General features: G+C 56.8%; 57 protein-coding genes and 4 pseudogenes (1 of these 61 cut by a window edge). 34 read left to right on the top strand and 27 right to left on the bottom strand.

Features of this window, described 5'->3' with window-relative positions:
- The 3 genes in view from ACR0LL_RS15195 to ACR0LL_RS15185 are tightly spaced (at most 6 nt apart) and all read left to right on the top strand, a layout consistent with a single transcriptional unit that may run on beyond the window.
- Positions 1-199 carry the final stretch of a COG4315 family predicted lipoprotein gene (locus ACR0LL_RS15195; protein ID WP_480588099.1) on the top strand. It extends 347 nt beyond the left edge of the window, so 199 of the gene's 546 nt are visible here — the last part of the coding sequence; its start codon lies beyond the left edge, outside the window; it ends in the stop codon at positions 197-199.
- Positions 200-205: 6 nt separating this feature from the next.
- Entirely contained in the window at positions 206-751 is a 546-nt protein-coding gene (locus ACR0LL_RS15190; RefSeq protein ID WP_480588208.1) for an RNA polymerase sigma factor, read from the top strand.
- Positions 748-1494 (top strand): anti-sigma factor family protein, encoded by a 747-nt coding sequence (locus tag ACR0LL_RS15185; RefSeq protein ID WP_480588098.1) that lies wholly within the window; start codon positions 748-750, stop codon positions 1492-1494. Before ACR0LL_RS15190 ends, ACR0LL_RS15185 begins: the two co-directional genes overlap by 4 nt.
- Positions 1495-1549: 55 nt before the next feature.
- Here the strand turns inward: ACR0LL_RS15185 and ACR0LL_RS15180 are convergent, their stop codons facing one another.
- The 4 genes from ACR0LL_RS15180 to ACR0LL_RS15165 all read right to left on the bottom strand — a co-directional run bounded on the left by ACR0LL_RS15180 (position 1550) and on the right by ACR0LL_RS15165 (position 5467).
- Positions 1550-1783 (bottom strand): hypothetical protein, encoded by a 234-nt coding sequence (locus tag ACR0LL_RS15180; protein WP_480588096.1) that lies wholly within the window; start codon positions 1781-1783, stop codon positions 1550-1552.
- Positions 1784-2397: 614 nt separating this feature from the next.
- Complete coding sequence (locus ACR0LL_RS15175) at positions 2398-2730, bottom strand: YegP family protein (RefSeq protein ID WP_480588094.1); 333 nt, start codon at positions 2728-2730, stop codon at positions 2398-2400.
- A gap of 249 nt (positions 2731-2979) precedes the next feature.
- Complete coding sequence (locus ACR0LL_RS15170; protein WP_480588092.1) at positions 2980-4611, bottom strand: arylsulfatase; 1632 nt, start codon at positions 4609-4611, stop codon at positions 2980-2982.
- A 19-nt stretch (positions 4612-4630) separates the two neighbouring features.
- A complete protein-coding gene (locus tag ACR0LL_RS15165) occupies positions 4631-5467 on the bottom strand; it encodes a TauD/TfdA dioxygenase family protein (protein WP_480588090.1) in 837 nt (278 codons plus the stop codon).
- Between the two features lie 90 nt (positions 5468-5557).
- Here ACR0LL_RS15165 and ACR0LL_RS15160 point away from each other — a divergent pair, with 90 nt between their 5' ends.
- From ACR0LL_RS15160 to ACR0LL_RS15150, 3 genes are all read left to right on the top strand, one after another.
- A complete protein-coding gene (locus ACR0LL_RS15160; protein WP_480588088.1) occupies positions 5558-6508 on the top strand; it encodes a LysR family transcriptional regulator in 951 nt (316 codons plus the stop codon).
- Positions 6509-6671: 163 nt separating this feature from the next.
- Positions 6672-7619, top strand: coding sequence for a DMT family transporter (locus tag ACR0LL_RS15155; protein WP_480588086.1), 948 nt, complete (start codon positions 6672-6674; stop codon positions 7617-7619).
- A gap of 266 nt (positions 7620-7885) precedes the next feature.
- The gene (locus ACR0LL_RS15150; protein WP_480588084.1) at positions 7886-9913 is read left to right on the top strand and encodes an oxidoreductase; all 2028 of its coding nucleotides are present in this window, start codon (positions 7886-7888) and stop codon (positions 9911-9913) included.
- A gap of 35 nt (positions 9914-9948) precedes the next feature.
- Here the strand turns inward: ACR0LL_RS15150 and ACR0LL_RS15145 are convergent.
- From ACR0LL_RS15145 to ACR0LL_RS15120, 6 genes and pseudogenes are all read right to left on the bottom strand, one after another.
- Positions 9949-10335: pseudogene (locus ACR0LL_RS15145) on the bottom strand (IS6 family transposase); the annotation flags it as partial.
- A 136-nt stretch (positions 10336-10471) separates the two neighbouring features.
- On the bottom strand, positions 10472-11554 hold the full coding sequence (locus tag ACR0LL_RS15140) for an ABC transporter ATP-binding protein (RefSeq protein WP_480588082.1): 1083 nt from the start codon (positions 11552-11554) through the stop codon (positions 10472-10474).
- A gap of 3 nt (positions 11555-11557) precedes the next feature.
- A complete protein-coding gene (locus ACR0LL_RS15135) occupies positions 11558-13213 on the bottom strand; it encodes an alpha-amylase family glycosyl hydrolase (protein WP_480588080.1) in 1656 nt (551 codons plus the stop codon).
- A gap of 9 nt (positions 13214-13222) precedes the next feature.
- A complete protein-coding gene (locus ACR0LL_RS15130) occupies positions 13223-14371 on the bottom strand; it encodes a carbohydrate ABC transporter permease (RefSeq protein ID WP_480588078.1) in 1149 nt (382 codons plus the stop codon).
- A 3-nt stretch (positions 14372-14374) separates the two neighbouring features.
- Positions 14375-15382, bottom strand: a complete 1008-nt coding sequence (locus ACR0LL_RS15125) for a carbohydrate ABC transporter permease (RefSeq protein ID WP_480588076.1) — start codon at positions 15380-15382, stop codon at positions 14375-14377.
- Between the two features lie 66 nt (positions 15383-15448).
- A complete protein-coding gene (locus ACR0LL_RS15120; protein WP_480588074.1) occupies positions 15449-16717 on the bottom strand; it encodes an ABC transporter substrate-binding protein in 1269 nt (422 codons plus the stop codon).
- Positions 16718-16926: 209 nt separating this feature from the next.
- Between ACR0LL_RS15120 and ACR0LL_RS15115 the strand changes: the two genes are divergently transcribed.
- The 8 genes and pseudogenes from ACR0LL_RS15115 to ACR0LL_RS15080 all read left to right on the top strand — a co-directional run bounded on the left by ACR0LL_RS15115 (position 16927) and on the right by ACR0LL_RS15080 (position 24311).
- On the top strand, positions 16927-17961 hold the full coding sequence (locus ACR0LL_RS15115; RefSeq protein ID WP_480588072.1) for a LacI family DNA-binding transcriptional regulator: 1035 nt from the start codon (positions 16927-16929) through the stop codon (positions 17959-17961).
- Complete coding sequence (locus tag ACR0LL_RS15110; RefSeq protein ID WP_480588070.1) at positions 17961-19292, top strand: GH1 family beta-glucosidase; 1332 nt, start codon at positions 17961-17963, stop codon at positions 19290-19292. Before ACR0LL_RS15115 ends, ACR0LL_RS15110 begins: the two co-directional genes overlap by 1 nt.
- A 129-nt stretch (positions 19293-19421) precedes the next feature.
- Positions 19422-20132 (top strand): annotated as a pseudogene (locus ACR0LL_RS15105) (IS6 family transposase).
- 250 nt (positions 20133-20382) lie between these two features.
- Positions 20383-21057: a phosphatidylserine decarboxylase gene (locus ACR0LL_RS15100; RefSeq protein WP_480588068.1), complete on the top strand. Its 675-nt coding sequence runs from the start codon at positions 20383-20385 to the stop codon at positions 21055-21057.
- Positions 21058-21069: 12 nt separating this feature from the next.
- Positions 21070-21816: a CDP-diacylglycerol--serine O-phosphatidyltransferase gene (gene pssA / locus ACR0LL_RS15095; RefSeq protein ID WP_480588066.1), complete on the top strand. Its 747-nt coding sequence runs from the start codon at positions 21070-21072 to the stop codon at positions 21814-21816.
- Between the two features lie 9 nt (positions 21817-21825).
- Complete coding sequence (locus tag ACR0LL_RS15090; RefSeq protein WP_480588064.1) at positions 21826-22449, top strand: class I SAM-dependent methyltransferase; 624 nt, start codon at positions 21826-21828, stop codon at positions 22447-22449.
- Between the two features lie 265 nt (positions 22450-22714).
- Positions 22715-23302, top strand: coding sequence for a helix-turn-helix domain-containing protein (locus tag ACR0LL_RS15085; RefSeq protein WP_480588062.1), 588 nt, complete (start codon positions 22715-22717; stop codon positions 23300-23302).
- A gap of 118 nt (positions 23303-23420) precedes the next feature.
- A complete protein-coding gene (locus tag ACR0LL_RS15080) occupies positions 23421-24311 on the top strand; it encodes a LysR substrate-binding domain-containing protein (RefSeq protein WP_480588060.1) in 891 nt (296 codons plus the stop codon).
- Here the strand turns inward: ACR0LL_RS15080 and ACR0LL_RS15075 are convergent.
- Genes ACR0LL_RS15075 through ACR0LL_RS15065 form a run of 3 tightly spaced genes read right to left on the bottom strand, consistent with a single transcriptional unit; the run spans position 24298 to position 26509 of the window.
- On the bottom strand, positions 24298-24870 hold the full coding sequence (locus tag ACR0LL_RS15075) for a thiamine pyrophosphate-dependent enzyme (RefSeq protein WP_480588058.1): 573 nt from the start codon (positions 24868-24870) through the stop codon (positions 24298-24300). The genes ACR0LL_RS15080 and ACR0LL_RS15075 overlap by 14 nt on opposite strands.
- Positions 24867-25415 carry a decarboxylase gene (locus ACR0LL_RS15070; protein ID WP_480588056.1) on the bottom strand — a complete coding sequence of 183 codons (549 nt, stop codon included), beginning with the start codon at positions 25413-25415 and terminating at the stop codon, positions 24867-24869. The genes ACR0LL_RS15075 and ACR0LL_RS15070 overlap by 4 nt, the downstream gene beginning before the upstream one ends.
- Positions 25415-26509, bottom strand: a complete 1095-nt coding sequence (locus ACR0LL_RS15065; RefSeq protein ID WP_480588054.1) for a pyridoxal phosphate-dependent aminotransferase — start codon at positions 26507-26509, stop codon at positions 25415-25417. Before ACR0LL_RS15065 ends, ACR0LL_RS15070 begins: the two co-directional genes overlap by 1 nt.
- A gap of 129 nt (positions 26510-26638) precedes the next feature.
- On the opposite strand from ACR0LL_RS15065, the gene ACR0LL_RS15060 reads away from it, so the two are divergent.
- The 7 genes from ACR0LL_RS15060 to ACR0LL_RS15030 are packed head-to-tail and all read left to right on the top strand — an operon-like array spanning position 26639 to position 34241.
- Positions 26639-27664, top strand: coding sequence for a succinylglutamate desuccinylase/aspartoacylase family protein (locus ACR0LL_RS15060; RefSeq protein ID WP_480588052.1), 1026 nt, complete (start codon positions 26639-26641; stop codon positions 27662-27664).
- Entirely contained in the window at positions 27661-29121 is a 1461-nt protein-coding gene (locus tag ACR0LL_RS15055; RefSeq protein ID WP_480588050.1) for an aldehyde dehydrogenase family protein, read from the top strand. Before ACR0LL_RS15060 ends, ACR0LL_RS15055 begins: the two co-directional genes overlap by 4 nt.
- Positions 29122-29145: 24 nt before the next feature.
- Entirely contained in the window at positions 29146-30516 is a 1371-nt protein-coding gene (locus tag ACR0LL_RS15050) for a Rieske 2Fe-2S domain-containing protein (RefSeq protein ID WP_480588048.1), read from the top strand.
- Positions 30513-31145 carry a hypothetical protein gene (locus ACR0LL_RS15045; protein ID WP_480588046.1) on the top strand — a complete coding sequence of 211 codons (633 nt, stop codon included), beginning with the start codon at positions 30513-30515 and terminating at the stop codon, positions 31143-31145. The genes ACR0LL_RS15050 and ACR0LL_RS15045 overlap by 4 nt, the downstream gene beginning before the upstream one ends.
- On the top strand, positions 31145-31771 hold the full coding sequence (locus tag ACR0LL_RS15040; RefSeq protein ID WP_480588044.1) for a hypothetical protein: 627 nt from the start codon (positions 31145-31147) through the stop codon (positions 31769-31771). Before ACR0LL_RS15045 ends, ACR0LL_RS15040 begins: the two co-directional genes overlap by 1 nt.
- Positions 31771-32961, top strand: a complete 1191-nt coding sequence (locus ACR0LL_RS15035; RefSeq protein ID WP_480588042.1) for a YlbE family protein — start codon at positions 31771-31773, stop codon at positions 32959-32961. The genes ACR0LL_RS15040 and ACR0LL_RS15035 overlap by 1 nt, the downstream gene beginning before the upstream one ends.
- Positions 32958-34241, top strand: a complete 1284-nt coding sequence (locus ACR0LL_RS15030; protein WP_480588040.1) for an amidase — start codon at positions 32958-32960, stop codon at positions 34239-34241. Before ACR0LL_RS15035 ends, ACR0LL_RS15030 begins: the two co-directional genes overlap by 4 nt.
- A gap of 4 nt (positions 34242-34245) precedes the next feature.
- Here ACR0LL_RS15030 and ACR0LL_RS15025 read toward each other — a convergent pair whose 3' ends face one another.
- The 5 genes from ACR0LL_RS15025 to ACR0LL_RS15005 are packed head-to-tail and all read right to left on the bottom strand — an operon-like array spanning position 34246 to position 40116.
- A complete protein-coding gene (locus tag ACR0LL_RS15025; RefSeq protein ID WP_480588038.1) occupies positions 34246-35178 on the bottom strand; it encodes an AEC family transporter in 933 nt (310 codons plus the stop codon).
- Between the two features lie 60 nt (positions 35179-35238).
- On the bottom strand, positions 35239-35736 hold the full coding sequence (locus ACR0LL_RS15020) for a sarcosine oxidase subunit gamma (protein WP_480588036.1): 498 nt from the start codon (positions 35734-35736) through the stop codon (positions 35239-35241).
- 1 nt (position 35737) lies between these two features.
- The gene (locus ACR0LL_RS15015; protein ID WP_480588034.1) at positions 35738-38608 is read right to left on the bottom strand and encodes a 2Fe-2S iron-sulfur cluster-binding protein; all 2871 of its coding nucleotides are present in this window, start codon (positions 38606-38608) and stop codon (positions 35738-35740) included.
- A complete protein-coding gene (locus ACR0LL_RS15010; protein ID WP_480588032.1) occupies positions 38595-38852 on the bottom strand; it encodes a sarcosine oxidase subunit delta in 258 nt (85 codons plus the stop codon). The genes ACR0LL_RS15015 and ACR0LL_RS15010 overlap by 14 nt, the downstream gene beginning before the upstream one ends.
- 13 nt (positions 38853-38865) lie before the next feature.
- Positions 38866-40116, bottom strand: a complete 1251-nt coding sequence (locus ACR0LL_RS15005; RefSeq protein ID WP_480588030.1) for an FAD-dependent oxidoreductase — start codon at positions 40114-40116, stop codon at positions 38866-38868.
- A gap of 180 nt (positions 40117-40296) precedes the next feature.
- On the opposite strand from ACR0LL_RS15005, the gene ACR0LL_RS15000 reads away from it, so the two are divergent.
- The 3 genes from ACR0LL_RS15000 (at position 40297) to ACR0LL_RS14990 (ending at position 41882) form a co-directional block, all read left to right on the top strand.
- A complete protein-coding gene (locus tag ACR0LL_RS15000; protein WP_480588028.1) occupies positions 40297-40422 on the top strand; it encodes a hypothetical protein in 126 nt (41 codons plus the stop codon).
- Complete coding sequence (locus ACR0LL_RS14995; RefSeq protein ID WP_480588026.1) at positions 40419-41207, top strand: phytanoyl-CoA dioxygenase family protein; 789 nt, start codon at positions 40419-40421, stop codon at positions 41205-41207. Before ACR0LL_RS15000 ends, ACR0LL_RS14995 begins: the two co-directional genes overlap by 4 nt.
- A gap of 198 nt (positions 41208-41405) precedes the next feature.
- Positions 41406-41882: an N-acetyltransferase family protein gene (locus ACR0LL_RS14990; protein ID WP_480588024.1), complete on the top strand. Its 477-nt coding sequence runs from the start codon at positions 41406-41408 to the stop codon at positions 41880-41882.
- Positions 41883-41908: 26 nt separating this feature from the next.
- Here ACR0LL_RS14990 and ACR0LL_RS14985 read toward each other — a convergent pair whose 3' ends face one another.
- A complete protein-coding gene (locus tag ACR0LL_RS14985; RefSeq protein WP_480588022.1) occupies positions 41909-42955 on the bottom strand; it encodes an aromatic ring-hydroxylating dioxygenase subunit alpha in 1047 nt (348 codons plus the stop codon).
- 102 nt (positions 42956-43057) lie between these two features.
- Entirely contained in the window at positions 43058-43981 is a 924-nt protein-coding gene (locus tag ACR0LL_RS14980; RefSeq protein ID WP_480588020.1) for a LysR substrate-binding domain-containing protein, read from the bottom strand.
- Positions 43982-44077: 96 nt separating this feature from the next.
- Between ACR0LL_RS14980 and ACR0LL_RS14975 the strand changes: the two genes are divergently transcribed.
- From ACR0LL_RS14975 to ACR0LL_RS14965, 3 genes are all read left to right on the top strand, one after another.
- Positions 44078-45163, top strand: a complete 1086-nt coding sequence (locus ACR0LL_RS14975; protein WP_480588018.1) for a hypothetical protein — start codon at positions 44078-44080, stop codon at positions 45161-45163.
- 153 nt (positions 45164-45316) lie between these two features.
- Positions 45317-46258 carry a fatty acid desaturase family protein gene (locus ACR0LL_RS14970; protein ID WP_480588016.1) on the top strand — a complete coding sequence of 314 codons (942 nt, stop codon included), beginning with the start codon at positions 45317-45319 and terminating at the stop codon, positions 46256-46258.
- A gap of 3 nt (positions 46259-46261) precedes the next feature.
- Complete coding sequence (locus ACR0LL_RS14965; protein WP_480588014.1) at positions 46262-46579, top strand: non-heme iron oxygenase ferredoxin subunit; 318 nt, start codon at positions 46262-46264, stop codon at positions 46577-46579.
- A gap of 12 nt (positions 46580-46591) precedes the next feature.
- Here the strand turns inward: ACR0LL_RS14965 and ACR0LL_RS14960 are convergent, their stop codons facing one another.
- The 6 genes from ACR0LL_RS14960 to ACR0LL_RS14935 form a co-directional block, all read right to left on the bottom strand.
- Entirely contained in the window at positions 46592-46792 is a 201-nt protein-coding gene (locus ACR0LL_RS14960) for a glutathione binding-like protein (RefSeq protein ID WP_480588012.1), read from the bottom strand.
- A 119-nt stretch (positions 46793-46911) separates the two neighbouring features.
- Positions 46912-47199: a glutathione S-transferase family protein gene (locus ACR0LL_RS14955; RefSeq protein WP_480588010.1), complete on the bottom strand. Its 288-nt coding sequence runs from the start codon at positions 47197-47199 to the stop codon at positions 46912-46914.
- Between the two features lie 13 nt (positions 47200-47212).
- Complete coding sequence (locus ACR0LL_RS14950; RefSeq protein WP_480588008.1) at positions 47213-48094, bottom strand: amino acid ABC transporter permease; 882 nt, start codon at positions 48092-48094, stop codon at positions 47213-47215.
- A 55-nt stretch (positions 48095-48149) separates the two neighbouring features.
- Positions 48150-48983, bottom strand: a complete 834-nt coding sequence (locus ACR0LL_RS14945; RefSeq protein ID WP_480478031.1) for a transporter substrate-binding domain-containing protein — start codon at positions 48981-48983, stop codon at positions 48150-48152.
- Between the two features lie 36 nt (positions 48984-49019).
- Complete coding sequence (locus ACR0LL_RS14940) at positions 49020-49862, bottom strand: amino acid ABC transporter permease (protein ID WP_480588006.1); 843 nt, start codon at positions 49860-49862, stop codon at positions 49020-49022.
- 2 nt (positions 49863-49864) lie between these two features.
- On the bottom strand, positions 49865-50611 hold the full coding sequence (locus tag ACR0LL_RS14935; protein WP_480588004.1) for an amino acid ABC transporter ATP-binding protein: 747 nt from the start codon (positions 50609-50611) through the stop codon (positions 49865-49867).
- A gap of 300 nt (positions 50612-50911) precedes the next feature.
- Here ACR0LL_RS14935 and ACR0LL_RS14930 point away from each other — a divergent pair, with 300 nt between their 5' ends.
- From ACR0LL_RS14930 to ACR0LL_RS14920, 3 genes are read left to right on the top strand one after another with little or no spacing between them, the layout of a single operon-like run.
- Entirely contained in the window at positions 50912-51490 is a 579-nt protein-coding gene (locus tag ACR0LL_RS14930) for a carboxymuconolactone decarboxylase family protein (protein WP_480588002.1), read from the top strand.
- A gap of 11 nt (positions 51491-51501) precedes the next feature.
- Entirely contained in the window at positions 51502-52089 is a 588-nt protein-coding gene (locus ACR0LL_RS14925) for a helix-turn-helix domain-containing protein (RefSeq protein ID WP_480588000.1), read from the top strand.
- A gap of 12 nt (positions 52090-52101) precedes the next feature.
- Positions 52102-53484 (top strand): MATE family efflux transporter, encoded by a 1383-nt coding sequence (locus ACR0LL_RS14920; RefSeq protein ID WP_480587998.1) that lies wholly within the window; start codon positions 52102-52104, stop codon positions 53482-53484.
- Positions 53485-53511: 27 nt separating this feature from the next.
- Here ACR0LL_RS14920 and ACR0LL_RS14915 read toward each other — a convergent pair.
- A pseudogene (locus tag ACR0LL_RS14915) lies at positions 53512-53964 on the bottom strand (IS5 family transposase); the annotation flags it as partial.
- 23 nt (positions 53965-53987) lie between these two features.
- Here ACR0LL_RS14915 and tnpA point away from each other — a divergent pair.
- The 4 genes and pseudogenes from tnpA to tnpC all read left to right on the top strand — a co-directional run.
- Positions 53988-54377: an IS66-like element accessory protein TnpA gene (gene tnpA / locus ACR0LL_RS14910; RefSeq protein WP_480587996.1), complete on the top strand. Its 390-nt coding sequence runs from the start codon at positions 53988-53990 to the stop codon at positions 54375-54377.
- Positions 54374-54607, top strand: coding sequence for an IS66 family insertion sequence element accessory protein TnpB (gene tnpB / locus ACR0LL_RS14905; protein ID WP_480587994.1), 234 nt, complete (start codon positions 54374-54376; stop codon positions 54605-54607). The genes tnpA and tnpB (ACR0LL_RS14905) overlap by 4 nt, the downstream gene beginning before the upstream one ends.
- A complete protein-coding gene (gene tnpB / locus ACR0LL_RS14900; RefSeq protein ID WP_480587992.1) occupies positions 54607-54765 on the top strand; it encodes an IS66 family insertion sequence element accessory protein TnpB in 159 nt (52 codons plus the stop codon). Before tnpB (ACR0LL_RS14905) ends, tnpB (ACR0LL_RS14900) begins: the two co-directional genes overlap by 1 nt.
- A 54-nt stretch (positions 54766-54819) precedes the next feature.
- Positions 54820-56209, top strand: a pseudogene (gene tnpC, locus ACR0LL_RS14895) (IS66 family transposase); the annotation flags it as partial.
- Positions 56210-56302: the final 93 nt, after the last annotated feature.

Genomic DNA, 56302 nt, shown 5'->3' with positions numbered 1-56302 from the left:
CTGTGCCACCAAATGGCCGCCGCTGATGGGTGATGCCAACATGGAACTGAAAAAAGGCTACAGCCTGATCGAACGCAAGGATGGCAGCGTTCAGATCGCCTACAAAGGAAAGCCGCTTTATCTATGGTTCAAAGACGAAAACCCTGGGGACATGACAGGGGACGGTGTAAAAGGTGTTTGGCATATCGGCCGCCCCTGAACCTTGGTGCCGGGGGAAGGTTTCCTCTCCCGGCTTGCGTACATGCTTCAGTCATTTGAAAACCAGCTTGAAAACTGCCTCCCCGAACTTTGGCGTTATGCCTGGTCGCTAACCCGTGATCGGGATGCGGCGGATGATCTGGTGCAGGATTGTGTTGAACGCGCCCTGCGCAAACGATTGCTTTGGCTTCCGGGGCGGCCGTTGAAACCATGGCTCACTAAAATATTGTTGAACCTCTACCGGGACAGGTGGCGTCGAGAGGCCAGATTCAACACTGTCGATCTAGACAACATTTCGACGCTGGCAGCAACGACAAGCACGGTCGAAGAATGGTTGGAACTCAAGGCCGTCTGGAAAGCGCTGGATTCTGTTCCTCAAGATCAGCGAGAAGCCCTTCTTTCTGTTGTGATTGGTGGGTTAAGCTATGACGAAGCGGCCACAACTTTGTCCATTCCAAAGGGTACGCTGATGTCGCGGATCTCGCGCGCCCGCACTAAAATCAAATCTGAAATGGACGCTTCAGCCGCCGTGAAGATCAGGAGCGTGAAATGACGCACACCCCATCCATAGAAGACCTGGTTCAGCGTAGCATAGACGGTGAATTGTCACCGGAAGAAAGCGAACGCCTTGACCGTCACCTTGAACATCACCCGGACGATGCAGCGCGCATCCGTGCGTTTCAGCGTCAATCAGACCTGATAAACAAGGCGGTCCCTGTTCCTTCTGCGGCACATCTTCGAAGTCTGCGGAAACAGGCCAAGCCGCCCTCGCCAGTCTCTTTGAGGCTGGTTGCTTCGGTCGCGGTTTTTGCCGTTGGTTTTGGTTTGGGGTCTTATTTGCAACCTTGGGAGAGCCGAGCAACCGACGATCTGGCATTGTTTTCGCAACACGCAAAAGCGGCGCATTCTTTGTTCGCCGTTGAAGTTCTTCACCCTGTGGAAGTCGCCGCTACGGAAAAAGATCACTTGCAAACCTGGCTCTCCAATCGTCTGGGCTCTGCCATTATCGCGCCACAACTTGGGGAAACCGGGTTTACCCTGATTGGAGGACGCCTTCTGCCTGCAGGCGACCATGCCTCAGCTTTATTTATGTATGAGAATGCAGAGGGTGATCGGTTGAGTTTGATGGCCACGCATGGCGACACAACTCAAACCCAATCATTCCGGTTTCGACAAGAGGACGGGTATCTTGTCGTCTTCTGGCAGGACGGACCCTGGCAGTATACCTTGGTCGGGGACCAGCAGCGCGACCCGATGGAACACATCGCCCGCTTGGCGCATGGTCAAATGATCTAGAAACCGCTTTCGACGGCTTGGCTCGCGCAGAAGATTTGCGACAACACCTTTGGGGTTATGGCAGATCATCCAGCAACATCGGGTACAGCAAGTTTCCTGCCTGCGGCCCGGCCCCGAGGTAATCAACCGATTGATCGGTTGACTCGTTGTACCGCCGGTACCGTTCGATCTTGTCATATAGCCCGTTGACGATGGTTCGCTGCTCTGAAACCCGATAAAGAGCAACGGTGCGTCCCGACGGGCTGGTTTGTTCCACCCGGACGATGCCCGAACGGAAGATCAAAAACATCTCACCGTAAGCGCCCGGTGAAAACAGTTGGAATCCGTCTAGTATAGTCAGATTACTTCCTGCGGACTTGAGCCGGTCGAGAATGGCTGGCTCCAGTTCTGTTGGGTCACCGCTTTACCTCCGTCTCGCACTCCCTCCCGGATTTTTAGCCTTGGGGATCTAGCGAGCAAACCCAATTTACCTGTGACAAACCCACCCGCGCGGAACCAAAGTTGACGATTCTACTACGGTCTAAATAGCGACGGCATCAGTGGAGATGGCGACTCGATTGGCCTGCCAGTTGGGCGAACTGCTGAAATGGACGGAGTCCAGGGGAGATCTGCCCTTAGTGGATCATGTTTTCCAGTTTAATGGTCGTCAGGGCAAATGCGGTTGAAGCAAAGGATTTGATTGCCAGCATGGGTCTGATTCCTCTGTCGCTAAAACGCCAGTTTTGTTCGTTAGGCACGGATTTGAAACAGAATCGAGACGAAACGCTTCACAACGCGCTCGCGCCTACGGGTTGATTGATGAGTGCTTTCGGCTTGGATGTTCAAGCCTTTGTGCGAGATGCCTCCATGCATCTTGCCTTCGCAGTTTACACAAATGGAAGTGGTAAGAGTTACCGTGTCAGGTCACGTTAGATCGTCGACACGTGCGTTAGGTGCGTTCCGTTTGACGGATTCGATCCCGTTATCCCGCCCTGAAGTGCTGGTATAGCTCTCGCTGGTGCCGATCACCTGACCGTTGCTGGCCTTCAAGTTGAACATATGACCGCCGGACTTGGTTTCCTTTCGCTCGTACCGGCCGTCATCCGGCGCGTTCTTTTTGACTGACTCGATCCCGTTCGTGGCACTCGCCTTTTGAACATATCCTTCACTGGCCAGAATGACTTCACCATTCCCGGCTTTCAGACGAAACCGAAATTCACCAGCCTTGTCTTTATATATCTCGAACTTCCCGGCCATTTGACGCCTACTCCTCTGTTCTACTTTCGATTTTTTCAAATACATTCCTATAATTACACATTCGTCTCAAGAAAAAAGATGAGGCGAGCAATCTACCCAGAGCAAGATACCCCCAAAGTCACAGGTAAGATCGAAATGGATAATCTGATGCTGGCTTCGGTTCCATTCGTTACACCTCGCCTGAACTGGCAGGATGCGAGCAAACCCGTCCTTTACCAAGGGACCTCAGCAGCCACCTAGCGATCAGCTTCAGCCATCCGCGTTCTCCATCCCCCACGCCGCCAGCAGTTTCGGCAACGCTTCGTTCCAGTCCATCACACCGACGGTTTCCGCCCAAGCCTGGTATTGATGGATCATGTCTTTCTCAAGGGCGGCGTTGCGGTCCGCTAGGTCGGTCAGCTCGGTACGGTCGGCCTCGATGTCGTAAAGCTCCCAGGGGCGATCGTGCAGTCGAACCAGCTTGAACTGGCCCAACCGGATGGCGGCATTGCCCTCGTGCTCCCAGAAGATAGGCTGCTCGCGCTGCCAGTCCTTGCCCTTCATTAGACCTAGCAGAGATTCCCCTTGCAACGGTTGGATATCATGACCGCCCACCTCTGTCTGATAGGCGCCTCCGGTGGCTTCCAGGATGGTCGGCAGAATATCGACCACATGGCAGGCTGCATGAGCCGTGCCGCGCGGTTCGAACCCATTTGGCCAATGGGCCACCAGTGGGGTGGAGATACCGCCCTCGTGGACATAATGCTTGTAAAGCCGGAACGGCGCATTGGAGACATTGGCCCACGGTTTGTCATAGCTCTGGAAGGTTTGGGCATCGCCGGGGCGCAGACCGGTCACATTGCCCATGGTGATCTGTCTGCCGTCATGGGTGCGGTCGGGATAGAACTTGGCCCAGCCGTCCTCGGCCATGAACTCGGCGCAGCCGCCGTTGTCTGACAGGAACAGGATCAGCGTGTTGTCGAACTGACCGAGCCGTTTCAGGGCCGCAACCAGCGTGCCGATCGACTGATCCATGCGGTCAACCATCGCCGCGTAGGTGGCCATCTTGCTGGCCTCCCAGTCCCGGTTCTGTTCCTGCTCCCAACCATGTACAGTGCTGTCGCGGGGCGAGATGTCCCAACCGCGCAGGAACACACCCTGACCGTTCATGGTTTCATGGCGCGCGGTGCGAATTTGGTCCCAGCCTTTTGAATAGACCCCATCGTATTTTGCGATGTCCTCAGGGTGGGCGTGCAACGGCCAGTGCGGCGCTGTGTGGGCTAGGTAAAGGAAGAAGGGTTTTTCATCCGTCACAGCGCCTTTGATCATACCGATAGCCTTTTGGGTGATGGCGTCGGTGAAGTAGAAGTCATCGGGGAAGGTTTCGACCCGACTGTCATCCTCCAGCATGTAATGCGGCGAAAAGAAATGTGTGGCCCCATCCATGATCCCGTAAAACCGGTCAAAGCCGCGTTGGCGCGGGGTTGGGTGTTCGACGTCGCCAACCCGCCAACTGTCCACCTTGCGGGCTTCAAAATCGCCCGCCACATGCCATTTCCCCGACATCAGCGTGGCATAACCGCTGGCGCGCAGATGCTCGGCAATCGTGGCACTGTCATTGCGCAGGAAGCCCTGATAGGCAGGGGTGCCCAGATTGGCGCCCATGTGGCCAACGCCTGCATTATGCGGATAAAGCCCGGTCAGAAGCGAAGCACGGGTGGGGCAGCAGCGGGCGCAGTTGTACATCGCCGACAGCATAACGCCGCCCCGCGTAAGGGCGTCGATGTTGGGGGTCTGGATTTCAGAACCGGTGCAGCCGAGATCGGCAAATCCCATGTCGTCCGCAAGGATCAGGATGACATTGGGCCGGCTGGTTGCTGCCTGTGAGTTGAGGTGGGACATTGCGATACTTTCGCTAAGGTCAGGCCGCAGCAGCGGGCGCGAGGGGCACGCCCTCAACAGTGACACGATGCATCAGGCGGCGGAAGCCGTGATAATCATTGATCGCCTTATGCCAGGTGGCGCGGTTGTCCCACATGGTGATGTCACCGGCCTGCCAGCGCACACGGCATTGAAATTCGGGTTGCTGGCAATGGGCATAGAGCATGGCCAGAAGCGCCTCGGACTCAGCCGGGGCCAAACCCTCGATACGGGTGGTGAAGACTGGGTTCACAAAAAGGCTACGCCGTCGGCTCAGGGGATGCGTGATAACAACCGGATGCCGGGCGTCCTGGGTTGCGGCCTCTGCATTGCCCAGACGTCCTGACTTTACTGCCTCGCTATCCATTACGGCAGCGCCGAACACATGCCGCGAGGAATGCACGGCCGTCAGCTCGCCGAGAAACCGGCGCATCGGGGCCGAGAGCGCCTCGTAGGCGGCCCCCATAGAGACAAACAGCGTATCGCCGCCGTAAGGCGGCATTTCGATCGCATGCAAAATTGAGCCCATCGCCGGTTCCTGATCATAGGAATGATCGGTATGCCAACCTTCTCCAACGGCTTCTTTCTGGTCCTTCTCTTTTAGCACCATGGCGATCTCGGGGTGCCCTTTGACCGGCTTGAAGAACCGGTTCACGTTGACCGGCCCGAAACGGCGGGCAAAGGCCAGGTGATCTTCCGGACCCACATCCTGCCCCCTCAGCACAATCACCGAGTATTTGGCAAAAGCGCACTCAATGGCGTCAAAATCTGCATCGCTGCGGACATCCGCACCCAGAATTTCGGCACCCAGCCCCCCCGTCAGTGGAAGAATCTCCATGTGAGTCTCCTGTTTGTCCAAAAAGCAGCATAGGGCTTGCCAAAAGGTCGGTAAAACTGATTTAATACACCTCAAACGTCTGTTTTTTTGATGATTAATTTTACCCTTCGCCAACTCGCCTACCTGTCAGAAACCGCCCGGCGGGGCGGTATTGCCCAGGCCGCCCGGCAACTGAATGTTTCTCCCGCCGCGATTGCCTCAGCGGTGGACAAACTGGAGGCGACCACCGGCCTGACCCTGTTCGACCGCTTTCCGGCGCAAGGCATGCGGCTGACGCCTGCGGGAAAGGAATTTTTTGCCCAGGCTGAGGCGCTGCTGGCGCAGGCCGCGGCGCTGGACAGGCAGGCCGAGAACCTGGCGTCAGGACGCACTGGCAGGATCCACATCGGCACTCATCACGCACTGGCACAGCGGATCGTCCTGCCTGCGGTGCTTGCCTTCCGCGAAAGCTACCCAGACGTTCGTGTCGAGGTGAAGGAAGCGGATTATCCGACCTTGGTGGACGCACTGGACAGTGGCGAAGTGGATGCGCTGGTGGTCTTTGACCAGGGGTTCGATCTCAAGCGGCATGAGGCAGAAGTGCTGCTGGAGCTGCCGCCCCTGGTTCTGCTGTCAGGCGAACACCCTTTGGCAGCAAAAGCCCGGATCAGCCTGTCCGACCTGATCGGACTGCCCTATATCGCTGTATCACCAGCCGGGCCCGGCCCTAGCTATCTTCAACTGCTGCAGGCCGCAGGCGTTCACCCCGAAGTGCCATTCCAATCCCAATCACGCGAGCTTGTTCAGGCCTACGTCGGCAAGGGGTTCGGCTTCACCCTGGCAGGCTTCCCGCCCAAGCAGGATCGCACGATTGAAGGCGACCCCATCGTTGCGCGACCGCTCGAGAAAAGCATCGGACACTACAGGGTGGTGATTGCCCGCTCTCGCCAAGCAGTGCAGACAGCGTTGATTGACCGGTTTCTAGAGATTTGCAGGTCGCCGATCTCTGTGCCTAGCCTTGCAGGTAAACCGTTGAATGAAAAAGCCAGTACATCTCGTTAGCGAATCCTGAAACAAGGCAGTTGATGCTGCCGTGCGGGTCATGGAACCTGCGGTTCGCTGCATGAGCAAACTCCGACTCTGCCCGAGCTCGGGAATATCGGGACTTTTGCCTGGCGTCGCATTGAGAACAGACACGCATTTGGCGACAGGCCTTCATGATGGAATGACCTCAGCTGATTCCACACCTCAATCTACGGATCGCACCCTTGCGGGCGTTGCACTGATGCTTGGATTTTGCCTGACTGCTCCCTTGCTAGATGTAGCTGCCAAGCTCGCATCGGCCAGTGTGCCAGTTGGGCAGATAACGGCCGCTCGCTTTTTATTGCAATGTGCGTTGATGGGACCGTTTGTCTGGAAAATGGGACTGTCATTGCGTGTCGCGAGCGGTGAATTGATGGTACTTGTATTCCGCTCAATACTTTTGCTGTTCGCGACTTTTTGTTTCATTACGGCTATCCGAGTGATGCCGCTTGCTGATGCCCTCGCCATCGTGTTTGTGGCACCGTTCATTGTCTTGCTGGTCGGCAAGTTTTACCTTGGTGAAGATGTCGGTCCTCGTCGCGTCGGGGCAGCTCTTGTGGGGTTTGTCGGCGTATTGTTCGTCATCCAACCCAGTTTCGCGGCTTTCGGCGCAGTGGCAATTATTCCTCTCGGTACGGCTGTTGCTTTCGCTTTCTACATTCTTGTGACGCGGGGCTTGTCGCGACGGATGCACCCGGTGGCTCTGCAATTTCACACTGGCCTGGTTGCCAGTCTGTTTTGCATTCCAATCTTATTGGTTGCACAAGGTTCTGGCTCCGAACTTTTCGATCCCGTTTGGCCGAAAGACATTGCGCTGTTGTGGCTTCTTGGGACCGGTTTTTTTGCGACGGTAAGCCACATGATGATGACTTATGCGCTTTCGTTTGCCCCGTCTGCCACATTGGCTCCTTTGCAGTATTTTGAGCTGCCGGTAGCAACCTTGTTTGGCTACCTTGTCTTCAATGACTTTCCGAACAGGCTTAGCCTGCTTGGCATTGCCATCATCATCGGTGCAGGTCTGTACATGATACATCGCGAAAGAGTTACTGCCAGACAGTTGATCACAGCGCGCGCAGCACCTCCAATCTAAGATTGCACGTGATTGCAACCTTGTGCAGACCTTGATGGATCGAGCGGCCCCTGCCAGGTTCCCTTCTCTGCTCAAAGGGTGTTCCACCATTGGATTTCCTGGTCGGGTCGCCTTTTCATACAGCAATGTCGGAAGCAGTGAATTCTTACGCATAGCTTCCCAAGTAAAGTGCTTTCGACAACCAAACTCATCAGGTGTTGAAACTGACCAGCGGAGCCGACCCTGGACAGTTTTCAAACAGCAGATTTGGCCGAAGGGGCACGAAAGTGGCGCACCTACTCGATCCGTTTCAATTGAAACACCTGACTTTGCGCAACCGCATCGTCAGCACGTCCCATGCGCCGAATTTTGTCGAAGATGGCCATCCCCGGGACCGCTACAGGTTGTATCACGAGGAAAAGGCAAAGGGCGGGGTTGCCCTGACCATGGTCGGTGGGTCGACCAATATCGCCCCTGATAGCCCATCGGTGTTCGGCCAGCTTTATGCCGGTGATGACAGCGTCATTCCATGGTTTCGGAAACTAACGGATGGCGTTCACGAACATGGTGCCGCGATCATGTGTCAGATCACTCATATGGGGCGCCGCACTGCATGGGATGATGGCCATTGGCTGCCTGTCATAGCTCCGTCCAGTATCCGCGAACGTGCACATCGTACCTTTCCCAAGGCCATGGAACAAGAAGACATCAACCGCGTGATTGACGATTTCGCAGCCGCTGCGCGTCGCTGTCAGCAGGGAGGATTCGACGGGATCGAGCTCCTGTCCCACTCACATCTTCTGGGGCAATTCCTGTCCCCGCTGACAAACAAGCGCGACGATGACTATGGTGGAACGCTGGAGAACCGCATGCGCCTGACCTTGCAGGTGCTCGACGCCGTGCGCGCCGAAGTCGGCGCTGATTTCATCCTGTCGATGCGCATCACCGGCGATGAACTGAAAGAAGGTGGGCTGAGCGCCGAAGATTGCGTTGCCGCCGCCCGGATGCTGGAAAAATCCAGCGATGTCGACCTGCTCAACATCCTCGCCGGCGCGCCCTATGATGATCTGGGTTTGGCTGAATGGGTGCGCCCCATGGGCCTGCCGGCGGCACCGCATATCACCGTGGCCGGGCGCATCCGTGATGCCGTCGATTTGCCTATCCTGCACGCAGGAGGAATTGCGGATATTGCCACGGCCCGCCACGCGGTCTCCGGCGGCCATGTCGATCTGGTGGGCATGACCCGCGCACAGATGGCAGATCCCTATCTGGTTGAAAAACTCGCGCGGAGGCAAGAAGAACGCATCCGCCCCTGTGTCGGCTTGGGCTACTGCGTGGATCGGGTCAATCAGGGCAAACCTGCCGTTTGCGGACATAATGCCGCCACGGGGCGTGAGCAGACCTTGCCTCATATCATCGCCTACAGCGACACCCGAAAGAAAGTTGTTGTCGTCGGCGGCGGACCCGGCGGACTGGAGGCCGCACGGGTCTGCGCCCTGCGCGGTCACGAAGTCGTGCTGTTCGAGGCGTCGGATCGGCTGGGCGGGCAGTTGGTTCTGGCCTCTAAAGGGAAAACGCGCAGACAGGTCTGGGGCGTAGCTGACTGGTTGATTTCCGAAGTGACTTTGCTTGGGATCGATATCCGCTTGAACACCTATGCCGAAGCCGATGACGTGATATCCGAAGCCCCCGATTTGGTGATCGTTGCAACAGGCGGCTGGCCCGAAACCACAGTTATCCCCGGCGGCGACCTGGCAATTTCCAGTTGGGACGTGTTGTCGGGAGAGGCACGTGTCTCGGGCGAGGTGCTGTTGTTCGATGAAGTCGGCGACCACCCTGCGGCTGTAACTGCCGACGCGCTGGCAGGCAATGGTTGCAGTGTAAATCTTGTAACCCCGGACCGGGCACTTCTGCATGACCTTGGCCCAACGACCTCTGCCGTCGCCTTACGCGATCTGGCTGCCAATGGAGTTACCTTCACCTGCCTGCAGGAGCTCACCTCCCTGGTACACGAAGGTGATCGAGTTCGCGCCAGCTTTCGTCATGTGTTAACGGGGAATGTCACTGAACGTCTTGTTGATCACGTAGTCGTAGAACATGGCCTGTCCCCGATGGACGGACTTTTTCACGATCTCAAACCAAGCTCACGGAACCACGGGCAGGTTGAACACAAGGCGCTTATTGGTGGGACATTTCCATTCGTTGACACCAATCTAAGCGGCCATTTCCATTTGGCCCGAATTGGCGACGCAGTTACAAGCCGAAATATACACGCCGCAATTCTCGATGCATTGCGGATATGTGTAACTGTCTGAAAGAAATTTCACTTCTTTGCTGACCAATGGAGGAAGCCAAGACGCTTTATCAGGCGGCGCAACAACCGTTTTGCGGCCCGTTTGTCCCGCTTCGGTTGGAGTATTTCGTCCAGCACGATGCCATGCAGATCGACCGCGCGCCAAAGCCAATACCTGCGACCAGCGATTTTCACGACAACTTCATCGAGATGCCAGACATCACCAGGACGGTCCTGACTTGGTCGCAAGTTTCGAGCCATCATCGGTCCGAACTTGATCACCCAACGCCGGACAGTCTCGTAAGAAACGCCGATCCCGCGCGCTAGCAGCATCTCTTCGACTTCGCGAAGGCTCAAATTGAAGCGGAAATACAGCCACACAGAGTGGGCAATGATCTGAGGAGGAAGTCGATGACGCTTGTAGCTTATGGATGATGAGTTCATCGATGCGATCTATGTCTAAATCCAGACATGAGCAACCGATCTAGGGTTAACGTGACAACACCCTCCAGCTTCGTCCATACAGCTCTAAAAGGAATTTTTGACAGATATCCTCAACTCAGATGGGATAGAACACTCATCATTTCCGCATCGACAAACCATTGAGAAACAGATGCACTTTGCTCGGGTCCGCATTCAATTTGACAGCTTTCCCACGTCGGTTTCGTTCAACGCCAGGAAACTTGGCGACGATATTCTCAGCCCCCGGCCTGCTGGCAAAATACAGCAAGGTCACTTCACCCAGGGCTTCGACAAAATCGACAGTGCCGTCCAGAAACCCAGCGGCGTCGTCGGCAACAAAATCCTCAGGCCGTACCCCGATATTGACCTTCAAACCCATTTGTTCGGGCGTGGTCGAAATGGATGAAACGGCTTTTCCGCCCGCATCGAGTGTGACTTCGGTCAGATCTCCGGTTTTGGAAATTTCGCCAGACAGCAGATTCATGGAGGGTGATCCGATGAACTGCGCCACAAACTCGTTATCCGGCGTTTCGTACAGCTCCAGTGGCGTACCAACCTGCGCGATGCCTTTGTTGGCGAGAACGACGATCCGGCTGGCCAGCGTCATCGCCTCAACCTGATCGTGGGTCACGTAGATCATTGTGCTTTCGGGCATCGCCTCTTTCAGGCGCGCAATCTCGATCCGGGTTGCAACGCGCAGCGCAGCATCGAGGTTCGAAAGCGGTTCGTCGAACAAATAGACCTTGGGGTCTCTCACGATGGCGCGCCCGATAGCGACACGCTGGCGTTGCCCTCCTGACAGAGCCTTGGGCAGGCGATCCAAGAGCGGATCCAGTTGAAGGGTCTGGGCCGCGCGTTCAACGGCGGCATCGATCTCGGCAGCAGGCATCTTGGCGATCTTCAGTGCAAATGCCATGTTCTCGCGCACGGTCAAATGTGGGTAGAGCGCATAGGACTGAAACACCATGGCAATGCCCCTTTGGGCGGGCGGCACATCATTCATAACCTGCCCTTCGATCTCCAAGGTTCCGCCGGTGATCTTTTCCAGCCCGGCAATCATTCGCAACAAGGTTGATTTTCCGCAACCCGATGGACCGACAAAGACGATTAACTCGCCCTTTTCGATGTCCAGATCGATATGCTTCAGAACATCGATTGGACCATAGGATTTCGCGACATCCGTAAGTTTGAGTTCTGACATGGTTTACCCCTTGACCTTAGCCATCAGACAAAACTGTGCGGGGTGCAGCGTAACGCTTCCTGCACCGTCGCTACCGCTGAGTTCCTGCCCGATGACCCGCCAATCGCCCAAGGGCAAGTCGACCCGCTGAGCTTCCGTTCCAAGGTTGAAAGCACAAAACACCGCTTCAGACGCATCCTCACGCTGGAATGTCAGCACAGGTCCAATCTGTTTCATGTTGGACTGCGCACCCGAAGTTAGTGCTGGGTGGACGCGGCGCAAGGCGATTGCGCGGCGATAATGGTGCAGCATCGATTGGTCGTTCGCCTCGAGCCGGTCAACGGCTCTTTCCGTTTGGGCCGTACTAACCGGCAACCACGGCTCACCGGTGCTAAAGCCTGAATGTTCGTCCTGCGTCGCCCAAACCATTGGCGTGCGACATCCGTCGCGACCCTTGAACTCGGGCCAGAACTCGATGCCATAGGGGTCTTGCAGTTTCTCGAACGGAACATCTGCCTCGTGCAAGCCCAGTTCCTCTCCCTGATACAAACAGGCAGAGCCGCGCAGACACATCATCAGAACCGCGTGCTGGCGAATGGCCGCATCGTTTAGGTCCCAGCGCGAGGCATGACGTTCAACATCATGGTTCGAGAACGCCCAGCATGGCCATGCGTCGCCTGCCTTTTCTTCGAGCTGATCAAAGACCTGCTTTGCATAAGGCGCGGTCAACGCACGCTTTTCCAGAAACTCGAAGGCATAGCACATATGCATTCGTTGATCGCCCGAGGTGTACTGACCAATGATTTCCAGCCCGCGCTGTGCATCACCGACTTCACCCAAACAGGCACGGCCTTCATATTCGTCGGTCAGCGCGCGCAACCTTTCGAGGAAGGCGATATTCTCGGGCTGACTTTTGGAATAAAGGTGATCCTGGTGGTTATAGGGGTTCACCGCAGGCGCAATTGATGCATTACGCTCTTCGACCGGAAGGGCCGGATTGTCCCGCAGATGTTTGTCATGGAAATAGAAGTTGATCGTGTCCAGGCGAAAACCATCCACGCCCATGTCCAGCCAGAACCGAGCCACATCCAGCAGTGCGTTTTGCACTTCGTTACAGTGAAAGTTCAGGTCTGGCTGCGAACTCAGAAAGTTATGCAGAAAATATTGCAGGCGACGAGGCTCCCACTGCCACGCTGAACCGCCAAAGATAGACAACCAGTTATTGGGCGGTGTGCCGTCCGGTTTAGGGTCGGCCCAAACATACCAGTCGGATTTCGGGTTGTCCCGATTGGCGCGGCTCTCACCAAACCAAGGGTGCTGATCAGATGTGTGTGACAGCACCAAATCGATCATCACTTTCAGACCCTTGTCATGGGCCTGATCAAGTAACTCGCGGAAATCTTCCAACGAGCCGAACATAGGATCCACGTCGCGGTAGTCGCTGACGTCGTAGCCGAAATCCTTCATCGGAGATTTGAAGAAGGGTGAGATCCAGATCGCATCGACCCCCAGATCCGCAATATAATCCAGACGTTGGGTGATCCCTTTCAGGTCACCGATCCCATCACCATTGCTGTCCTGAAAGCTGCGCGGATAGATCTGATAGATCACGCCACCGCGCCACCACTCTGATTTTGCTTTGGTTGATTTGGAAAGTTCTACAGTGTTCTGCACGTTCATCAGACGCCTCTATTTGACGGATCCGGCCAGCAGACCACGGACCAGGTATTTTTGCATTGCAAAGAAAACAACTAGTGGAACGATGATCGAAACAAACGCAGCGGTAGCGAGGATTTCCCAGTTGCCCCCTCTTGTACCCAGTAGTTCGACAATTCGATTGGTCATGACGGTGGTTTGACCTGATGCATCAATCAGGAAGACTTTGGCCACCAGAAGGTCGTTCCAGGTCCACAGGAATTGCAGGATCGCGAAAGACGCCAGCGCAGGGAAGCTGAGCGGAAGGATCAGTTTCGTAAAGATCTGGAACTCAGACGCCCCGTCGACCCGCGCGTTCTCGATCAAATCACGTGGCAGTCCGGCCATGTAGCTGCGAAGAAGGTAAATCGCCAGCGGCATTCCAAAGCCAGTGTGGGCCATCCAGACACCCAGATACCCTTTGCCGATCCCAATATTAAGATGGAATTTCAGCAAGGGGATCAGTGCGAGCTGAAGCGGAACAACCAAAAGCCCGACAATAGCTGCTATCAGCAACGCGCGGCCCGGGAACTCCATCCACGCCAACGCATAAGCGGCGAACGCCGCAACCAGGATTGGGATGATCGTGGCAGGAATGGTCACTGTGAGAGTATTAAAGAACGCCCGACCCATACTGTCGGTGCTGTCCTCGGCCAAGAGAACCTTGTGGTAATTGTCCAACGTGAACTCGGGTGGAAGTTCTGCACTTACGAAAACACGCGGGCCGCGGCTGCCAGTAAACTCCTCTTCATTTTCCGCTTTGTAGTTCCCGTTTGCATCGACGGTGATAGTCCCGCCACGTCGCAATTCCGCTGTCTGACTGGGTTCAAACGCATCCACCGCGCGGGAGCTGACACCCCACCTTGAGATCCTAGCCTTCTGCCCTTCGTCGAACAGGTTCCCTTCAATCACATACATCCCGTTTTCCAGAATTTGCGTATCGGGCGCGGCCGTGCGTAGTGTGAGGTTTTGTTCGGACGGGAACAGGGATTTCCACCAACCGCTGGTCGCGATCTGGTCAGCAGTGCGAAAGGATGAGATCAACAATCCCAGTGTCGGTATTACCCAAAGCACCACGAGAAAGAGGACTGAGGCCTGGACAATCCATCTAAGGACGGGTTTGGTTCCTGCAATATTGCTCATCCCCTACTCCATTTCCCGGCGTGCGTTGCGGATGTTCCAGACCAAGATCGGCGTCACCAGCAACATGATCACCATGGCCGATGCCGAACCCACGCCCCAATCATTGGCGCGGAACATCTTGTCGTACATGTAGTTGGCCAGAACCTGTGTCTCCCACTGGCCATTGGTCATCGCGAAAACGATGTCGAAGACCTTCAGGACCAGAATGGTGATGGTTGTCCAAACAACCAAAATTGTGTTCCAGATTTGAGGCACCTTGATTTTAAAGAATATCTGGAAGGGATTCGCCCCATCCAAAACCGCCGCCTCGACGGTTTCTTCGGGGATGCCGCGCAAAGCGGCGGACAGTATCACCATGGCAAAGCCTGTCTGAATCCAGATCAGAATCCCCATAAGGAAGAAATTGTTCCAGAACGGAATGGTTAGCCAGGTTTGCGGCTCGGCCCCGCCAAAGAACAGATAAAGCGCATTCAGAATCCCGATCTGGTCTTGCTCGGCCGGACGCGCATCGTAGATCAGTTTCCAGATGACCGAAGCCCCGACGAAAGAGATTGCCATCGGCATGAAAATCAGGGCTTTTGCGATGTTACCCCAGCGGATCCGATCAGTTAGCTGAGCTGCCAACAGACCAAATGCAGTTGACATTGCCGGGACCACGATCAGCCAGGACAAATTGTTGCGCATGGCTTCCCAGAATTTCGGTTCTGCCACCATCTGGACGTAGTTATCGAGACCAACCCACTTATACCCACCACCGGCGATGCGATCTGTGAGCGACAGGCGCAACGTCTCAACTACCGGATAGGCCAGATACAGGCCAATCGCTACAAGCGCCGGAAGCAAAAACAGCCAAGGCCGGATCATGTTCGCGCGGTTGATGTTGCGGCCGGCATTCGGCCCGCGCGCAGGGAACAGAACCTTGTCCAGAAACTGATTGGACAGAAAGAAATAGCCCACACAGCCCGACACGCCTATGGCGATGGTCAGCAGGCCCTGAATTGCCGGATGCATCACGCTCTCCGTTGCGAAGGGGAAAAGGGGCGGCCTGACGCGCAGACCGCCCGGGTTTTAACGCGCTTAATCCAGCGCATCCCAGGAAGATTGGATCTCGTCAGCAACTTCCTGAGCGGGCTTTCCACCAGCATAGTCAACCATACCGGTCCAAAATGTGCCGGCCCCTACGCCGCCCGGCATCAGGTCCGAACCATCAAACCGGAAGGTGGTCGCGCCCAGAAGAATGTCGTTCATCTTCTTGAGCGTCGGATCCGAGAACACGGAGGTATCAACGCCTTTGTGCGGCGTCAGGAAGCCGGTCAGGGCCATCCATGTCTCATGAGCTTCGGGGGTCTGCAGATAGGCGATCAGATCATGTGCAGCCGGGCTGTCATTGGTGATTGCCCATAGCGTGCCGGCACCAAGAACCGGGCTACCCAGATCCTTGCCTTCATATGCGGGGAAGTAGAAGAAATCAGCATCTTCACCGACAACCGTGCCCTCAGGAAAGAATGCCGGGATGAACGACGCCTGACGGTGCATGTAACACTGTGGTGGCGAACTGAACATGCCTTTTGGGCTGTCACGGAAATCGGTCGTTGCGACCGTACCTGCCCCACCCGCAACATAGTCGTTATTGCGTGCAAACGCGCCGAATTCTTCAATTGCAGCGACCACTTTAGGGTCATTAAACTTTATTTCATTGGACACCCAGGCGTCATAGTCCTCGGGTGATTGAGTGCGCAGCATCATGTCTTCGACCCAATCGGTCGCTGGCCAACCGGTCGCACCACCTGAACCCAGACCGATGCACCACGGCGTCTCTCCGTCTGCAACGATCTGATCGGTCAATACTTTCAGCTCCTCCATCGTGGTCGGAACTTCGTAACCGGCATCCTCGAAATTCTCAGGCACGTACCATACAAGGGATTTCACATCTACCTTGTAAAAAAGCCCATAAAGTTGATCCCGCCCTTCAGGCCCCGAAAATGTTCCCAGATCGACCCAGGATTGACCAGCTGCGTAATTGTCACGAACCCAATCAGCGGTGCCATCACCCAGCGGCGTCAGAAAACCCGACTTGGCCATATCCGCCGCCAGACCAGGCTGCGGAAAAACAGCTATATTCGGCGCTGAGCCTGCCTCTGCATCAATCCTGATCTGCTGCTCGAAACTATCTGAACCAACATACGCGTATTCGTGGCCAGTCGCGGCCGCGAAACCATCCAGAACCACTTCGACGTTTTCCTGGTCCGGGCCCAACCATGGCCCGAACACGGTAACTTTATCAGCCTGAGCCGCTCCCGCCACCAAGGCGAATGTGGCCACACCTGCATAAAGCTCGTGTTTCATGAAATTCTCCTCCCAATAATATCTGCGCATTGCAAGTTTTCAAAGCGCTTTGGATGCCTCACTTTATCTGCTGGCAATCAGTTTCTGTCAACATATGGTTTTCTGCCCCTTAATTTTAACGTTTTTAACCTCTTAATCAAAACGGGTTGACGGAAACAAAAAATCACAACAAAACAAGTACGCATCTATTTGAAGGCGCTTTGAACGCAATGAACCTAAAGCAGCTCTCTGAGATTCTCGGTCTTTCGCAGACAACGGTCAGCCGCGCGCTGAACGGCTATCCAGAGGTGAACGAGGGGACTAGGGTGCGTGTACAGGCAGCTGCAAACAAACACGGCTATCGGCCAAACAGCCGCGCCAAAGGCCTGGCGACTGGCAAGTCTATGGTGATCGGGCACGTTATCCCCAGTTCGTCCCAGCACGAGATGGTGAATCCGATCTTCGGCGACTTCGTTGCCGGCGCTGCGCGAACATACTCAGCGAACGGTTACGACATGATGTTCACCACCGCAGACGACACTTCGATCGAAGGGGCCTATCGTAGCTTGTTTCAACGTGGGGCAGTGGATGGCGTCGTTTTGCAGGGCCCCAAAGTCAACGAACGCCGTATCGATCTGCTAAACCGGATGGCGGTACCGTTTATCGTACACGGTCGTTCGACAGGGATCGATGCAGAGTATGACTGGATCGATGTGAACAACAAAAGCTCCTTTCGGCGCGCAACACAGTTCCTGATCGACCTGGGTCATCGCCGAATTGCCCTGATCAACGGGCTTGAGGACATGGATTTCGCACAACGCCGTCGCGCCGGGTACCTTCAAGCGCTGGAACGGGCCGACTTGATCCCGGACCCACAATTGATGCGCAGCGCCGAGATGACCGAGGTCTACGGCCATCATGAAACCCGCGACATGCTGCAACTGGACGATCCGCCAACCGCTATTTTGGCATCCTCGATGATTTCAGCCATTGGTGTGCGGCGGGCGTTAGACGAGGCGGGGCTGCGGATAGGTCGGGATGTCTCGGTCATCGCCCATGATGATGATCTCTCTTATCTCAAAAACGGACAGGATGTGCCCATCTTTACAGCAACGCGGTCCTCAGTGCGGCATGCAGGAGAGCTGGCCGCCGAGATGTTGATTGAGAGGATCAAATCGCCTGACGATCCGGTCAAGACCAGATTGCTTGAGGCGGAACTGGTTGTTGGCAAATCAACCGGCCCAGCACCCAACAGGATTTGGTAATGAAACATACTCGCAGCGATTTCCCTAAAGACTTCCATTTCGGAGTCGCCACCTCTGCTTACCAGATCGAAGGTCATGCCCAAGGCGGCGCTGGTTCGACACATTGGGATACGTTTGCTGCGACACCCGGAAATGCAGTGCGGGGAGAAAACGGCGATCTGGCCTGTGATCACCTGAACCGGTTTGAACAGGATCTTGATCTTGTGCGCAACGCGGGATTCGATTGCTATCGCTTCTCAACCAGCTGGGCGCGCGTGATGCCCGAGGGGCGCGGACCTGTTAATCAGGCGGGATTGGATTTTTATGATCGCCTGACCGACGCGCTTTTGGAGCGTGGCATCCGTCCGTGCGCGACGCTGTATCACTGGGAACTGCCGTCGCCCCTGGCGGACTTGGGCGGTTGGCGCAACCGGGATATTGCCGGTTGGTTTTCCGATTTCACCGAGGTCATCATGGGACGGATTGGCGACCGCATGTACAGCGTCGCCCCCATCAATGAACCGTGGTGTGTCAGTTGGTTGAGCCATTTCGAAGGGCACCACGCTCCCGGGCTGCGCGATATTCGAGCCACGGCGCGCGCTATGCATCACGTTCTGCTGGCCCATGGTCAGGCCATTCAGACGATGCGTGGGTTGGGCATGTCTAACCTGGGCGGCGTATTCAATCTGGAATGGGCCGAACCCGCCGATGACAGCGCTGAGGCACAACGGGCCGCCGCTCTGTATGACGGAATATACAACCGGTTCTTTCTGGGCGGCGTGTTCAACAAAGCCTATCCCGAGAATGTTCTGGAGGGGCTGGAGCCCCACCTTCCGTCGGGCTGGCAAGATGATTTCGATACCATCGGAGCACCCGTAGACTGGTGCGGACTGAACTACTACACCCGCAAACTTATCGCGCCCGCAGAAACCGCGTGGCCAAGTCTCGCTGACGTTCCGGGCCCTCTGCCGAAGACCCAAATGGGATGGGAAATCGACCCCACCGCACTGAGCAGATTCCTGATCCGAGCAACACGTGAATACACCGGCGACCTGCCGATCTTCGTGACCGAAAACGGTATGGCCAGCCCCGAGCGTCAACAGGACGATGACCGTATTGACTATCTGGGTCAACACTTGTCGGCAGTCCAGGTCGCCTTGGGCGAAGGGGTTCCGGTTAAGGGGTACTTTGTCTGGTCTCTATTGGACAATTACGAATGGGCCTTGGGGTATGAAAAACGCTTTGGCCTGGTTGACGTGGATTTCAGTTCAATGAAGCGAACCCCGAAAGCGTCCTACTTCGCATGGAAGGACATGCTTGCTGCACACAACACCAACGTCAATCTACCGTGACAGAGGGATCTGTCGCAAATTCCTTTTAGAGTTGTATGGACGAAGCTGGAGAGTTGAATATCCCACCAGTTGGACAAACGGCATCGTCAAGTTATTGACCTTGCACCATTAACTGCGTGGTGCGCTTCCATGATCAGCTGTGTTTCCCAGCCACGCCTAAAGGGCTACCGCTTCCCGCGTTCAATCATTTCCTACGTAGTCTGGGCTTACCATCGCTTTGCGCTCAGCCTGCGCGACGTTGAGGATCTGCTCGCCGAGCAAGGTATCAATGTGAGTTACGAGACGATCCGAGCATGGATCAGATAATTCGGTACCCAAGTTGCGAAGCGTGTCAGAGCAACAGGTCCACAGCCCACGGATAAATGGCATTTGGATGAAGTCGTGATCATGATCCGCGGTATGAAGCACTGGCTTTGGCGCGCCGTGGACAGTAGCGGCGAAATTCTCGACATCCTGGTACAGACACGTCGAAATGCGCGGGCTGTAAGGCGATTCATTGCAAGGTTGACGGCTCGCTGGGGTAAGCCTCGGGTCATCGTGACGGACAAGCTGCGCAGCTATGGTGCGGCGCTGCGAAAGCTTGCGCTGGACGTGGATCACCGAGCGCATAAGGGGTTGAACAATCGGATCGAAGGATCGCATAGGCCGACCCGGAAACGAGAGCGAATACAGGGTCGGTTCAAGTCAGCCCGCCAGACAAAGAGATTTCTGGCCGTCCACGACGAAACCGCAAATCTGTTCCGTCCCTGCCGCCACAAACTGACGGCTTCATCATACCTCAAGACAAGAGCCGCCGCCTTCGACCATTGGAACGATTGCGCCAACTGCTTGGCCGCATAACCAGCCGCGTAATCTCAATTCTCGACGCTCAAAAATCAACCTGACAATCCCTCCAATCGGTTCAGGTCGAAGATCTGGTGGTGGAATTTGGCCTCAACCCAGCTGAAGTTACCGAAGTGCGCGGAGATTCAGACGATCAAGCCCTTTGGATCAGATATCTGAAATAATGAATCGTCTGCACCCGCTACACTTGCGTTCCCCAGCAATCCACTTATGAAAGTGCCATCAATTGACCTAAGGAAAGCTTGCGATGCGCATGCGCGATACGTTCATCAAACCGATGCACCCTGAAGGCATTCGGTTTGTCGCGATCTTTGCCGCCATCACGGTCGGTCTGTTTTTCCTGTCCGACATTCTGGGCTGGATTGGCGTCGGCCTTACGATCTGGTGCTACTATTTTTTTCGCGACCCCGAACGCGTATCACCGACAGGGGAAGGCCTGATTGTCAGCCCGGCGGATGGGGTGGTATCGCTAATCGAAGCGGCAGTGCCGCCGAGTGAACTTGGGATGCCAAACACGCCCCTCACTCGTGTCAGTGTATTCATGAGCGTCTTCAACTGCCATGTAAACCGAACGCCCATTGAAGGTGAAATCACCGCCGTTGCCTACCGCCCCGGCAAGTTTTTCAACGCTTCCCTGGACAAGGCCAGTGCTGATAACGAGCGTAACAGCCTGCGTATTCAAATGAGGAATGGTCAGGACCTGGCTGTGGTCCAGATTGCCGGCCTAGTGGCCAGACGGATCGTCTGCTTCGTGAAATCTGGCAACGCGCTTCAAACCGGAGAGCGATTTGGATTGATCCGTTTCGGATCCCGGCTGGATGTTTATCTTCCAGATGGCGTGGAGCCGCAGGTGCGTGTCGGGCAAACGATGATTGCCGGCGAAACCATCCTTGCCAGTTTGCACACATCCAATGAAAAGTAGGTGGCTGGATCAGTGACAGAACCATCCGAACAGGAAGAGACCGGGTTTGCTCTGATCCATTTGCTGCCCAATGCACTGACAATAACAGCCATTTGCGCGGGCCTGTCGGCAATCAGATTTGGCGTTCAGGGCAACTACGAGCTTGCGGTGCAGTTGATTATAGCCGCTTGTGTGCTGGATGGGTTGGATGGGCGCATTGCGCGCTTGCTCAGCAGTGACAGCAAAATCGGGGCAGAACTGGATTCGCTCGCGGATTTCTTGAACTTCGGCGTTGCCCCGCCGCTTGTTCTCTATTTCTGGGCCTTGCAGGATGTACGCAGTGCTGCATGGCTCGCCGTGCTGTTTTTTGCGGTGTGCTGCGTTATGCGCCTTGCTCGGTTCAATGTGGGCAGCAAGTCCGAGACCTGCGAACATGACAGCGCTTTTTTTGAGGGGGTTCCGGCCCCTGCAGGGGCGCTGCTGGTCATGTTGCCAATGTATCTGTCCTTCGCTTTCGCGGATGCGCCCGCGCTGCCCAGTATATTGATTTGCCTCTTCATCGTGATCATTGGTCTTTTGCTTATCAGTCGCATACCGACCTGGTCTTTTAAAACCACGCGGATTTCACGCGAGAACGCGAAGTTTTTTCTCATCGGTGTCGCTGTTGTTGGCGCCGCGCTGCTAACCTTTGCCTGGGCCACGCTGATCGCGCTTTGTGTCGGATATGTGGGAATGGTCGCCTGGGCGTGGATTGACAGGGAAGCACCTTCTAACCGTTAAGGATACGATATGGACATCAAAGCCGTTCAAACCTCTTACGCTCGCTGGGCACCCGTCTATGACAAGACGTTTGGGGCCGTCACCAATGTCGGGCGGCAGCATGCGGTTGACTATATCAACAGACGTTCTGGCAAGGTTCTGGAGGTTGGCGTGGGCACCGGGCTGTCACTGGAACATTACGGACCCAAGACTCAGGTGACCGGAATCGACTTCAGCGAGGACATGCTGCAAAAGGCACGCGACAAAGTGAGCAATCTATCGCTAAGCCACGTTGCGGAGCTAAGGCAAATGGATGCCCGCGCGCTTGACTTCCCAGACAACCATTTCGATACGGTTGCAGCGATGCATGTGCTGTCCGTCGTTCCAGAACCGGAAAAGGTAATGGCGGAAATTGTGAGGGTCTGTAAACCCGGCGGCAGTGTGGTGATTACTAACCATTTCAAACGAGAGCGAGGTCTGCTGGCAACCTTGGAACGCGCGTTTGCGCCAGTCGCTAACACAATCGGTTGGCATTCTGACTTCGAAATCGACACAGTATTACAAGGGCAAGCGCTAACTGTCGAAGAGCAAAGAGCCCTACCACCGCTCGGGATGATGACCTTTCTGGTTTTGAGAAAGTCAGTGGTTGCATAGTGGTCGAATAAAAAAACTAGCGCCGCGTAGTTTAGGTGTGATCGCAAGAACAACTGTGTGCGTTCAGGAGCTTGCAACTAAGCCCATCAACAATTCCAAGTAAGTGTCTTTCCTGACAACCAAAGGGAGTCGCGCCTAAACTACCGCTCAAACCAACCAATCAATTCCATTATTCTCAATTGCTTGAACCACAAACCATTGACTGCATACCGGAAGTCGTCACTACTAGGTTGACGTTTTGTAAACAATCTGTGCTATGCGGGTAATGAAATCTGTGGGGAAACAACGGGATATTGAAAGCGATGTCGGGCAGACTTTGCAAAGACTTCGACAAGAGCGCAATCTGATCCTCTCGGAACTGGCCGCCACTGCGCAGATATCAACCTCGATGATCAGCCGGATTGAAAACGGCAGTGTTTCCCCCTCACTTGGAACGCTCCAGGCTTTGGCCGACGCGATGGATGTGCCTCTGATGGCATTGTTCGCGCATACCGAAGACTCGGCAGACGTGCATCACGTCAAAGCCTGCGAAGGCTTGGCGTCCCGGCGGATCACCAAAGGGCACGCGCATGACTATCTGTTGCTCGGCAAGCACGGCGGTCCCGGTGGCATGTTTCAGTCCGCACGGATCAGTATTTCAAAAGAACAGTCGGAAAATCTGCCCAGCTATCAGCATGAAGGCTATGTCTTTTTGTATATGATCCGTGGTGACGCAGTATACCGATGCGGTACAGAAGACTTTGCCATGACAACCGGCGACACCCTGAGTTTTGATGCCAAACTGCCTCACGGCTTTTCCGAGATCGTTTCGGACAGCATCGAATTCATCACCGTCGCCACCCAGCCGCAATAACGGCGGTCTATCGTTTTTTTGCACTCTTGAAGATATAACCTGGTCAGGCTGTTGCTGGCGGTTTTAGAATATTTTACTATGAACTACCTGTCCGCACACAACGACGACACTTCCCTAAATGAAGATCACGTTCAAACAAGTTGACGCCTTTCGCACCGTGGTATCGACCGGAACTGTAACCGAGGCGGCGGCAATGCTTGGGATCTCGCAGCCAGCGGTCAGCCGTCTGATTTCGGATTTCGAGGCCGAGGTAGGCTTTCAGCTGTTCCAGCGGTCCGGGCGGATTCTGGTGCCCACCGACGAAGCCCGACTGCTGGTCAGTGAGGTGCGACAGGCCGTCAGCGGGATGGAGCACATCAAGGACTCGGCCGCCGCAATTGGAAAATTTGGCCACGCGCGCCTGAATCTGGTGATCACGCCCGGGGTTTCGTCACAGCTCGCCCCGGATTTGATCGGAGAATTCGCCGCCAGTTGGCCGCAAGCCATGGCCCGGATGGAAATTGCCCCCAGCGACGATGCGGTCGAGTGGATGGTGTCGCAGAATTATGATTTCGGGATCACCACGACAGAACCCGCCAACCCATCCTTTGACAGTCTCGTGATCCGAGACAGTGACGTATGCTGCGTGCTGCCGGTTGGTCATCCTCTGACCGACAAAACTCTGATTCAGGCGCGGGATCTGGAGAGCGAGAACTTCATTTCATACATGCCCTCCTCGCGGTTCCGGTTCGAGATCGACCAGTTTTTTGAAGCAAAAGGCATCGCGCGGCATATGCAGTATGAAACCCGGACCACGGATGCCGTTTGCCGTCTGGTCGCACGCGGGCTGGGTGTTTCTGTGGTCGGAGCCAGCCTTGATTACCTGAAAACATTGCCGGACTGCGTTGCCCTGCCCTTCGCCGCGCCGTTGACCTTTCGCGCGGTGCTGTTCTGGTCCAAGAACAAGCCTCTTTCGGCTGTAGGACAGTCTTTTCTGGAGATCGTCGAGGCGCAGATCACGCGCGATTGAGCGCTTCGCGGAACGTCGCGCGGGCCTGCGCGCTGTGGATGTAGGCATAGTCCCTTGGATAGGTGGCGCCAGCCTCAATCTCCATCGAAATGAATTGCGGGCCGCTGGATGACAAGACATGTGGCAAGGCGTCCGCGAGTTGATCCAACGCCGCAAAGCGTTGCACCCCGGCATAACCTGCGGCCCACGCCATAGCGGCAAAATCCACCCGTTCGGCACCGGGCAGAGGATGTGATCCGTTCACCTCATACACCCGGTTTGCGGACAGAAAGTGGTACAGATTGCTGACCCTGGCATTTGCAATTGTCACAAGTGAGCCGAGATTCATCAGCAGGCTGCCATCCCCATCCAACACGATCACCCGTCGGTTGGGGTTGGCCAGCGCCAATCCCAGACCGTGCGAGGATGCCTGCCCCATGGCCCCAACAGCCACATAGTTCAGATCGCGCGGGTTAAGAGCCAGCCAGTCGAAACAACTCTGATACACGGCGACCACGATGTCGTCATCGCGAACATGCGGGACTATGGCTTTCAAAGCTGCGTCTCGGTACATGGTCATGAGGCCTTCGGCGCACGTCCGATCAGGAAGACATGCGGCCTTGAGACCTTATAGGCCGCGTCCACATTGGTCGGTATATGAACCTCATCTCCCGGTTGTTCGATCAGCGAATGTGTCAGATTCATCGCGTCCAGAATGGGCTGAATGATCCGTACCCCGTAAGAGGCCGACTGGTCCGGCAGCAGATGCGCTTCCTTCCCTTGCAGGCCCACCATCATGATGATCGGCAACTCGTAGTCGACGCCTATCGCCCGGATCGCATTCAGGGAATCCATCAGGCCGGTCTGCTGCATCATCAGGATCGCGCGCGTACCATTGTAAGACATGGCCCCGCAGATACTGACGCCCTCGTCTTCCTTACAAATCCGGGTCAGGCGAAATTCCGGATCGCGTGAGATTGGCCATAGCAAACCGTCGCTGGTCACGATGTCAGGCAAGGCCACAACTTCGCGAATTCCGGATGCTTTAATCGCCGCAATGATAGCTGCCCCCGAGGGATGCGCTACCACTGGCGCGTCATCGCTGGGTATCGGAGATGCGACCATCATGCCTCTCCGTTCAGAAATGCTGCGATCCCGTCGCGCGCCGCCTGCAGTTCGTGGGGATAGCCGATGGTAATACGGATGTAGTCGCGGTAGGCGGGCGACGCGAACCGGCGCACGGCGATGCCGCGCTGTCGCAGGAAACGATCCACAGCTTCAGCTGACTTGTCTTCGTGCGGAAAATGAACCAGCACAAAATTGGCCTGACTTGGAACCACCTCCAGCCCCAGCGCCTGCAATTCGGCCTCAATCCAACGCCGCCCCTTAGCATTGGATCGAAACACAGACCGCGTATGCGCCTTGTCCTCCAGCGCTGCCACGGCAGCGGCGACTGACGAAGCCGCAACAGGGAAGGTCAGAGCTATTCTTCGTACAGTGTCTACAACGTCTGGAGGTCCGTACATCCATCCCACACGCGCCCCGGCAAGACCGTATATTTTTGAGAACGTCCTGCACATGACCACATTGTTGGCCTCTTCGACCAGCTTGTGCGCAGGCTCGTAATCCGGGCCCTCAACATACTCCTCATACGCGGCATCAATGATCACCAGGACATGAGCGGGCAAGGCCGCATGCAGCCGCCTTAGCTCGGCCCCGTTCAGGTACGTTCCAGCCGGATTTTCGGGATTGGCGAGGTACACCACACGCGTGCGGTCGTTCACCGCCGAGATCATTCGGTCGACCGAAGGTTTGAAGCTGTCATCCGCCACAGACACAACCTCGGCATCATTGGCATAGGCGTAGTTGGGCACCTTCAGATAGCCATTGGCGCTGCGGATCAGCTCTGTGCCGGGTCCCAAATAGGCACGGGCCAACCGGGCCAAAAGGTCATCCGACCCCTGCCCGGTTGTGATCCGCGCTGCATCCAAGCCGAAATTTTTGGCAATTACCGGGGCCAGAATAAGATCCGGGTTCTCAAGATACCGCTCGACGGTGCTGATAGCGGAACAGGCCGCGACCCGCGCGTTAGAGCTGGGCCCAAACACGTTTTCGTTTGAATTCAGAAGAGTCGTCGGTGGCGGCACGTCTTCAGACGCCCCTACCACCATGTGAGGTTTGATCTTTTCGATTCCCGCTTTTGCGCGAGTGAGGGCCATAGTTTTCCTCCGGCATGGCCAAGCATGTCTTTGCGGCACTGGCTTTCGTATCACATATTAGTCAGATTTTATCAATTCACTTTCAAAAAAATTATGATATGAAGCAAGTGCCCAAAAGTATAAGACCGGATGACCCGAACCGATTCACCCCGCTCCAGCAGGCTGCACCTGACCATCAATTTTGATGTGCCGGGCCGACAGGTGGGTGATTTGATGTTGAAATGGTCGGACAATTCGGTACCTCTGGGCTATCACCCCGTTCCGGTGATCAGCCTGAAGGGCGGACTGGGGCCAAGCGTCCTAATCCTAGGTGGAACGCATGGCGATGAATTCGAAGGGCCTGCCGCTATTATGCGGCTCGCGGCGCGCATCGACCCCACCGAGTTGACAGGGCAGATAATCCTGATCCCCGGGTTGAATGCGCTAGCACTGGCTGCATCGTCCCGCGTGTCGCCGCTGGACGGTCAGAACCTGAACCGAGCCTTTCCCGGAGACGCTGATGGCGGACCAACCGCGATGCTGGCGCATTTTGTCGAGACGGTTCTTCTACCACACGTAGATGCCGCAATTGACCTGCATTCTGGAGGCAAGGCATCGGTCTTTGAGCCTTGCGCATTGGCTGCACGCGCTCAAGACGACGATCTGACAACGGCCAATATGGAACTCGCCCGCGCCTTTGGGTTGCCTCTGATCTGGGTTCTGGGGGCGCATAATGATAATCGGTCTGTAAATTCAGCAGCGGCACGGACCAACACGCCGATGATCGCAACTGAGCTGGGCGGTGGCGGTGGCGTTGATCCTGGGATCACCGATTTGGCCGAAGCTGGTCTGATACGGTGCCTCAGGCATCTGGGCATCCTGCCCGGCGGCCCCCCCACGCCCGTGTCACCGCAATGCGTGGAAATCGCTGATCCGTCGCATTCGATTCACGCGCCTGCGGACGGTCTGTTTGATCGGCGTTGCGCGGCTGGCCAGTCCGTTGATCGGGGCGAACGTGCAGGAAGGTTGTATTTCCCAGCCGAACCAGAGCGCAAGTCAATCGATCTGAACTTCGCCGCCTCGGGATATGTTCTGGCCCATGGCAATCGGGGCATGGTACGGCGCGGTGACTTATTGGCGCTGGTGGCGCAACCTGTGTCCGGAGACGTTGGATGAAGGCATACACTCCCTTTATCTCAGGCGCGTTTTTGGATTGGAGTGGTGAGACCCTGACCAGCATCGACCCTTCCAACGGTCAGGGTTGGTGCACTATTGCCCGCGGCAACGCACAAACCGCCGATCAGGCAATCTGCGATGCCGATCACGCCTTTCGCAACGGACCTTGGGCAGAGATGGGCCCGAAAGACCGGGCGGATATGCTCGACCGGCTGTCGGAAGTGCTGGAACATCGGTGGGAAGAACTTGTCACGCCCGAAATCCGCGACAATGGCAAACGGATCACCGAAGTGCGGGGGCAGTTTTCTGGCCTGCACAGCTGGTTTCGCTATTTCGCCGCCCAAGCGCGTAAACTTGGACCCGAAGCTCAAGCGAACTCTGTCCCCGGTGTTCGCAGCGTCGGGCATCACATTCCATATGGCGTCGTTGTAGCCATTACGCCGTGGAATTCGCCCTTGATGATCCTTGCGTGGAAGCTGGCCCCGGCCCTGGCGGCGGGAAACACCGTGGTCGTCAAACCGTCTGAATTGGCGTCCGCCTCGACGTTGGAATTCGCACGGCTGGCCCATGACGCTGGCCTGCCGCCCGGTGTCCTGAACGTCGTGACCGGGCTGGGGCACGAGGTCGGCGAGGCGCTGGTACGGCACCCTTTGACTCGCAAGGTAACCTTTACCGGATCTGATCTGGGTGGACGCAAAGTGGCCGAGGCCGCCGCAGCGGGTGTGGTCCCGGCCGTACTGGAACTGGGCGGTAAGTCGCCCCAGATCGTGTTTGCTGATTGCGACATCGAAAACACGATCAACGGAATACTGTCGGGCATCGTCATGTCCAACGGCCAGACCTGCGTCGCCGGTTCGCGACTGATCGTTGAGGCCGGTCTGAAAGACACACTGGTCTCGCGCCTGATCGACCGGGCACGCGCGCTGACGATTGGCGATCCGATGGAGCCCCAAACACAGATCGCACCATTGGCCAATGAACCGCACCTGCGCAAAGTGACCACGATGATCGAGCAAGCCAAGGCCGAGGGGGCCGTCTGTTTGTTGGACGGATTGCAAACCGCCGCAGGACGCAATGGCTTCTATGTTGGACCAACTGTTTTCGACGGTGTGACGCCTCAGATGCAACTTTGGCGGCAAGAGGTCTTCGGACCCGTGTTGGCGGTCGCCAGCTTTGAAACCGAAGACGAAGCCATCGCGCTGGCCAATGACAACGATTATGGCCTTGCTGCCGGGGTCTGGACGACGGACACCGACAAAGGCGCGCGCGTTGCCGAGGTCATCGCGGCAGGCACCGTCTATATCAACCACTATCGCAGCGTCGATCCCGGCAGCCCCATCGGCGGGATTAAACTTTCGGGCTACGGGCGCGAGCTTGGGCCCAACGCCATCAAGGATTTTTGCCAAACCAAATCGATCTGGACCGGCACTGCGCCGGTGCCTGATCCCTTCCCCTGACCAACGGCGCGCACGGAGAATGCAATGAACGATCACTTCTCAGCCCCTCAGGGCAATTTCCGCGGCCACGACCAGCAGAACGTCTGGCATGAAAGACCCGACCCAGAACTGACCGAAGTTGGCCCGGGCACACCCTGCGGTGAATACCTGCGTCGGTTCTGGATGCCGGTTGCGATGACCGATCAAATCGGCGACCTGCCCTATCGCCTCCGCATACTGGGCGAGGACTTGGTTCTGTTTCGTGAAAAGAAAGAGGGCAAGTTGGGCCTTACCCACCTGCATTGCTGTCACCGCAACATGAGCCTTGAATTTGGTATTGTTGAGGAAGGCGGCATTCGCTGCTCCTATCACGGCTGGAAATACGGGCTGGATGGCACCATTCTGGAAACCCCCTGCGAACCGCCTGCCTCTCAGGTAAAGAAAAAGGCGTGTTTGGGGGCCTATCCAGTGATCGAATACAAGGGGCTCGCCTTTGCCTATATGGGTCCCGCCGACGAACAACCGCCCTTCCCTGTGATGGATACGTTTGATGAGGAGGGGGACGAGCTGGTCCCCTATCTGATCAAATCGCCCTGCAACTGGCTACAAGTTATGGAGAACGCATGGGACCCGTTCCATGTGGTCTATCTGCACACTCTGGCGGTGCGCAGCCAGTTCATCGACGCCTTTGCCGAGATGCCGATGATCGAGTTTCACGAAAGTCAGACAGGCGATTTCTACACCAATGTCCGGCGCGTCGAAGACATCGTCTGGGTTCGCATCCACGACCACATGCTGCCCTCATTCACGCAAAACGGGGGGCATTTCCCGGTTCCGGACGGGTCGCGCTATTTTGGCCGATGCGGGCTGTCGCGCTGGATCACGCCGATTGATGACACCAATACAATGGTTATCGCCTGGCGGCATTTCCGAGACGCGGCGGCGAATGATGATCCCAAGGGGCTGACGGACAAAAGCAAGGTCGGCTTCGGGATGACCGATTTCTACGGCCAAGACCCCGACCGTCCCTATGAGATGCGCCAGCGCGATCCCGGCGATTACGATGCCTGGGTCAGTCAGGGTCCAAAGAACATCCACGCCCGCGAAAACCTCAGCTTCACCGACCGGGGTGTCGCCAAAGCGCGCCGCCTGTTGCGTAACGCCATTCGCGCCCTGCAAAACGGCCAGCGCCCGCCGCAAGCCTCGGACAATTTCGCGGGCAAAGTGATCCCGACCTATGCTGGGGACACCATGTTGCGCATTCCGGTGCAGGAGGATCGCGATGATGGGGCGGTGCTGAAAGAGATTTCGCATCAGGTGGCCGAGATCTACAAATCCGGCGACCATCTTAAGGGCGAGCCCCGTAAGGCGTTCATCGTCAACGCGCTTAAAGATTATGAGGCGAGCTGGTCATGACCACACGTATTCCCCACAATCCCGGCCGGGTTGATTGGTCCGGCGAAAACCCCGGCATCTACCTGAAACAGAACCCTGCACAGGATCACTACGATACGCTGGCGCTGTTTTTCCGGGTGGCTCTGTCACCCTTTGGGCGTGGTCATGCGGCGCTGATCCTGGGCGCGCCGGATCAGGCGCAGGGCTGGCCGCACGTACCAAATCTGATCATGACTGACAACCAGCGCATGATGCGCTGGATCGTCGATGGCTGGGTCACGAAAATGCCGACCTTCATCAGCAAAGCCGGGCTGGGCGCGATGACATGGTTGGATTGCGACAGTGTGGAAAAGCGCCCCGGTGATCTGAAATCCCGGTACTCTGAAACTCTGCGTGGCTCAGGCGTGATGGTCGAGATGATCTGGCAGGATATGGGTCCGCCTTTGCCTGTTGAAGTAACCAAGGAAAACTCGGCCACCAAGGCGCACGAGATGTATTCGGTATTCCTGGAAGCAAAAACGGCGCAGGTCGTTATCAACGGAACGCCGCTGCCCGGTCAGGTCGCCAGCCGCCAATTCTTTGGCCGCACCATGTCGACGGCCTTTTTGGCCTTTTCCGAGACCTGGGTGACCCCGCAGGAGGATTTGTGATGCCTTTGAATGAACCGATCACCCCAGGCACCGTTGACTGGACCGGTGAAAACCCGGGCATACTGCTAAAAGACGATGACAACAATTTCTCGGCCATGGCGCTGTTCTTTCGTGTGGCCTGGTCGCCGGTAGGTCAAGGTCAGTTATTGCTGCTCTACGGTACGCCAGGTCTGGTTGAGGGATCGGCCGAGGCACCGAATGTTATCCTCAGCGACAATCCCGAGCTAACGGAGTTCCTGAAAAACAATTTCATCAGCAAGCTGGCTGCCTTCGCCAATGCGCCTGCCTTCGCCACCCTGCCTGAGATTGGCGCGCAGGTCGTGCGCTCGACCGGTGATCCGATGAGCCATCGCTATACCGAGACTATCGTGGGCGAGAACCTGACCGTCGAGTTGGTCTGGGAAGGGTTCGAACCACCCCGCGCGCTGGAGTTGTCCCCGCATGAAGTCGCGTCCGGCGAGCAGAACATGTTCTCGCTTCTGGTGTCTGCGCATTCGGCGCAGATCATCGTCAACGGTCATGCGTTGCCGGGCAAGCTGGGCACACGTGTGCAGGCCGGGTACGAGACGACGACGGCATTCCTATATTTCTCGGAAACATGGATCATCCCACCGGAGGATGCGTGATGCTGCATCCGGCAGATCAACTGGCCTTTGACCGGGCCATGGTGACACAGCCGGTCTGGAACCGCTTCAACACGGCATCCGAGGCGTTGGGGCTGGACGAAAACGTTCTTTTGCATGCCGGTCCTGCCTTTGGCAGCCCAGATCAGATCACTATCCCAATCATGAATTCCGCCTGCGTCGCCGCTGTCTGGCAAGGTTTGGCGAAGGATTTTGATCAGTCCGAGGCGATGATCAGCACCGGTGAGATTGTGCTGAAGCCCGCGCAAGACCATGACGTCGTGACGCCTCTGGCCGCCGTGGTTTCGGCGGATATGCCTTTGCACACGGTTTATGACGCATGGCGGGGGCAGCAGCGGGTATATGCGCCGATCAACGCGGGCAGTCGCCCCGCGATGCGGCTGGGCCTGCGGTCCGAGGCAGTACTGGAGCATATCCGATGGCTCAACACGCGGTTTCTGGATGTGCTGGAGAAAGGGGTCGCTGAAGGGATCGCTCTGGTCCCGCTGGCCGTGATCGGCCTGATGGGCGGGGATGATTGCCACGGGCGCACGCCGGTGGCAGCGAAGGCATTGATTGCGGAACTCAAGGACCGAACACCCAGAGGGATCACGGATGACAATGCACTGGCCTTCATGGACAGCTCGCCCTCTCTTTTTCTGAACCTGTGGATGGCCGCCACGAAGTGCATGATGAAGCTGGCCGAAGGGATTGACGGGTCCAGCTTCATTACCGCTGCCGGGGGCAATGGTTGCGACGTTGGCATTCAGGTGTCCGGCCTTCCAAACCAGTGGTTCACGGTTCCGGCCAGCCCGCCGAAAGGCGCGTTTGACGTGGATTTGCCCGAGGACCGGGCCTTGGGCGCCATTGGCGACAGCGCCGTGGTCGAAGCATTTGGCCTCGGCGCGATGGCAATCGAGCTAAGCCCTGGACAAAAGAAAGGCCTGGGGGCTTTTTTGCCCGAAGACGCGCAGGCGCGCATGTCAGGCATGTCGGTTGGGACACACCCCTATTTTCGGGCGTTGGATGTAAAACTCGGCAGCACGGCACGCGGTGCCGCCACGCAGGGTTCAGGGCCCGTAATCGGCTTAGGCATTCTTGACCGACTAGGCGAGGCCGGGCGATTGGGTGGCGGCATCTACGACATGCCCGTCACACCTTTTGCCGCAGCCTTGAAAGCGTTGGAGGCATGATCGGGCTGAACCAACACTCTGCCCATGCGCTTGCTGCAATGATCCGGAACAGCGAAGTCAAGCCGTCCGAAGTGATGTCCGCACATCTGGCCCGGATTCAAGATCGTGAACCTGTCATCGGGGCTTTCCAGACCCTGGATGCAGCGCGCGCCATGGAGCGGGCGTATGCCGCCGATGCTCTCCCCGTTGGCGGGCCGCTCCATGGCGTGCCTTTTGTCATCAAGGACATCATCGACACGGATGACATGCCAACCGGATGGGGGACTGACCTGTATGCCGGTCGACAACCGGATCGCAACGCGGCCTGTGTTCAGGCCTTTCTGGACGCAGGCGCTATCCCGATCGGCAAAACCGTCACCACCGAATTTGCCTATTTCAAACCGGGCAAAACCGCCAATCCGGCCAATCCTGCGCACACGCCCGGGGGATCATCATCGGGATCCGCCGCGGCGGTGGCCGATTGCATGGCTCCGCTTGCCTTCGGGTCACAGACCGCAGCATCGCTGATCCGCCCCGCTGCTTATTGCGGTGTTTGCGGGTTTAAACCGACCACCGGTCGCTATGATCTGAAAGGGGTTATGGGATTGTCCCAAAGCCTTGATACGCTTGGCATTCTGGCCCGCGACCCCCGCGATCTGGCCCTGTCTGACGCGGTGTTACGCGGTGTCGATCTGCCCCCGCCCCCCACGTTCGACGAGACCCTGCCACGGATCAGCCTGATGCGCGGGCCGTACTGGCAGGACGGCTCAGTCGAGATGCGGGATACCTGCACCCGCGCGCTCGCCGTCCTTGCCGCCACAGGCGCTGACATCGGAGAAATCGCCCATCCACCCTTTTTCTGTGACCTCACACAGGCGCAAATTGCCGTTATGGGGTACGAGGCCGCACGGCTGAGAGTGTGGGAAAACGCTCTGGGCGTCCCCACAATCAGCCCACAGTTCCATGAGCTTGTCACTGCAGGGCAGGCGGTTAGCGACACTAAGTACCGCGCCGCGCTGGACCTGCGGGACCGCGCGGGCGCGATGCTGGATCAGATGTTTCGCGACATTGACGCGCTTTTGGTTCCTTCCGCGCCAGGGCCGGCTCCGGCGGGGTTGGATGCGACCGGAGATCCCCTGTATTCCCGTATGTGGAACCTGTTGCAGGTGCCGTCGGTAGCCCTGCCCTTCGGGATCGACCAGAATGGGTTGCCGCTTGGTATTCAGCTGATCGGACGAAAACGCGACGATGCCCGCCTGTTGAACATAGCGGCCTGGGTTCATCAACACCTATCGCAGTGACCCTTCACGGTATCAGCGGTAACAGCAAAGCAAGCGATACCGGAATACTGGCCGCAGCAATTAGCGTCTGCAACGTGACAATGGCGGCCATCAGCGGCGCATCACCCCCCAATTGCTTGGCCAGCGTGTAGGACGACGCACCTGTCGGCACGACGGAATAGACAACGGCGATTTGCAAAACATCGCGCGGCAAACCGGCCAGCAAGCCAATCACGAGCACCACCACAGGGAATACCACCATCTTGCCCGCAAAGGCTAAGACCAAAGGCAACGTACTGGCCGCCATGGCGCGGACCCTCAGGTTGGCCCCAACCGCCAGCAGTGTAATCGGCAAAGCCCCTGCCCCCAGAACATCTGTCACATCATGAACAACAGCGATCCTGTTCCCGATCAACTGGTTCGCGCAAATCGCCAGAAAAATCGAGATTACGTAAGGATTGCGCGCCAGTTCCCGCAGGATAGCGATGGGCAGGCTGTTGGCGCGGTCGCTTTTTAGCGCGCCGACCATCAAGACGACCATCACGATATTGGTGGTGGGCACCAATATCGCAGTCGCAAGAATAGCAATGTCCAGCGCCGCTGGCCCGTACAAGTTTGCCGCGAGCGCAAGACCGATGAAAGAATTGTGCCGAGCGCTCCCCTGCAGGATTGAGGTCGCCTGCGGCGACGCAAATCCCAGCAGGCGGGCGGTAACAATTGCAAACAAAAGTGCGGCGACAAACCCGCCAAGAATTGCCAGTGAGTAAAGACCCAACGCCGACTTGTCCAAAGGAGACAAGGAAATCTTGCTGAACAAAAGGCACGGCATCAGGACCCAATAGACAAGCTTGTCGTTCAGGTTCCAGAAATCAGTGCTGGGAATGCCACCTTTGCGCAGGGCCAGACCCAGCGCGATGATCAGGAAGATCGGCAGGATAGAGGTCAACGTCATTAGCATTGCAGCATCTCTTTAGCCCCGATGGTTGCCGATCTGCTGTGCCGTGGCGCGTGTGTCGGGTCAAGCCATTGCCCGCGCCAGATAGTCGTCGATCATGTCTGCAAAACTCTGTTCAACGCCAAACTCGAACCCGTCCTGATACCGCATCACCAACGCCTTGAGGCCAAAGACCTCGGTATAGGTCACCGCGGCTGGCCCGAACACGCTGTCATGCAAATCCAGCGGGCAGGCAATCGCCATGATTTCAGCAGCATCTGGGCCGGTCACACGGAAGAAAGTCATCGTGTCTGAAAACCGTACTATACTGATATCCGCAGGACAATCTGTGGGTTTCAGTTGCTCATCCAGCGCCTCTTCCCGCACCAGCGGTGCGCGAGCTATCCAATGATCGCGACCGATGAAGAACAATTCCGTGCCGTCCTTTTCGGTGCGATGATTGGGGCGGTCTGGAAAACCTGGCAAGGCTTCGCCAACCCAAGCCCCAACTACCTCGGCATCCCCTTTAAGGTCGAACAACGCGGTCAGCCCGCAGCGTTGAACCGTGACATCATAGCTCATCTCAGGACCTCAGCAGCTTGCCTTCAGGATCATGGAACACCGGTTTTGTCACCGTAACCGGGATCACATCATCCTTCAGCCGGACATGGGCGGTTTCACCCTGACGCGCATGGCCGTTTTCCAACAAGGCCAGTCCGACCCAGCGATTGCTCACTACGCTCCAGACACAGGCGGTGACCAGCCCATCGGTCGCCTCTTTCCGGCCTCCGGGCGTCAGGGGCGCACCTTCGGGGATTTGCCGGTTGGGATCTTCAGGCAGGATACCCACCAGCTCGCGCCGAGAAGCCTCGCGCGACCGGCGAAGCGCGATCGACCGCTTGCCCAGGTAATCGGGCTTTTTCTTCGACATCGCCCAGCCCATGCCCAGATCAAAGGCGTCGACGGTTCCGTCAACCTCGTGCCCTAATGACAGGAACCCTTTTTCAACCCGCAGCACGTGGCTGGATTCGGAACCGACTGGCAGGATACCAAATGGTGCGCCAGCCTCCATCACATTGTTCCACAGCTCGGCCATATGGCGGGGGGCGACGTTGACTTCATAGGACAGTTCTCCGGTAAAGCTGACACGCACGACCCGCGCTGGCAGACCGGCGACAGTGCCATCGCGGAAGGACATGAACGGGAACGCCTCGGGCGAGAGGTCGATGTCGGTGCCAAGCGCCTGCATCACCTCACGCGCTTTGGGGCCGCAGATGGTGGCGTTGTTCCACTGGCTTGTGACCGTGGTGATCATCACCTGCCAGTCGGGAAACTCGGTCTGCAGCAGCTTTTTCATATGCCGGTTCACCGCATCCGCATGGCCAGTCGATGTTGAGACCAGCCAGCGGTGTTCATCCAGCCGGAAGACGACGCCATCGTCAAGGATCAGCCCATCTTCGGACAGCATCAAACCGTACCGCCCATCACCCGGCTTCAGGCTGGACATGATGTTGGAATAGATGAAATCGAGAAACTTTGGAACGTCGCTCCCTTTCAGCTCGAACGTCCCAAGCGGAGAGCCATCATAGACCCCGACGCCTTCCCGCACCGCGCGACATTCGCGGTTCACGGCCTCTTGCAGGCCTTCACCTGGTTTCGGGAAGTATCCTGGACGCCGCCAGCGGGCACCGGCCTCATACATCACTGCGCCATTGTCCTTGTTCCACTGGGTCACAGGAGTATGGCGATAGGGGAACAACCCCCACCCTTCGCGCAATCCGCCAATGGAACCGAAAGAGACCGGCGTGTAGGGCGATCGGAAGGTGGTTGTGCCAACCTCTTGCAGAGGCAGACCCTTTTCCATCGCGACAGTGCCGATAATATTGATGTTACCGGTCTTGCCTTGATCAATGCCCATGCCACCGGTGGTGTAACGTTTGACATGCTCGACATTGTCATAGCCTTCACGCAAGGCCAGATGCACATCACTGACGGCCACATCGTTCTGAACATCCAAAAAGGCTTTGCCGCGCTGCCCCGGAACATCAACCCGCCAGAGCGGTTCAATCGCGTAGGGCAGATCTTCACCACCCTCAACAATCCGGTCTAGCGTCAAATCACCTGCCGCCGCGCCCACGGCCCGGCACGCTTGCACGGCTTGATCGGGGCAAAATGCGGCAAGATCCTCGTCAAATCGCAACGTGCTGCGGGACTGAGACCACAGGTGCACCGTTGGGTTCCACCCCCCAGAGCAAGCCAGCAAGTCGCAGTCGATCCATATCCCTGAACCGCCGGATTTCGGCACAGCCTTTACAGCGCGGACACTCTTGTGCCCTCGAACCGCGCAAACGACAGTTCCAGCATGCACCGTTATCCCGGAGACCAGATCCAGCGCCGCCTGCGGCACCGTGTTGCGACTGTCTAGGATGGCAGTAACTATAGCGCCTGCCGCAGATAAATCAGCGGCCACTGCATAGGCGCTGTTGTTGTTGGTAAACAGAACCGCGCACTGTCCGGGCGTCACACCCCAGCGGTTCACATATGCCTGCACCGAAGAGGCCAGCATTACGCCGGGGCGGTCATTGTCGCTGAACACCAACGCACGTTCCGTAGCGCCGGTTGCGATCACAACTTCCCCCGCACGAACGCGCCAGCTGCGTTCAAGGATCGAATCCTGCTTGGGGCTGCGCTCATTGACAATCATCAGATTGTGCTCGCGATAAGCCCAGACGGTTGCGTTTTGCAGATGGGTTACGTTCTCCATTCCGGCCAGCTCGATCACCGCATCGGCCACCCAGTTCATTGCCGGACGACCGCCAATTCTCAGATTCCGATTGAGCAGGCTGCCGCCCGCGTCGGTTCCTTCATCGGCCAGAAACACGCGCTTGCCCGCACGGCCTGCTTCAAGCGCGGCCTGCAATCCGGCAGGACCGGTCCCGGCTATCAGCACGTCAGCATGGGCATGACGTGCTTCGAAGTGACCCGTTGACGGAGGGTTGGACGGAGCGGCGGCCAGACCTGCGGCCTTGCGGATCGACGGTTCAAACAAGTGCCAGTTGGGCCATTTGAATGTCTTGTAATAAAATCCGGCAGGGATGAAGCGCGTGAACAACTGGTTGATACCGCCCAAATCGAACTCGGGCGAGGGCCAGCAATTGACCGACCGTGCGCTCAGGCCATCGCGTAAAGGGACGGTGGTCGCAGGGCGGTTGCCCGAGGCATCTTCGCCCTCCAGCTCCACCAACGTTGACGGTTCTTCCGGGCCGTGGCCCATGATCCCGCGCGGGCGGTGATATTTGAAACTGCGGGCCGTGACGCTCACGCCACTTGCTAGCAAGGCTGAGGCCAATGTATCGCCTTCGAACCCCTCAAAAGATTTGCCGTTGAACGTGAATCGCACGGGGCGGTTTCGATCGATACGCCCGCCCGAGGCGCGGCGATTATTCTGTGCCATCGGGCGCCTCCACAATGTCATGGGTCCGGGTGTCACGCCAGATCGTGAACCATTCACCACATCCGCGCGCGTGCCACCACTTTTCCTGAACCGGACCCAAGGGGTTTGGTGTCACGGTCAGGTATTCGACCCATTCCTCATCGGTGGCGGCGTTGGGGTCCGGGCGGTCGGCCCCAACCGGGCCGCCATGGATAAATTCGCTTTCGTTGCGCTTGCCACAGAACGGGCAGGTTATCAGCAACATGTCCTGTCCTTTCCTATCGCGCAGTTGTGGTTCCGGCTTCCATCACGAAGTCTAGATGCCGGAACCGGTCGAGCGTGAAGGGCGCCATCAGCGGATGCGGCGCGCCCTTTGCCACCAGATGCGCTAGTGTCAGCCCGCCCGCAGGAATCGCCTTGTATCCGCCCCACCAACCTGCGGTGACAAAAAGGCCCGGAACCTCGGTCTGGTCCATGATAGGCGAGGCATCATGGGTAATATCCAGATGCCCACCCCATTGCCGCATCAGCTTGAGTTTCTTGAAACTGGGAAACAAAGACAGCATTGCAGTCACTGTGTCCTCGAAAACATGCTGCTTGATGTCCCGACGGAAGCTTTGCCCCAGATCGGGTGCACCGCCGATCACCATCTCGCCCTTGTCGGACTGGCTGAAATAGAACCCGCTGTCGGGGCAGTTCACGATGACATCAACCAGAGGTTTCACCGGTTCGGACACAAAAGCCGTCAGGTTCATCGTGCGCAGCGGCAGTTTCAACCCTGCGGTTTCGGTCAGAGTTGTCGTATGGCCCGAAACGGCAACCACCACCTTCTTTGCCTTCACAACCCCGCGATTGGTTTCGACGCCTTCAATCGATCCGTCTGCTCCGCGTATTAGGGACTGAACCGCCGTCTGCTGATGAATTTCGGCCCCGCGCGCGTCAGCCGCGCGGGCATAGCCCCAGGCCACGGCATCATGCCGGTTCACGCCCGCGTCCGTATGCACCATGCCGCAGATGACCGGCAGGCGCGCACCCGGCCCGCCTCCTGTCAGCGCAGGAATACGACGCCTCAACTCCTCGGTCGTGATCTGTTCGTAGGTCGAGCCATATATGTCCATCGTCAACTGCCGCCTGCGCAACTCACGCAGTTTAGGCCAAGTCTGCACCACGTCCACCATGGTGCGTTTCGAGTGCATCATGTTGAAGTTCAGCTCATCCGTAAGCCCTTCGTACATGGCGACGGATTTGACGTAAAACGGGATCGACTCGTCCCGCATATAATTCGAGCGGATCGTGACGGTGTTTCGGGCAATATTTCCGCCACCCAGCCAGCCGCGTTCAAGCACAGCTACATTTGTGATGCCAAATTCCTTGGCCAGATAATAGGCAGTTGCCAGCCCGTGGCCGCCAGCCCCGATCACGACCACATCGTAGCTGTTTTTCAATGGCGGGCTGCGCCATGCCCGAGGCCAGTTGCGGTGACCTGACAGCGCATTTCGAGCAAGTGAGAACACGGAGTAATTTTGCATGGTGGTAATAATGTTTATCATTAAGCATTTTTCGTCAATGCTTTTTTGCCCGCCTGCTTCCAAGAGCTCGACAAACTCCGCCCTATGCGGTTCCGAATTTTTCGATTAAGCTAATGTCATGAGTTTTCGCGTAGCGCAGTTCCATCAACGCCTTGCCGGTAAATGGTCGGCGCGCTCGTTATGGCCCTGTTTCATCATCAACTGCCGCAGCTCACCAACCCTGTAATGCCAGATAAACCGGGTGCAATGCGCCTGCTGTTTGCAACCGCCTCAGAAAAAGAGGCGCAGGATATGGACGTTACATGACACAGAAATCAGACCTTAATACCCTTCAACAGGCCTATGCGCGCGACGGAGTTGTGCTGTTGAAACAGGTATTGTCGCAGGACTGGCTAAACAGATTGCGCCGGGCTGTTGACGATGAAACCGCCAAGGGCGACCGCTATTTTGCCTATAAGAACATGCGTGAGCATCCGGGTGTGTTTCAAGACTACTGCCTGACCTCGGACGTTGGCCAACGCGTGGCCGAGGTGGCGGGCAGCCCCTGGACCTCGCTAATCTACGACCAGATATTTGCCAAAGATCCGGGGACAAAAACCCAGACGGGCTGGCACACCGATCAACCCTATTGGCCAGTGGCCGGACCAATCATGACCATGTGGATAGCTCTTGATCCGGTCGACCCGGACAATGGCGCGCTGGAGTTCGTTCGTGGATCACACGCTTGGGGTGCCAAGTACCGGCCTTTCAAAACCGACCAGCTTGGGGCGTTCCTGCACTATCTTGAGGAAGACAACCCCGACTATATCGACATGCCTGATTTCGAGGCCAACCGCGCCGCCTACGACATCTTTCACTATCCAAAGATGGAGCCCGGCGACGCGCTGGCCTTTGACGGCATGATCGTGCATTCGGCGATGGGAAACCGAACCTCAACCCGGCGTAGGCGTGGTTATGCCATCCGCTGCGCGGTGGACGGCGCGACCTATCAGCCGCGTGATGCCGTCACCGAATGGCTGCATGATGACAACCTGCGCCCCGGCGCGCCCTTCGCGGGTGGTCGGTTTCCCGTGATCTACAGGGCTGCATAGCCTCTGGTCGTGCCGTCGATAACTTGACGTTGTGCCGTTGACGTCGCAGGGTTGGGCCATGACCATCATGACCCAACCTTTTGGATGCTATTACAACGCCACATAGATGGCGCGGTCCGTGATGTTCAGTCAGAAGGTGCCGCCACAGTGCGGCTTTTTTTTCATCTCGCTTCTGTGGCAGAGAAACAGGAGGCAAAGATGAAACCCACCAATCTCAACCCAAAGGTACATATCCGGGGTGTGGAGCCCGATGACATGCCTTTTCTGCTGTCAATGATCCGCGCTCTGGCCGCACATCACGATGATGTCCCAAACATCAACGCCGCAGTGTTGGAGCGGGATGTGTTCGGCAATCCGCCATGGGTCTATATGCTGGTTGCCGAAACGAAGGGCGAGGTCATCGGATATGTCGCCCTGAGCCCGCTCACACAGTTACAGCTAGGCCGTCGCGGCATCGACATGCACCACCTCTTTGTTGGACGAACGTATCGCGGTATGGGTGTCGGGCGGCAACTTATCGAAAGCGCAAAACAAAAGGCGCGTGCGTTGTCCTGCTCTTACATGACGGTCGGCACCCACCCCGAAAATTCAGAAGCCCAAGCCGCCTACCTGGCCTGCGGGTTCGAGCGACGGGACGCAGTGCATCCCCGGTTTTACTTCCCCCTCGATACCTAGTGGGCTTCAGAACCGGCCACCAAATCTTACACCCGATCAACTATGTTGATCGGGATAGCCTCAGCCTCAATCGCGCGGTCCAGAGCTTTGCGGAACAGTTTGGCCCCTGCGTCCAATCCAAGATCAATGTGTGGCGACTTGGCGTTTTTCATGCCCAAGTGAACCTTCTCCAAAACCTCCTTATCCTCAAGAAACGCCATCCGCGCGCCATCATTCATAAATTCGGACACCTCGGCGTTATCGGGATCGGAATTGCGGTGCTGGAACCAAAAATACCGGGTCCGATCCTCATTTATCGGGGTCATGAAGTTGTAAGAGATGTTGATGAAGGTCTCGGCAACGGGCGGTTTGTCATAGCCGCCAGTCCCGACAGGCGTGTAGATGGATTTGTTCAGCCCGATCGCGGGCATGCACATCTCATAATGTTGCAGCCGGTCGCAATCCCCGTCAAAGGCCACCAGTTTCGCGTAGTAAGGCGATGGCGGCTTGTTCTCGATCCAGCGCGAAACGATTACGCCTCGATCTGTTCTATTCACATCCAACGGCTCTTCATCCGTGCCTGCACCTGCAAAGGACGACACATGAACCCAGGCCACATGGCTGGGGTCCAACAGGTTGTCGCAGACCCACAGGTAATGGCAATCAATGTCCATCACCCCGCCATCGGTTTTTCCCCAGCTTGGATCATCGAAATTATCAATCGGGAATATTTTGTCAGGATCGGCCAGCTCCGGGTCGCCCATCCAGATCCATAGAAACCGATAGCGATCCACCACCGGGTAGGATCTAACAACCGCCCGACGCGGGGTCATGCCACGCTGGGTCGGGCTATCAGTGCATTTACCCGAGCAGTCGAATTTCAAACCGTGATAGCCGCATTCCACAACATCACCGATCAGGTTGCCATTGGACAGCGGCAACTTGCGATGCGGGCAGGCATCCTCAAGCGCGACGGGGGTGCCGTCCTTCTGTCGATAGAACACAATGTTTTCACCCAGAAAGGTCTCGGCCTTCAGGTCGCGCCCGATATCCTTGCTCCAGGCGGCGACATACCAGCAGTTTCTCAGAAACATGGACGGGCTCTCCTGTTGGTCAGATTGCTTGCGCCAGTATGGGCGGATGCCCCTCCTCGTGCCATGCCGGAATGGTAATGGCTTATATAAGTCTGGCTAATTTCAAACATCCGCCGGGGCGGGGATTGCCGGCTGCTCTGCGACCTCAGCGTGAATCCAATTCAGGAATTCGGCCACTTTCGAACTGTCCTTGGCCTCTTGCGAGCGCACCAGCCAATAGGACAGGGGCGATTGCGTCATCTCGGCAAAGGGACGGATCAGGCGGCCATCCGCCAGCATATCAATGACCAACGGCTCGCGTCCCAAGGCCACGCCCAAGGCTTCGATAGCCGCCTGAACGACCATGTTCGACTGCCCCAGCCGCCGGGTGCGCATCGCGGCCGGCAGGTTCAGGCCGCATTGTCGCGCCCAAAATTCCCATGTCGGGCTGGCCGCTCCGTGATGCAGGTTTTCATCCACCAGCATCGTGTGCCGCGCCAGATCCTCAACCCGGTGCAATTCAGGCCGCAGTGAGGGCGCGCAGACCGGGAACAAACGCTCGGTCATCAGCAAATCTACCTGAAAACCGGGGTAATCGCCCAAGCCATAGCGAATCCCCACATCCGCATCTGCACCGGAAAACGGGTATTGCCCAGTATCTGTCGCAATGGAAATCGACAGGTCAGGATGCGCCAGGTCGAAGCGCAAAAGCCGCGGAAACAGCCAATTGAAGGCAAAGCCCGGAAGGCAGGAAATCACGATGGTCCGGTCGCTGCGCGTCTTGTCCCGAAGCTGCATACACACATCCGAGATACGCCCCAGCCCCTCTGAGATCGCATGTGCCAGTTGCTCGCCTTCGCGGGTCGGGCGTGACTGGCGTGCGCCGCGCACCAACAGGTCGCGCCCCAGCCATTCTTCCAACGAGCGGACATGCTGACTGACGGCGCTTTGGCTGACGCCTAACTCTGCCGCGGCAGAGGAAAAACCCGAATGCCGCACCACCGCCTCGAAGGCGCGCAGAGCGGAATAGGGCAGGTTCAGGATCATATTAGCTACTCTAATGCCAACCATTATTACATTCAAATGGATTAGGCGAACCAATCCGGCCTAACCTATGGTGACCGGAACCCGCAGGAGACGGCTATGTCGGACATCACCCCCGAGCGTGGCGCGCGCAATCTGTTGTCGAACTGTGCTCGTGCAGCGGCAGGAGACCGGCTGCTGATCGCCTACGAGTCTCCCGAGTTCGGATATTTCGATGCCGACAGTGTTGAGATCGTGTCGGGCGCCGCCCGCGCGATGGGCCTGTCGGTAGATGCTGTGGATGTGGGGTTCAACCCAGGCAATCCACATCTGACCTCAGATCTTCTGGCCCGATTCCAAGCAGCCGATATTATCCTGTTTCTGGCGCGCCTTGGGGATCAGCTGCGGTTTTCGGACATGCCGCAGGGAAAGAAGATCATCGTCAGCTTTGCCCTCAGCCGAGAGCTGTTTGGATCAGGCTTTTCCAACGGCCATCACGACGCGTTCATGGAGCTTAAAACCGCGGTCAATTCAGTGCTGAACATAGCGCAGGATGTGCGCTTTACCTGCCCACTTGGCACGGATGTAAGGGGGCGGCCAGAGATGAACCTGGATCCGTCCGGCGACACCTCAATCCTGCGTTTCCCTATGTCCGTCTTCACTCCGGTTCCGGCCCACAGCTTTTCCGGCCGGGTGGCACTGATGTTCCTGACCGGCACGGGGTCGAAATACTATGATGAATATACAATCGAATTCGACCGACCGGTGTTTGCCAAACTTGACAAGGGCCGCCTGACAGGGTTCGACGGCAACCCCAATGATGCCGCCCGGGCCGAAGCACATTATGACCGGGTCGCCGGGCAGTTCGATATCGACCGCAATTTCGTGCACTCATGGCACGCAGGTATTCATCCCGGCTGTGGCTATCCCTGGGACATGCGCGACAATTACGAACGATGGGGGGGCGCAGCCTTTGGCAACCCGCGCATCCTGCATTTCCACACCTGCGGAGCTTACGCGCCGGGTGAGATTAGTTGGAACGTGTTCGACCCGACCATCGTGATAGACGGCGTGACCTTTTGGGAACACGGTGTTTTCCACGCCGACCGGTTGCCCGGCGGGGCGCAGATTCTTAGCCACTATCCTTGCGCCGCCGGGCTGTTTGCCCGTCCCGAAACGGATATCGGTTTGCGCGATGCAGGTTGACTTTCAGGCTTGATTGATCGTCCCGCCTCGCGATAGGCTTTTGGCAATAGGACCCGGCAGAAAGGGCCCTATGGTGCGGAGCACTCCCGTCTCCGGTGCCGGATCACACGATGAGGGCGAAGCCCCTGCTCCGGCAAAAATTGTGGAACTCACATGTCACAAGCAATCGTAACGCCTCTGACTCAGGCTTTGGCTGAAGGCAAGCTAACGCGTGAAGAACTAAAGGGATTTATGCAGCGATCAAACGGCCCCGGCCTGCGCCATCTAGCGCTTTGGATACTGGTGCTGGCCTGCACAACCACTCTTGTCACTTTGGCTTGGAACAGTTGGCTGGTCTGGCCCGCCATGTTCCTGCAAGGCATCGTACTAGTGCACCACTTTTCGCTACAGCATGAATGTGTGCACTACACTGTCTTTCGTACGCGGTGGCTGAATGATCTGGTCGGCCAGATTTGCGGGCTGATTATCGTACTGCCACATCGGTTTTTTCGCTACGAGCATTGCGATCACCACACCTATACGCAACTGACCGGCGAGGACCCCGAGCTTATCCCGCTACCCAAAACCATTGGCCAATACCTTCTGTACCTGTCCGCCCTGCCCTATTGGCGCGGTAAGTTCACCGAGTTGTTCCGCCACGCCGCCGGACGCCTCAGCGAAACTGAGCTGCGGTTCATCCCGAAGGTCGAACATCAGGCTGTGTATCGTGATGCCCGCCGCATGCTGATCATCTATGCGGCCGTCTTTCTGGGCATGGCTATCACCGGCTGGTGGGGCCTGATCTGGTACTGGGTCATTCCACTGTTTCTGGGTGAGCCGGTGATGCGCTTTATCCGAATGACGGAACATGTCGGTCGCCCGACCGTGACTCAAATGTCCGAAAACACACGTACAAATCTGGTTTCCGCGCCATGGTCGTTTCTGTGCTGGAACATGAACTACCATGCCGAGCACCACTATGTGGCCTCGGTTCCTTTCCACGCCTTACCCCGCCTGCATGAAAAGCTGAAAGACCACATTCATGTTGAGCCCGGAGGGTATCTGGCCGCACATCACGAAATCCTGCGGCAGATCCGGCAAAAGGCAGGGGCGTGATCCATGGCGGATGAAAAACCCTGGAAAGATGTTATCGAAACAGATCGGTTGGAGAAAAACTGGGTCACGCGGGTCGAAGTGGGCACGCGTTTGATTGCGGTTTACGACACACCCACCGGAGTTTTTGCTTCACTGGCTCTGTGCAATCACGGCGGCGCTGATCTATGTGACGGGTATTTTGATGGACATGTCATCGAGTGCCCCTTGCATCAGGGCGCGTTTGATGTGCGGGACGGCCACCCCGTGTCGGCTCCTGCCACGCGGCGGATGAAGGTGTTCGAAACGCGGGTTGAAAACGGCATGGTGCAAATCAAGGTATAGACTTGGCCAGCGTTAGACCGGTGCCGGTAACCCCGGCATCGGCACATAACCCGGCAAAGCCTCGATCCGTGCTATCCATGCGCGTATCGCAGCGTATTCTGTCAGTGAAAGCCCACCCTGATAGGACAGCGCCGTATAGGGATAACAAGCCAGATCCGCCAGTGTCAGCCGATCACCGACCAGCCAGTTTTGCCCGGACAAGGTGTGTTCCATAGTTTCCAGAGATATCCGGCCCAGTGCCTGTGGCCCCTCAAGTCGATGTCGCGCTCGAACAACACGATTGCCCGGGCCGTTGCGATCCCGTGAAAAATCTCATTCACCGAGAAAAACAATCACTGTTGATTCTCGCCGTTTTTCTCGGCGGATGCGGGCGTCCAAACGGGTGAGCCATATTTTTGCGCCAGGTACACCATGATCGCGGTGCTGTCGCGTAGGACAAAACCATCATCATCCAGAACAGGCACCTTGTTCAGTGGATTGATCTGCAGGAACTCAACTTGTCTTTGATCCCCTTTCAGCAAATCCACATCGACGATCTGGTACTCTATTCTAAGCATGGACAGAAGCATGCGTATCTTGTGGCAGCTCCCCGATAGCCGAAAGTCATAAAGCTTTATCATCAGGGCGGTTGCCTTAGCGCTTGTCCGAGCGTTTCTCCAACCGCGCGAACAATCGACTGAGCCCAAAACAGACAACAAAGTAGAAGGCGGCCGTGGTGATCCAAGCCTCAAAGATCATGCGGGACGAGGCCACAAGCTCAACCGTTTTGTAGGTCAGTTCCTGTACCGAGATCAGCGACAGGATCGAACTGTCTTTGATCAGCGAGATAAACTGGTTCGCCAACGGCGGCACCACTTTCTTCATCGCCTGTGGCAGAACCACATAACGCAATTCTTGAATGCGGCTCATGCCGATAGACCGCGCCGCCTCACGCTGACCTTTGGGGATCGACTGGATACCGGCGCGGACGATTTCACCAACAAAGGCGCTTTCGAACAGAGCCAGAACAATTACGCCCGACACCAGTGAGGGGAAGCGGCGCATGTCGCCGAAGAAGAACTCCCAGATTTGATTGTCGTCCTGCCGCGCAATCGCACGGGACCAGCGATCTAGGCTCAGCGCATCGATCAGCTGTTGCGAAAGGAAGAAAAAGAAGATGAAGACAACAACGACTGGGGGGACGTTGCGTAAAAACTCAAGATACGTGCGGGCCAGCATTCGGATCGTAAGATTTCCGGAACACCGCGCCACGCCCAGAATGGTGCCCAGGATCAGGGCAAGAATACCGGAATAAAAGCTTATACGGATCGTCGCCACAAGGCCCTGCAACAGCAGGTTGGCGAAGTATTCCTCGCGCCCCGAATGCCAGCCGACAACATAGCCCGGGATCAGTTCCCACCGCCATTTGTAGTTCAGCGTGCCTTCGATCGACAGCCAGATATACCCGAAAAAAGCGATCAGAGCCACCACGATCAGATAATCTGGCCATCTCAGTTTCTTCAGGAAATCTTGCACCGGGATTGCTCCGCCTCAGGGTCGGGGGCGGCAATGCCGCCGCCCTTTGATTTAGTCACTGAGCAACCTGATCGGCCCACTCTTCTGTTGCGAACCAATAGTTGTGACGCTCTTCCAACCAACCCGAACGCCATTGCTGAGCAATCCAATTGTTGAAGAAGTTCAATGCATCCGGATCACCTTTGCGCATAGCAAAGGCTTCGCCGCGCGGATCAAACAGATCACCTTCCATCACGCGCAGAGTTTCAGGATTACGCCCTGCTTCCCGGTTGGGGGTAGGCTGTGAAGCCATTGTTGCGTGTGCATTTCCGTTAAGAACTTCTTGCGTCGACGCACCATCTTCATCAAATAGCAACAAGTTTGCCTCGGGGAAGTTTTCCGCGATCACAACAGCGGGCGTTGCACCGCGACGGGCCGCGAATGTCACGTCTGCAGAATTCAGATCAGCCTGAGTCATTCCATCTGTCAGTTCCTTATTTACCAAGATGGCCAGACCGGAAAAAGCATATGGATCGGTAAAGTTGACAGTCAGGTTCCGCTGCGGCGTCACAGACATGCCCGAGATGATCACGTCGAAATTGCCCGAAACCAGCGCCGGAATGATACCGTCCCATGCGGTGGGAACAAATTCAACTTCGACCCCCATGTCTTCGGCCAGCTTGCGACCGACATCCAGTTCGAAACCGATCAGGTCACCGTTCTTGTCGCGCATCGACCACGGTACGAATAGCGACAGCCCAATGCGGATCACTCCATCCTGCTTGATGGTTTCAATCACACTTTCGCTGGACAGGTTCTGCGTTGTGCTTTGCGCCCAACCTGATGTGGCGACGCCTGTTGCAACGACCGCGCTCAGCGCCGCCCCCAACATTCTGCGAGAAAGCTTCATCTTGGTTCTCCTTGTTGTCCGACATAGTTTTCAGTTTTATTGGTCGACGGCATATTTCTTCTCCAGATGGGTTACGCCGATCGACAGGATCAGGGTCACCACCAGATAGACCAGTGCAATGGTGAACCAGATTTCGAAACTCATGTAGGTATCGGATATGATGTTGCGTCCAAACGTGGTCAGTTCAGCCACCGCGATCACGCTTACAATCGCTGAGGATTTGATCAGGTGAACTATCTCACCGGTCATCGGTGGCAGCATGAACCGTACTGATTGCGGCAGAATGATATAGCGATAGGTCTGATACGGTGTCATCCCGATCGAATTTGCCGCCTCCCACTGACCCGTGGGAATTGCGTTGATACCAGCGCGGAAAATCTCGGAAATCAGGGCCGAATGAAAAACGGCAAGCGTCAGGATACTTGCCGTGTACCGGTCAAACCCAAAGATCGGCCCGAGCACATAATAGAAAAGATAAAGCAGAACCAGCAGCGGAATATTGCGGATCAGTTCTAGGTACCCCACGGCAACCGCTGACCCGATGACCAACCCCGATAGCCGCAACAGAGCCACCAAAAGGCCTATCGCCGTTGCCAGAAAAAAGGCGGCCACCGACAGTTGGATAGTGGCTACAAGCCCAATTGGGATTTCACCCCATTCAAACCCGACCTCGGTATTGCGGTACAGGAATTGCGGCACACGATACCATTGCCAGTTATAACCCATACTCTTCGCCCCGGCGTAAGCGCCATAGGCGATTAGACCAACAATAATGGAATAAATGACAACGGATATCAGGACCGAGTCGAAAAACCGCTTGTGAAACGGTGGCTTTGGCAACGGCTGGCCCTTTGGCCCGGATATGCCCAGATCGCTCACGTTCAATGCGCCAGAATCTGATCCAGGAACAAGCGGCACCGTTCGCTGGAAGGGTTGGTAAAGAACTGTTCAGGAGGCGATATCTCGACGATCCGACCCGCCTCCATAAAGACCATCGTGTCTGCGACCTTGCGGGCAAACCCCATTTCGTGGGTAACCACAACCATGGTCATGCCGGTTTTGGCCAACTCGACCATGACGTCCAAAACTTCGTTGATCATTTCCGGATCGAGCGCCGAGGTCGGCTCGTCAAACAGCATGATCCGGGTTTCCATGCACAAAGAACGCGCAATCGCCACGCGCTGTTGTTGCCCACCCGATAGTTGCGCCGGGTATTTTTCTGCCTGTTCCGGGATATGCACACGATCCAGATATTTGCGCGCCGTTTCTTCGGCCTGGGCCTTGGAGATCTTGCGCACTTTCATCGGGCCAATCATGAGGTTTTCAAGAACCGTCAGGTGCGGAAACAGGTTGAACTGCTGGAACACCATGCCAACTTCCTGGCGCAGTTCGCGGATCTCTTTGGCGCCGTCATAGACTTCGATCCCGTCGATGACGAGGCGACCGGAATTGTGCCATTCCAACCCATTGAAGCAGCGGATCAACGTCGACTTACCGGAACCGGACGGACCACAAATCACGACCTTCTCGCCCTGATGCACCGTCAGATCGATATTCTTAAGCGCATGGAACGAACCATAGAATTTGTCCAGATTGGTCACTTCGATCATCGGAGTGGCTTGGTTCATGTTGTGCCTATCTGGGTTCGGGACGCCGTGCCCGGTTGCCTTTTACGGTTTCGCGCGCATCGGTCCCTTTGAAGATACGTCTGGATGCCTGGGCCGATTGTCCCGCGCAGGGCAGTGGACCGATGTAACGGGACTGACGCTGCGATTGAATGGGGCAGCCTTCCAAGGCCAGAAACATCCCAATGTCGTTGCACTCTGATTAATATGGTTGCTTAATATGCAATACTCGTCAATAAAAAACTCAGGGCCCTAGTTTAGACCGCCCGATATTTGTGCCGACGATCAAAGGAGGAACTGAGAATGTCTGCCTGGATCAGGATGATCTCCGACGAAGATGCCGACGCACCGCTGCAAGCCACTCTGGACTTGGCGCGAACGCCGCATGGAACGGTAGACAACGTGATGCGCGTTCACTCTTTGCGGCCCAACACCATGAAAGGGCATGTGATTTTGTACCGGGCCTGTCTGCACGACGAGGTCAACACAGTTCCGATGTGGTTTCAGGAAGTGATCAGCTCTTATGTATCCACGCTCAACACCTGTCCCTACTCTTATGCCAATCACTGGGCCAACGCGCGTCACCTGATCGCCGACGACGCGCGCGCTGACAAGATCGAGGCCGCTCTCACGTCTCACCGCCCGCAGGACGCATTCGAAGGCGCGCATCTGGAAGCGCTAAAATATGCCGAGAAGCTGACAGTCTCGCCAGGCAAGATGGTCGAATCGGATGTTGCCGCCCTCAAAGAGGCGGGATGGACGGATGGAGAAATTCTCGAAATCAACCAAATCGTCGGCTATTTCAACTATGCCAACCGATTGCTGAATGGCCTTGGTGTCACAACTGATGGCGACGTGGTGGGGTATTACGGTAGCGAGTGAAAGGACGGATCATGCAAGGGGACCCTCCGGGCAGACAGATCGACCGCGCCATTGGCGCTTCGCTGAAAGAATTGCGCCAAAGCCGCAAACAATCTGCACGTCGACTTGCCGAGCAATCCGGCATCTCAGCCGCCATGGTCAGCCGTATCGAAAATGGATTGGTTTCCCCGTCAATCGACACACTCGCCGCGCTGGCCGAGGCCCTTGAAGTTCCGATCGTTTCCTTGTTTCGCGAGGCGCGCACCGACCACACCGACTATACCCTTGTGCGTCATGGCGAAGGGCTTAAATCAACCCGCATCTCGGCAGGGCACAGCCACGAATATGTCAATCTGGCGCTGCATTCCCGCAAAGACCTGCGGTTCCAGGCGCGGCGCGTCACATTGCTGCGCGAAGGAGGTCCGCCGCCCACATATGTCGGCCACGGTGTGGTCTTTGTGCAGGCCATCGAAGGTGAGGCCGTATATCGATATGGCGAGGCACGCTTTACGCTGTCAGCAGGTGACTCCATCAGCGTAGATGCCGAGCTCAACCACGGGTTCGAAGAAGTTCTTACTCCCGAATTTGTGTTCCTGACGGTTCAGGCCGAGCGCCCATGAAATTCTGGTGACATGGCACAGGCGATCGACCTTGACCTGACAAAAGGTTCCATTGCGGGGCACTTTCGAACATTGGCAATCCCCGGCGCGTTCGGAATGCTGTTCAGCACGCTCTACAACATTGTCGACATCTTTTTCGCCGGGCTACTGTCTACCAGCGCGCAGGCCGGGCTTGCCCTTGGGTTTCAGGCCTTCTTTATTTCGGTTTCAGTCGGCGTCGGATTGGGAGCCGCGATGAGCGCGCTGGTCGGCAACGCCTTGGGCGCAGGCGACAACCGAACGGCGCGGCGTCTTGCGGCACAGGGAATAGCATACGGGCTCGTTGCGTCTTGCCTGCTGGCCTTGGCCGGGTTGTGGTTCGGTCCTTGGCTCGTAAGGCTGGTCTCTGAACCTGGCGTGTATCGGGATGCCGGATTGCGCTATTTCTACTGGTTGCTTCTAGCAATGCCCGGTTTCCTTCTGGCCCATGGCTGTAACGGTATCCTTCAGGCCCATGGCGATGCAGTTTCCATGCAGCGGGCACTTGTTGTGGCTTTTGCGGCCAACATCATTCTGAATCCGCTTCTGATCTATGGTATCCCCGGCGTGATCCCAGGCATCGGCTTTGACGGTCTGGCGCTCTCCACCGTGATCAGCCAGACCGGTGTGATGGTTTTTCTAGTTCGGCAGGTTCTGCGGCGACGGCGGATGAAACGCATGCGCGCCGCCTATTTCAAACCACGTCTCAAACGGTTTGCCGAGATTTCTCTGCAGGTTCTACCCACGGCTGTATCTTTTTCGGTGATGCTCATTTCGGTCTTTGTAATTCAGTTTGCGCTGAAGCTGTTTGGGGAGCATGCCATTGCAGGCTATGCAATCGCCATCCGCCTTGAACAGGTCTTGTTGCTGCCCATCTTGGGCGTCACTGGGGCGCTGCTGCCGATTGCGTCCCAGAATTTTGGCGCACGTGACAGTCAGAGAGTGCGGGTCTCGCTGTTTTATTGCTGGCGTGTGGGCTGTGTCATGTCCCTGATCGCGATCCCAATCCTTTGGTTCGGAGGCCCTCTGCTCATGCGCCTGTTCACGGACGATCCCGAAGTAACTCGCGTCGGCGTCAGCTACCTGCGCGTCGACAGCTTGATACTGCCCTTCTACATGATGCTGTTTTCGATCAATTCGCTGCTGCAAGCCTTTAAAAAACCAATCTGGACAGTTTGGATCAGCCTTTATCGTCAGGGCTTTGGAGTCGCATTTTTTGTCTGGGTGTTCATTGGCCTTCTGGGGTTCAATGAAATAGGAGTGTGGTTGGGAACTGCAGTTGCTGTTCTGACCGGCTGGGGCATCGCAATGGTCTTGACCGCACGCATCGCGCGGACTGAGATCAATGGATTGTGGATACCCACCTCTTGTTCATGAATATTGGGGTCAGGACTCGTTCTTGCTTCATAGCCAGAATATGACAGTGGCGGCGAGAGCAATGGCGGAGAGGGAGACCTTTGGGCACCTGTCATAGCGGATTGCCACACGCTGCCAATCCTTGAACCTGCCGAACATAATTTCGATCCGATTGCGCCGCTTGTAGCGGCGTTTGTCGTATTTGACGGTGGCCTTGCGTTGCTTCCGACCAAAGATACATGCGCGTATCCCTTTGTCTTTCAGGGCTTCTCCGACCTAATGGGCGTCGTACCCTCGATCTCCGAGCAGCCATTCGGCATTGGGCAGGCTGCTCAAAAGTGCCTTTGCCCCGATGTAATCACTGACCTGCCCGGCGGTAACAAAGAGATTCAAAGGTCGCCCTTTGCTGTCACAGATGGCGTGCAACTTGGTATTCATGCATAAGCGGTGCTTTGGCCCCACCTTCCTTGTGAGCGTGTGATCTGCGAGTCCCTGTGTGATGTAGTTATGCAGGGATTTTCTCCATGGAGCGCTCAACGGAGTTTCTCACGGATATTGATGCGTTTGTTGGGCCTCGGGGCCATCGCCGGTGGCCGGATGCGGTGAAGGCGAGGATTGTGGCCGAGACGCTGGTTGAGGGAGCGACGGTCCGGGATGTTGCAGCGCGGTATGATGTCAGGGCCAATCACTTGTCGTCGTGGCGTCGGCTGGCGCAGGAGGGCAAGCTGGTGCTGCCAGCCTTGCCCGAGCCGGAGCCTACATTTGCACCGATGGTTATCGAAGATTTAAAGGACCGTCCGGTGGCAGCTGAAGACGCAACGCTTGAAATTGTCTTCGGCGATGTTGTGATCCGGTTGGACGCGGCAGCCCCGACCGCGCGGATTGCGGAGATTGTCCAGGCGCTCGGTGAATGATCTTCCCGTCGAACTGGGTGCGGATCGTGGTGGCGACCAAACCTGTGGACTTCCGCAAGGGCCATGACGGGCTGGCGGCGCTGGTGAAGAACGAGCTGCGCAAGGAACCGTTCACCGGGACGGTGTTTGTGTTCCGGGCCAAGCGGGCGGATCGGCTGAAGCTGCTTTACTGGGACGATGAGCCATTGGAACGCCATTGGTCCGAGAAACAATGGCGAATGGGCTGGTGATGACGTATAAGCGGCTGGAGGAAACGACCTTCACCTGGCCTGGGGTCCGGGATGGTCCGATGTCGCTTAACCACGCTCAGTTCGAGGCGCTGTTCGCTGGGCTCGACTGGCGTAAAGTCAAGGCTCTGGCGGCGCGTCCGCCGGCTGCGGCACAGTGACTCGGCGCCACGTTTGGGCGGGCATCCGGTTGCTGATCTTGATAGATCGGTGCCATGATTGCGACGGCTGATCTTCCTGATGACATCGATGCGCTAAAGGCCATGATCGTGGCCCAGGGCGAGCAGAATGCGCGTCTGGAAACCTTGGTCGCGGCGCTCAAGCAGGACCTCTTCAGGCGCAAGTCCGAGAAGGCCAATCCGGATCAGTTCGAGCTGGCGTTGGAAGATATCGAGACCGGGATTGCGTAACTCGAGGCCGCTGGCGAGGCCAATCCGCTGGTCACACCGACACAAACCTCGAAGCCGCGCAAGACCAACCGGGGATCGCTATCGAAATACCTGCCGCGCATCGAAGAGGTGATCGAGCCCGAGACCACAATCTGTGGCTGCGGCCATGATCGACACGTCATTGGCGAAGATGTCAGCGAACGGTTGGATATCGTGCCTGCGCAGTTCCGTGCGATTGTCACACGGCGCCCGAAATATGCATGCCGGTCCTGCGAGGGTGGCATCCTCCAGGCTCCGGCACCGGCGCATCTGATCACCGGTGGCATGCCGACCGAGGCCACAGTGGCGCATGTGATTGTCAGCAAATAGGCTGATCATTTGCCGCTCTACCGCCAGGCGCAGATCTACAGCCGCCAGGGCATCGATTTGGACCGTTCGACACTCGCGGCCTGGATCGGTCGGGCAGCGTTTGAACTGACCCCGGTCTATGACGCGCTGCTAGACGATCTGAAACGTTCCAACAAGCTGTTCATGGACGAGACCACGGCACCGGTCCTGGATCCCGGACGCAGTGAAACAAAGACGGGATACCTCTGGGCGCTTGCCCATGACGACCGCCCCTGGGACGGAGACGATCCACCCGGCGTGGCCTTCACCTATGCGCCAGGTAGATCTGGGCAATATGCAGATCAGATTCTGAAAGGCTTCAGCGGCATCCTGCAGGTCGATGGCTATGCGGGCTATAACCGGCTGCTCAAACGGCCCGTGCAGGATATTGAACTAGCCTATTGCTGGGCACATGCCCGGCGCAATTTGCACGAGGTATCTCAGACCGGCACCACGCCCATCGCAGACGAGGGCCTTCGCCAGATCGCCGCCCTCTACCAGATCGAAAAGGACATCCGCGGCCAGAGCCCCGAGGCGCGCCAGACTGCCCGGCAGGAACGGTCAAAAACCGATCATCGATGAATTTGAAGTCTGGCTCGCCGCCAATCGCGCACGTGTCTCGGCCAAATCCCCACTCGGCGAGGCCCTCAAATGCATCGCAAAATACTGGGGCGGCCTGACCCTGTTCCTTGACGACGGCCGCATCGAAGTCGACAACAACGCCGTCGAACGCTCCATTCGGCCCATCGCGTTCAACAGAAAGAACGCCCTCTTCGCAGGCCACGACGCCGGAGCACAAAATTGGGCCATGATCGCGTCATTGATCGAGGCTGAGCCTCCCCAACTGAACTGGTCCACCGCTATGTTTAGGAAACGGAGGACCAAGAATGGCAAACAAGCGACCGAAGCCCGAAGAGATTGT

The sequence above is a fragment of the Ruegeria sp. AI2 genome (assembly GCF_056541275.1).
This window is presented reverse-complemented; position numbering and strand designations above follow the sequence as displayed.

What these genes read in the sequence shown, in the direction of transcription:
- ACR0LL_RS14980 (WP_480588020.1), bottom strand. Translation starts at nt 43,981, where the DNA reads ATGATCCTGAACCTGCCCTATTCCGCTCTGCGCGCCTTCGAGGCGGTG.
- tnpB (WP_480587992.1), top strand. Translation starts at nt 54,607, where the DNA reads ATGACGTATAAGCGGCTGGAGGAAACGACCTTCACCTGGCCTGGGGTC.
- tnpA (WP_480587996.1), top strand. Translation starts at nt 53,988, where the DNA reads ATGGAGCGCTCAACGGAGTTTCTCACGGATATTGATGCGTTTGTTGGG.
- ACR0LL_RS15015 (WP_480588034.1), bottom strand. Translation starts at nt 38,608, where the DNA reads ATGGCACAGAATAATCGCCGCGCCTCGGGCGGGCGTATCGATCGAAAC.
- ACR0LL_RS15140 (WP_480588082.1), bottom strand. Translation starts at nt 11,554, where the DNA reads ATGTCAGAACTCAAACTTACGGATGTCGCGAAATCCTATGGTCCAATC.
- ACR0LL_RS14965 (WP_480588014.1), top strand. Translation starts at nt 46,262, where the DNA reads ATGGCGGATGAAAAACCCTGGAAAGATGTTATCGAAACAGATCGGTTG.
- ACR0LL_RS15050 (WP_480588048.1), top strand. Translation starts at nt 29,146, where the DNA reads ATGAACGATCACTTCTCAGCCCCTCAGGGCAATTTCCGCGGCCACGAC.
- ACR0LL_RS15035 (WP_480588042.1), top strand. Translation starts at nt 31,771, where the DNA reads ATGCTGCATCCGGCAGATCAACTGGCCTTTGACCGGGCCATGGTGACA.
- ACR0LL_RS15165 (WP_480588090.1), bottom strand. Translation starts at nt 5,467, where the DNA reads ATGGAGATTCTTCCACTGACGGGGGGGCTGGGTGCCGAAATTCTGGGT.
- ACR0LL_RS14935 (WP_480588004.1), bottom strand. Translation starts at nt 50,611, where the DNA reads ATGAACCAAGCCACTCCGATGATCGAAGTGACCAATCTGGACAAATTC.
- ACR0LL_RS14985 (WP_480588022.1), bottom strand. Translation starts at nt 42,955, where the DNA reads ATGTTTCTGAGAAACTGCTGGTATGTCGCCGCCTGGAGCAAGGATATC.
- ACR0LL_RS15125 (WP_480588076.1), bottom strand. Translation starts at nt 15,382, where the DNA reads ATGCATCCGGCAATTCAGGGCCTGCTGACCATCGCCATAGGCGTGTCG.
- ACR0LL_RS15135 (WP_480588080.1), bottom strand. Translation starts at nt 13,213, where the DNA reads ATGAACGTGCAGAACACTGTAGAACTTTCCAAATCAACCAAAGCAAAA.
- ACR0LL_RS14970 (WP_480588016.1), top strand. Translation starts at nt 45,317, where the DNA reads ATGTCACAAGCAATCGTAACGCCTCTGACTCAGGCTTTGGCTGAAGGC.
- ACR0LL_RS15085 (WP_480588062.1), top strand. Translation starts at nt 22,715, where the DNA reads ATGAAATCTGTGGGGAAACAACGGGATATTGAAAGCGATGTCGGGCAG.
- ACR0LL_RS15120 (WP_480588074.1), bottom strand. Translation starts at nt 16,717, where the DNA reads ATGAAACACGAGCTTTATGCAGGTGTGGCCACATTCGCCTTGGTGGCG.
- ACR0LL_RS15030 (WP_480588040.1), top strand. Translation starts at nt 32,958, where the DNA reads ATGATCGGGCTGAACCAACACTCTGCCCATGCGCTTGCTGCAATGATC.
- ACR0LL_RS14960 (WP_480588012.1), bottom strand. Translation starts at nt 46,792, where the DNA reads ATGGAACACACCTTGTCCGGGCAAAACTGGCTGGTCGGTGATCGGCTG.
- ACR0LL_RS15020 (WP_480588036.1), bottom strand. Translation starts at nt 35,736, where the DNA reads ATGAGCTATGATGTCACGGTTCAACGCTGCGGGCTGACCGCGTTGTTC.
- ACR0LL_RS14920 (WP_480587998.1), top strand. Translation starts at nt 52,102, where the DNA reads ATGGCACAGGCGATCGACCTTGACCTGACAAAAGGTTCCATTGCGGGG.
- ACR0LL_RS14955 (WP_480588010.1), bottom strand. Translation starts at nt 47,199, where the DNA reads ATGATAAAGCTTTATGACTTTCGGCTATCGGGGAGCTGCCACAAGATA.
- ACR0LL_RS15060 (WP_480588052.1), top strand. Translation starts at nt 26,639, where the DNA reads ATGACCCGAACCGATTCACCCCGCTCCAGCAGGCTGCACCTGACCATC.
- ACR0LL_RS15075 (WP_480588058.1), bottom strand. Translation starts at nt 24,870, where the DNA reads ATGACCATGTACCGAGACGCAGCTTTGAAAGCCATAGTCCCGCATGTT.
- ACR0LL_RS15025 (WP_480588038.1), bottom strand. Translation starts at nt 35,178, where the DNA reads ATGCTAATGACGTTGACCTCTATCCTGCCGATCTTCCTGATCATCGCG.
- ACR0LL_RS15185 (WP_480588098.1), top strand. Translation starts at nt 748, where the DNA reads ATGACGCACACCCCATCCATAGAAGACCTGGTTCAGCGTAGCATAGAC.
- ACR0LL_RS15065 (WP_480588054.1), bottom strand. Translation starts at nt 26,509, where the DNA reads ATGGCCCTCACTCGCGCAAAAGCGGGAATCGAAAAGATCAAACCTCAC.
- ACR0LL_RS14930 (WP_480588002.1), top strand. Translation starts at nt 50,912, where the DNA reads ATGTCTGCCTGGATCAGGATGATCTCCGACGAAGATGCCGACGCACCG.
- ACR0LL_RS15070 (WP_480588056.1), bottom strand. Translation starts at nt 25,415, where the DNA reads ATGGTCGCATCTCCGATACCCAGCGATGACGCGCCAGTGGTAGCGCAT.
- ACR0LL_RS15175 (WP_480588094.1), bottom strand. Translation starts at nt 2,730, where the DNA reads ATGGCCGGGAAGTTCGAGATATATAAAGACAAGGCTGGTGAATTTCGG.
- ACR0LL_RS14990 (WP_480588024.1), top strand. Translation starts at nt 41,406, where the DNA reads ATGAAACCCACCAATCTCAACCCAAAGGTACATATCCGGGGTGTGGAG.
- ACR0LL_RS14975 (WP_480588018.1), top strand. Translation starts at nt 44,078, where the DNA reads ATGTCGGACATCACCCCCGAGCGTGGCGCGCGCAATCTGTTGTCGAAC.
- ACR0LL_RS15170 (WP_480588092.1), bottom strand. Translation starts at nt 4,611, where the DNA reads ATGTCCCACCTCAACTCACAGGCAGCAACCAGCCGGCCCAATGTCATC.
- ACR0LL_RS14925 (WP_480588000.1), top strand. Translation starts at nt 51,502, where the DNA reads ATGCAAGGGGACCCTCCGGGCAGACAGATCGACCGCGCCATTGGCGCT.
- ACR0LL_RS15130 (WP_480588078.1), bottom strand. Translation starts at nt 14,371, where the DNA reads ATGAGCAATATTGCAGGAACCAAACCCGTCCTTAGATGGATTGTCCAG.
- ACR0LL_RS14995 (WP_480588026.1), top strand. Translation starts at nt 40,419, where the DNA reads ATGACACAGAAATCAGACCTTAATACCCTTCAACAGGCCTATGCGCGC.
- ACR0LL_RS14945 (WP_480478031.1), bottom strand. Translation starts at nt 48,983, where the DNA reads ATGAAGCTTTCTCGCAGAATGTTGGGGGCGGCGCTGAGCGCGGTCGTT.
- ACR0LL_RS15080 (WP_480588060.1), top strand. Translation starts at nt 23,421, where the DNA reads ATGAAGATCACGTTCAAACAAGTTGACGCCTTTCGCACCGTGGTATCG.
- ACR0LL_RS15040 (WP_480588044.1), top strand. Translation starts at nt 31,145, where the DNA reads ATGCCTTTGAATGAACCGATCACCCCAGGCACCGTTGACTGGACCGGT.
- ACR0LL_RS15055 (WP_480588050.1), top strand. Translation starts at nt 27,661, where the DNA reads ATGAAGGCATACACTCCCTTTATCTCAGGCGCGTTTTTGGATTGGAGT.
- ACR0LL_RS15180 (WP_480588096.1), bottom strand. Translation starts at nt 1,783, where the DNA reads ATGTTTTTGATCTTCCGTTCGGGCATCGTCCGGGTGGAACAAACCAGC.
- ACR0LL_RS15010 (WP_480588032.1), bottom strand. Translation starts at nt 38,852, where the DNA reads ATGTTGCTGATAACCTGCCCGTTCTGTGGCAAGCGCAACGAAAGCGAA.
- ACR0LL_RS15160 (WP_480588088.1), top strand. Translation starts at nt 5,558, where the DNA reads ATGATTAATTTTACCCTTCGCCAACTCGCCTACCTGTCAGAAACCGCC.
- ACR0LL_RS15045 (WP_480588046.1), top strand. Translation starts at nt 30,513, where the DNA reads ATGACCACACGTATTCCCCACAATCCCGGCCGGGTTGATTGGTCCGGC.
- ACR0LL_RS15090 (WP_480588064.1), top strand. Translation starts at nt 21,826, where the DNA reads ATGGACATCAAAGCCGTTCAAACCTCTTACGCTCGCTGGGCACCCGTC.
- ACR0LL_RS15000 (WP_480588028.1), top strand. Translation starts at nt 40,297, where the DNA reads ATGGCCCTGTTTCATCATCAACTGCCGCAGCTCACCAACCCTGTAATG.
- ACR0LL_RS15155 (WP_480588086.1), top strand. Translation starts at nt 6,672, where the DNA reads ATGACCTCAGCTGATTCCACACCTCAATCTACGGATCGCACCCTTGCG.
- tnpB (WP_480587994.1), top strand. Translation starts at nt 54,374, where the DNA reads ATGATCTTCCCGTCGAACTGGGTGCGGATCGTGGTGGCGACCAAACCT.
- ACR0LL_RS15100 (WP_480588068.1), top strand. Translation starts at nt 20,383, where the DNA reads ATGCGCATGCGCGATACGTTCATCAAACCGATGCACCCTGAAGGCATT.
- ACR0LL_RS15005 (WP_480588030.1), bottom strand. Translation starts at nt 40,116, where the DNA reads ATGCAAAATTACTCCGTGTTCTCACTTGCTCGAAATGCGCTGTCAGGT.
- ACR0LL_RS15110 (WP_480588070.1), top strand. Translation starts at nt 17,961, where the DNA reads ATGAAACATACTCGCAGCGATTTCCCTAAAGACTTCCATTTCGGAGTC.
- ACR0LL_RS15115 (WP_480588072.1), top strand. Translation starts at nt 16,927, where the DNA reads ATGAACCTAAAGCAGCTCTCTGAGATTCTCGGTCTTTCGCAGACAACG.